The organism is Corynebacterium camporealensis (genome assembly GCF_000980815.1).
Classification (GTDB): Bacteria; Actinomycetota; Actinomycetes; order Mycobacteriales; family Mycobacteriaceae; genus Corynebacterium; species Corynebacterium camporealense.
This window is the reverse complement of the sequence record NZ_CP011311.1, coordinates 1,840,483-1,898,153: the sequence shown is the minus strand read 5'-3', so window position 1 is coordinate 1,898,153 and position 57,671 is coordinate 1,840,483. Positions and strand designations below refer to the sequence as shown.

50 protein-coding genes, 2 tRNA genes and 1 pseudogene (2 of these 53 only partly in view) are annotated in these 57,671 nt (G+C 60.0%); 41 read left to right on the top strand and 12 right to left on the bottom strand.

Annotation, left to right across the window (positions count from 1 at the left end):
* Positions 1-1,363 carry the 5' portion of an FAD/NAD(P)-binding protein gene (locus tag UL81_RS08860; protein ID WP_035105854.1) on the bottom strand. Its footprint begins 509 nt before the window's first position, so only the first 1,363 of its 1,872 coding nucleotides appear in the window; its start codon is at positions 1,361-1,363; its stop codon lies off the left edge, out of view.
* 143 nt (positions 1,364-1,506) lie between these two features.
* Between UL81_RS08860 and UL81_RS08855 the strand changes: the two genes are divergently transcribed.
* From UL81_RS08855 to UL81_RS08825, 7 genes are read left to right on the top strand one after another with little or no spacing between them, the layout of a single operon-like run.
* Complete coding sequence (locus UL81_RS08855) at positions 1,507-3,132, top strand: TIGR04028 family ABC transporter substrate-binding protein (protein WP_035105855.1); 1,626 nt, start codon at positions 1,507-1,509, stop codon at positions 3,130-3,132.
* On the top strand, positions 3,133-4,107 hold the full coding sequence (locus tag UL81_RS08850) for an ABC transporter permease (RefSeq protein WP_035105856.1): 975 nt from the start codon (positions 3,133-3,135) through the stop codon (positions 4,105-4,107).
* Positions 4,104-4,943 (top strand): ABC transporter permease, encoded by an 840-nt coding sequence (locus tag UL81_RS08845; RefSeq protein WP_046453500.1) that lies wholly within the window; start codon positions 4,104-4,106, stop codon positions 4,941-4,943. The genes UL81_RS08850 and UL81_RS08845 overlap by 4 nt, the downstream gene beginning before the upstream one ends.
* On the top strand, positions 4,944-6,539 hold the full coding sequence (locus UL81_RS08840) for a dipeptide ABC transporter ATP-binding protein (RefSeq protein ID WP_035105857.1): 1,596 nt from the start codon (positions 4,944-4,946) through the stop codon (positions 6,537-6,539).
* Between the two features lie 28 nt (positions 6,540-6,567).
* Positions 6,568-7,752: an alkylhydroperoxidase domain protein gene (locus tag UL81_RS08835; protein ID WP_046453499.1), complete on the top strand. Its 1,185-nt coding sequence runs from the start codon at positions 6,568-6,570 to the stop codon at positions 7,750-7,752.
* Between the two features lie 9 nt (positions 7,753-7,761).
* Positions 7,762-8,433, top strand: a complete 672-nt coding sequence (locus tag UL81_RS08830; protein ID WP_035105858.1) for an SDR family oxidoreductase — start codon at positions 7,762-7,764, stop codon at positions 8,431-8,433.
* A gap of 56 nt (positions 8,434-8,489) precedes the next feature.
* Positions 8,490-9,236 (top strand): GntR family transcriptional regulator, encoded by a 747-nt coding sequence (locus tag UL81_RS08825; protein ID WP_046453498.1) that lies wholly within the window; start codon positions 8,490-8,492, stop codon positions 9,234-9,236.
* On the opposite strand, the gene pepN is transcribed toward UL81_RS08825, so the two are convergent.
* Positions 9,233-11,737 (bottom strand): aminopeptidase N, encoded by a 2,505-nt coding sequence (pepN, locus tag UL81_RS08820; protein WP_035105859.1) that lies wholly within the window; start codon positions 11,735-11,737, stop codon positions 9,233-9,235. The genes UL81_RS08825 and pepN overlap by 4 nt on opposite strands.
* 65 nt (positions 11,738-11,802) lie before the next feature.
* Between pepN and UL81_RS08815 the strand changes: the two genes are divergently transcribed.
* Positions 11,803-12,420 carry a mycothiol-dependent nitroreductase Rv2466c family protein gene (locus UL81_RS08815; protein ID WP_046453497.1) on the top strand — a complete coding sequence of 206 codons (618 nt, stop codon included), beginning with the start codon at positions 11,803-11,805 and terminating at the stop codon, positions 12,418-12,420.
* On the opposite strand, the gene UL81_RS08810 is transcribed toward UL81_RS08815, so the two are convergent.
* Positions 12,421-12,786, bottom strand: a complete 366-nt coding sequence (locus UL81_RS08810; protein ID WP_144407179.1) for a hypothetical protein — start codon at positions 12,784-12,786, stop codon at positions 12,421-12,423.
* A 46-nt stretch (positions 12,787-12,832) separates the two neighbouring features.
* Between UL81_RS08810 and UL81_RS08805 the strand changes: the two genes are divergently transcribed.
* Complete coding sequence (locus UL81_RS08805) at positions 12,833-13,309, top strand: ribose-5-phosphate isomerase (protein ID WP_035105861.1); 477 nt, start codon at positions 12,833-12,835, stop codon at positions 13,307-13,309.
* Positions 13,310-13,414: 105 nt separating this feature from the next.
* Here UL81_RS08805 and UL81_RS08800 read toward each other — a convergent pair whose 3' ends face one another.
* The 3 genes from UL81_RS08800 to UL81_RS08790 all read right to left on the bottom strand — a co-directional run bounded on the left by UL81_RS08800 (position 13,415) and on the right by UL81_RS08790 (position 15,576).
* The gene (locus tag UL81_RS08800; RefSeq protein WP_035105960.1) at positions 13,415-14,242 is read right to left on the bottom strand and encodes an aldo/keto reductase; all 828 of its coding nucleotides are present in this window, start codon (positions 14,240-14,242) and stop codon (positions 13,415-13,417) included.
* A gap of 74 nt (positions 14,243-14,316) precedes the next feature.
* Entirely contained in the window at positions 14,317-15,324 is a 1,008-nt protein-coding gene (locus UL81_RS08795) for an HNH endonuclease signature motif containing protein (protein WP_035105863.1), read from the bottom strand.
* 177 nt (positions 15,325-15,501) lie between these two features.
* Positions 15,502-15,576, bottom strand: a tRNA-Gly gene (locus UL81_RS08790).
* Positions 15,577-15,708: 132 nt separating this feature from the next.
* Here UL81_RS08790 and UL81_RS08785 point away from each other — a divergent pair.
* The 7 genes from UL81_RS08785 to clpX all read left to right on the top strand — a co-directional run bounded on the left by UL81_RS08785 (position 15,709) and on the right by clpX (position 22,670).
* The gene (locus UL81_RS08785; protein ID WP_046453699.1) at positions 15,709-16,539 is read left to right on the top strand and encodes a hypothetical protein; all 831 of its coding nucleotides are present in this window, start codon (positions 15,709-15,711) and stop codon (positions 16,537-16,539) included.
* Positions 16,540-16,653: 114 nt separating this feature from the next.
* Positions 16,654-16,727 (top strand) — tRNA-Pro (locus UL81_RS08780).
* Between the two features lie 90 nt (positions 16,728-16,817).
* Positions 16,818-18,170, top strand: a complete 1,353-nt coding sequence (gene tig, locus UL81_RS08775; RefSeq protein ID WP_046453495.1) for a trigger factor — start codon at positions 16,818-16,820, stop codon at positions 18,168-18,170.
* A 201-nt stretch (positions 18,171-18,371) separates the two neighbouring features.
* Entirely contained in the window at positions 18,372-18,971 is a 600-nt protein-coding gene (locus tag UL81_RS08770) for an ATP-dependent Clp protease proteolytic subunit (protein WP_035105865.1), read from the top strand.
* A 14-nt stretch (positions 18,972-18,985) separates the two neighbouring features.
* A complete protein-coding gene (locus tag UL81_RS08765; RefSeq protein ID WP_035105866.1) occupies positions 18,986-19,609 on the top strand; it encodes an ATP-dependent Clp protease proteolytic subunit in 624 nt (207 codons plus the stop codon).
* A 127-nt stretch (positions 19,610-19,736) separates the two neighbouring features.
* The gene (locus UL81_RS08760; RefSeq protein ID WP_046453494.1) at positions 19,737-21,236 is read left to right on the top strand and encodes a peptide MFS transporter; all 1,500 of its coding nucleotides are present in this window, start codon (positions 19,737-19,739) and stop codon (positions 21,234-21,236) included.
* A 159-nt stretch (positions 21,237-21,395) separates the two neighbouring features.
* On the top strand, positions 21,396-22,670 hold the full coding sequence (gene clpX / locus UL81_RS08755) for an ATP-dependent Clp protease ATP-binding subunit ClpX (RefSeq protein WP_035105867.1): 1,275 nt from the start codon (positions 21,396-21,398) through the stop codon (positions 22,668-22,670).
* Here clpX and UL81_RS08750 read toward each other — a convergent pair.
* The gene (locus UL81_RS08750; RefSeq protein WP_035105868.1) at positions 22,667-23,362 is read right to left on the bottom strand and encodes a TetR/AcrR family transcriptional regulator; all 696 of its coding nucleotides are present in this window, start codon (positions 23,360-23,362) and stop codon (positions 22,667-22,669) included. The two genes, clpX and UL81_RS08750, sit on opposite strands and share 4 nt — an antisense overlap.
* A gap of 255 nt (positions 23,363-23,617) precedes the next feature.
* Here UL81_RS08750 and UL81_RS08745 point away from each other — a divergent pair, with 255 nt between their 5' ends.
* On the top strand, positions 23,618-24,571 hold the full coding sequence (locus tag UL81_RS08745) for a malate dehydrogenase (protein WP_035105869.1): 954 nt from the start codon (positions 23,618-23,620) through the stop codon (positions 24,569-24,571).
* Here the strand turns inward: UL81_RS08745 and panC are convergent.
* Positions 24,568-25,383 carry a pantoate--beta-alanine ligase gene (panC, locus tag UL81_RS08740; RefSeq protein ID WP_035105870.1) on the bottom strand — a complete coding sequence of 272 codons (816 nt, stop codon included), beginning with the start codon at positions 25,381-25,383 and terminating at the stop codon, positions 24,568-24,570. The genes UL81_RS08745 and panC overlap by 4 nt on opposite strands.
* Positions 25,384-25,386: 3 nt before the next feature.
* Positions 25,387-26,211 (bottom strand): 3-methyl-2-oxobutanoate hydroxymethyltransferase, encoded by an 825-nt coding sequence (panB, locus tag UL81_RS08735; RefSeq protein WP_035105871.1) that lies wholly within the window; start codon positions 26,209-26,211, stop codon positions 25,387-25,389.
* Between the two features lie 93 nt (positions 26,212-26,304).
* Here panB and UL81_RS08730 point away from each other — a divergent pair, with 93 nt between their 5' ends.
* The 3 genes from UL81_RS08730 to UL81_RS08720 all read left to right on the top strand — a co-directional run bounded on the left by UL81_RS08730 (position 26,305) and on the right by UL81_RS08720 (position 31,042).
* Positions 26,305-29,028, top strand: a complete 2,724-nt coding sequence (locus UL81_RS08730; RefSeq protein WP_035105872.1) for a valine--tRNA ligase — start codon at positions 26,305-26,307, stop codon at positions 29,026-29,028.
* 77 nt (positions 29,029-29,105) lie between these two features.
* Positions 29,106-30,599 carry a bifunctional tetrahydrofolate synthase/dihydrofolate synthase gene (folC, locus tag UL81_RS08725; RefSeq protein ID WP_179944131.1) on the top strand — a complete coding sequence of 498 codons (1,494 nt, stop codon included), beginning with the start codon at positions 29,106-29,108 and terminating at the stop codon, positions 30,597-30,599.
* Positions 30,596-31,042, top strand: a complete 447-nt coding sequence (locus UL81_RS08720) for a DUF4233 domain-containing protein (protein WP_035105873.1) — start codon at positions 30,596-30,598, stop codon at positions 31,040-31,042. Before folC ends, UL81_RS08720 begins: the two co-directional genes overlap by 4 nt.
* Positions 31,043-31,113: 71 nt before the next feature.
* Here UL81_RS08720 and UL81_RS08715 read toward each other — a convergent pair whose 3' ends face one another.
* Positions 31,114-32,406, bottom strand: a complete 1,293-nt coding sequence (locus UL81_RS08715; protein WP_052097749.1) for a purple acid phosphatase family protein — start codon at positions 32,404-32,406, stop codon at positions 31,114-31,116.
* Positions 32,407-32,510: 104 nt separating this feature from the next.
* On the opposite strand from UL81_RS08715, the gene UL81_RS08710 reads away from it, so the two are divergent.
* Genes UL81_RS08710 through ndk form a run of 3 tightly spaced genes read left to right on the top strand, consistent with a single transcriptional unit; the run spans position 32,511 to position 34,795 of the window.
* A complete protein-coding gene (locus tag UL81_RS08710) occupies positions 32,511-34,007 on the top strand; it encodes a succinic semialdehyde dehydrogenase (RefSeq protein ID WP_035105874.1) in 1,497 nt (498 codons plus the stop codon).
* Between the two features lie 10 nt (positions 34,008-34,017).
* The gene (locus UL81_RS08705) at positions 34,018-34,347 is read left to right on the top strand and encodes a hypothetical protein (RefSeq protein ID WP_035105875.1); all 330 of its coding nucleotides are present in this window, start codon (positions 34,018-34,020) and stop codon (positions 34,345-34,347) included.
* A 37-nt stretch (positions 34,348-34,384) separates the two neighbouring features.
* The gene (gene ndk / locus UL81_RS08700; RefSeq protein ID WP_035105876.1) at positions 34,385-34,795 is read left to right on the top strand and encodes a nucleoside-diphosphate kinase; all 411 of its coding nucleotides are present in this window, start codon (positions 34,385-34,387) and stop codon (positions 34,793-34,795) included.
* Positions 34,796-34,862: 67 nt separating this feature from the next.
* On the opposite strand, the gene UL81_RS08695 is transcribed toward ndk, so the two are convergent.
* Complete coding sequence (locus UL81_RS08695) at positions 34,863-35,633, bottom strand: hypothetical protein (RefSeq protein ID WP_144407178.1); 771 nt, start codon at positions 35,631-35,633, stop codon at positions 34,863-34,865.
* Positions 35,634-35,851: 218 nt separating this feature from the next.
* Between UL81_RS08695 and UL81_RS08690 the strand changes: the two genes are divergently transcribed.
* The 4 genes from UL81_RS08690 to UL81_RS08670 all read left to right on the top strand — a co-directional run bounded on the left by UL81_RS08690 (position 35,852) and on the right by UL81_RS08670 (position 41,399).
* Positions 35,852-38,959, top strand: coding sequence for a translation initiation factor IF-2 N-terminal domain-containing protein (locus UL81_RS08690; protein WP_407921720.1), 3,108 nt, complete (start codon positions 35,852-35,854; stop codon positions 38,957-38,959).
* 198 nt (positions 38,960-39,157) lie between these two features.
* Positions 39,158-39,463, top strand: a complete 306-nt coding sequence (gene rplU, locus UL81_RS08685; RefSeq protein WP_035105879.1) for a 50S ribosomal protein L21 — start codon at positions 39,158-39,160, stop codon at positions 39,461-39,463.
* 42 nt (positions 39,464-39,505) lie between these two features.
* Entirely contained in the window at positions 39,506-39,784 is a 279-nt protein-coding gene (gene rpmA, locus UL81_RS08680) for a 50S ribosomal protein L27 (protein ID WP_035105880.1), read from the top strand.
* Positions 39,785-40,232: 448 nt separating this feature from the next.
* Entirely contained in the window at positions 40,233-41,399 is a 1,167-nt protein-coding gene (locus UL81_RS08670) for a SpaH/EbpB family LPXTG-anchored major pilin (RefSeq protein ID WP_081961462.1), read from the top strand.
* Here UL81_RS08670 and UL81_RS12185 read toward each other — a convergent pair.
* Positions 41,396-42,621: pseudogene (locus UL81_RS12185) on the bottom strand (IS3 family transposase). The gene UL81_RS08670 and the pseudogene UL81_RS12185 overlap by 4 nt on opposite strands.
* Before the next feature lie 76 nt (positions 42,622-42,697).
* Between UL81_RS12185 and UL81_RS08655 the strand changes: the two are divergent.
* The 14 genes from UL81_RS08655 to UL81_RS08590 form a co-directional block, all read left to right on the top strand.
* Positions 42,698-44,794, top strand: a complete 2,097-nt coding sequence (locus UL81_RS08655) for a DUF5979 domain-containing protein (protein WP_144407177.1) — start codon at positions 42,698-42,700, stop codon at positions 44,792-44,794.
* Positions 44,795-44,814: 20 nt separating this feature from the next.
* On the top strand, positions 44,815-45,702 hold the full coding sequence (locus UL81_RS08650) for a class C sortase (RefSeq protein WP_035107383.1): 888 nt from the start codon (positions 44,815-44,817) through the stop codon (positions 45,700-45,702).
* Between the two features lie 52 nt (positions 45,703-45,754).
* Positions 45,755-47,278, top strand: coding sequence for a GTPase ObgE (gene obgE / locus UL81_RS08645; protein WP_035107380.1), 1,524 nt, complete (start codon positions 45,755-45,757; stop codon positions 47,276-47,278).
* Between the two features lie 44 nt (positions 47,279-47,322).
* Positions 47,323-48,558 (top strand): glutamate 5-kinase, encoded by a 1,236-nt coding sequence (gene proB / locus UL81_RS08640; RefSeq protein WP_035107379.1) that lies wholly within the window; start codon positions 47,323-47,325, stop codon positions 48,556-48,558.
* 27 nt (positions 48,559-48,585) lie between these two features.
* Complete coding sequence (locus UL81_RS08635) at positions 48,586-49,515, top strand: D-isomer specific 2-hydroxyacid dehydrogenase family protein (protein ID WP_035107377.1); 930 nt, start codon at positions 48,586-48,588, stop codon at positions 49,513-49,515.
* A complete protein-coding gene (locus UL81_RS08630) occupies positions 49,516-50,421 on the top strand; it encodes a D-isomer specific 2-hydroxyacid dehydrogenase family protein (protein WP_035107376.1) in 906 nt (301 codons plus the stop codon).
* 43 nt (positions 50,422-50,464) lie between these two features.
* Complete coding sequence (locus UL81_RS08625) at positions 50,465-51,733, top strand: glutamate-5-semialdehyde dehydrogenase (protein ID WP_035107375.1); 1,269 nt, start codon at positions 50,465-50,467, stop codon at positions 51,731-51,733.
* A gap of 115 nt (positions 51,734-51,848) precedes the next feature.
* Positions 51,849-52,718 carry a cutinase family protein gene (locus tag UL81_RS08620; RefSeq protein WP_035107372.1) on the top strand — a complete coding sequence of 290 codons (870 nt, stop codon included), beginning with the start codon at positions 51,849-51,851 and terminating at the stop codon, positions 52,716-52,718.
* Positions 52,711-53,328 (top strand): nicotinate-nucleotide adenylyltransferase, encoded by a 618-nt coding sequence (nadD, locus tag UL81_RS08615; protein WP_046453492.1) that lies wholly within the window; start codon positions 52,711-52,713, stop codon positions 53,326-53,328. The genes UL81_RS08620 and nadD overlap by 8 nt, the downstream gene beginning before the upstream one ends.
* Before the next feature lie 109 nt (positions 53,329-53,437).
* A complete protein-coding gene (gene rsfS / locus UL81_RS08610) occupies positions 53,438-53,881 on the top strand; it encodes a ribosome silencing factor (RefSeq protein ID WP_179944130.1) in 444 nt (147 codons plus the stop codon).
* Between the two features lie 7 nt (positions 53,882-53,888).
* On the top strand, positions 53,889-54,587 hold the full coding sequence (locus UL81_RS08605) for a histidine phosphatase family protein (protein ID WP_035107367.1): 699 nt from the start codon (positions 53,889-53,891) through the stop codon (positions 54,585-54,587).
* Positions 54,587-55,459 carry a DegV family protein gene (locus UL81_RS08600; RefSeq protein WP_046453491.1) on the top strand — a complete coding sequence of 291 codons (873 nt, stop codon included), beginning with the start codon at positions 54,587-54,589 and terminating at the stop codon, positions 55,457-55,459. Before UL81_RS08605 ends, UL81_RS08600 begins: the two co-directional genes overlap by 1 nt.
* Positions 55,460-55,601: 142 nt before the next feature.
* Positions 55,602-56,264, top strand: coding sequence for a ComEA family DNA-binding protein (locus UL81_RS08595; RefSeq protein ID WP_046453490.1), 663 nt, complete (start codon positions 55,602-55,604; stop codon positions 56,262-56,264).
* Positions 56,261-57,671 carry the 5' portion of a ComEC/Rec2 family competence protein gene (locus tag UL81_RS08590; RefSeq protein ID WP_035107366.1) on the top strand. Its footprint extends 8 nt past the window's final position, so only the first 1,411 of its 1,419 coding nucleotides appear in the window; it begins with the start codon at positions 56,261-56,263; the stop codon falls past the right edge of the window. Before UL81_RS08595 ends, UL81_RS08590 begins: the two co-directional genes overlap by 4 nt.

The window sequence follows — 57,671 nt, the reverse complement described above, 5'->3', positions numbered from 1 at the left end:
TCATCCGACCTTCCGAACCTGCAATCGAGGACTGCTTGCGCGAGGACGCCACCGCCCACAGCGCCGACTTCAACGGGGAATCCTGCGCCGCGACAGCCTCCCGAATATCGCGTGCCAAGCCCTTAGCAATAAACGCAGTGAGCTCCTCCGATCCTTCACCATCGAAATCTGCCAACGGATCCGACCAATGCGCCAAATCCAGCGGTTCTGTCGACACGTCTTCCAACGCGTCGCGCAGCTGGTTAGCCATCGTCTTCAGGTCCGCCCCGTCGACCACCGTCTCGTCAATGCGCTCGACGATTTTCTCGAGGGGAACTTGCAGCGCCTCTGGCTCCACGCGCGCTTGGGTTTCGTAGTATTCCGCGTACGCATCTCGCAGAATCGCCGGCAACAGGTCGACGCCGAAGTCGACTTCATCGCCAAGCTGACCCAACGCCGCGTTGAAGCGCACCAGCTTCGCCTTTGGCGGCAGCGAGTGGTACTCCGATTTCGGAATAAACGGATACCCGCGCCCCGACGCCACGACCAAGCGCGGTTCCTTGCCTGAAGCCTCGTAATGCAGCCCGGCAGGGGAGTCGTCTTCCACGAAGCGTCCACCGCGGCCCGCGGTCACCAGCGCCATGACGTCAAAGAAGCCCATGCCCAAGCCACGGACGAGGACTTCCTGGTCGGCGGGGACATCGGCAAGCGGTTGCTCCACCGGATTATCCGGGCGCACCCAGTGCAGGCCTGCCTCAGCGATGTGCTCCTCGCTTTCGGTCAGACCCGGGACCTGCCAGCCATAGGCCAGCACCGTCGCATCCGCGCGCACTTCAGTCCCATCAGCCAGCTCAATAACGTCGTGGTCGCCGCGCTCGTGCACACCCACCGCGCGGCTGTGGTGCTGATGCACCGTCACGTTCTCCGGCAGCTGCGCCAGTGCGACTTCCATGAACCACTCGATGTATGCGCCGTAGAGCGCACGCGACGGATTCGACTCCGGCTTCGACGCCTTCAGTTCCTCCGCGAACGCCTCCGCGACTGCCGGATCTGCCGGATGTGCACGGTAGGTTGCGACCTTTTCTGGCTTAATGCCATCTTCCTCACCGCGCAGTAGCTGAATCCACTCGTACTGCGTCGGGCCCTCCAACACCGGCGCGGTCATGGTGGACTCCGGCTCGGTAAACAGCGTGACCGCACCGGCGAGCGTGTTCATGCACAGCGTGCGCGTCTGGTCCGTTTCCCAGATTCGGCCCGCGCCGTGCTGGGCATCGTCGACGAGGTGAATATCCAACGCCGCGTTATCAGCAGGCAGGTGCGCGGCGATGCGCTCAATGAGTGATACCCCGCGCGGACCCGCGCCAACGATGGCAATAGCAGACAATTTATTCTTCCTTAAAACGCAGATGAGGCTAGAAAACACTCTAGTACTAGACTTCTTTGTCTAGTCTAACTATAACGCCTGGTTCGGGATGTGTTAAATTCACGTATCTAAACCTATTCCTCACCTACTGAAAAGAGCGAGACGTGAAGCGCATACTCGTCAGTGTCGTTGCCGCCGCCAGCTTATTGGCTGGCTGCTCGGCTGCGGTGCGGGCAGACGGGGAGGAAAACGTCCTCACCTATCTCGAGCCGCAGTTCTTCCGCACCCTCTACCCGCCGGCAGCCGGTTTTTATCCCAACGGCGGCGTGGTCAACCAGATCACCGACCGCCTGCTCTACCAGGACCCGGAGACCCTGGAGCTTTCGCCCTGGATTGCCACCGAGCTGCCCGAAATCAACGACGACGCCACCGAATACACCTTCAACATCCGCACCGATGTCACCTATTCGGATGGCTCGCCGCTAACGGCCGAGAACGTCGTGGCCAACTTCGACCTCTACGGCCTCGGCGATGAGGAACGCACCCTGACCGCCTCGGAGCAGATTGCCAACTACGAGCGCGGCGAAGTCATCGACGACGACACCGTCCGTTTCCATTTCTCCGCCCCGTCCCCGGGCTTTCTGCAGGCCACCGCAAGCTTTAACGCTGGCTTGCTTTCCGATGCCTCCTTAGCCCTCGACAACGAAGGCTTCGGCCCCGGCAATGCCACCGAAGTTATTGGCTCCGGCCCGTTTGTCATTGAATCCGAAGAAATCGGCACCGACCTGCGCCTGTTCGCCCGCGAGGACTACGACTGGGCCCCACCAGCAATGGAGAAGCAGGGCCGCGCCGACATCGACGGTGTGCACTACATCCTCGCCCCGGAAGAATCCGTTCGCACCGGCGCCATCGTGTCGGGCCAGGCCGATATTGCGCGCCAGATTTCTGCGCCGCAGGAGCCGTTGCTGCAGGAGCAGGGGGTGGGCATCGTCACGCATGGCACCAACTCCATGAACAATCAGCTCGCCTTCCGCTTCGACCACCCGCGGCTGCAGGACCAGCGCGTGCGCGAGGCGATTATCCATGGCATCGACCGCGAGGAAATCCTCCGCGTGCTCTTCTCCGAGTCCTACCCGCTGGCCACCGCCCCTGTTGCCGCCACCGGCCTGGGCTACAAGGACCAGTCCGCTGCCTACAGCTTCGACCCGGAGCAGTCCGAGCGCCTGCTTGACGATGCCGGCTGGACCCCCGGCCCCGACGGCATCCGCACCAAAGACGGCGATCGCCTCGTCCTGCGCACCAACATCGCACTGCCGCAGCCCCGTTCCGCCGAGGTCATGACCATGGTCCAGGACCAGCTGCACCGCATCGGCATCGACATCCAGGTCAACGCCGGCGACCAGGCCACCCAGAACGCTGATGCCAAGGACGTGGAGAAGGTGCAGATGTACCACTCCATGGTCGCCCGCGCCGACTACGATGCTATTACCTCCTACTACGGGCTGAACAACCGCGACGCCTTCCTCAACCAGGACTCTGAGGGCAACCCGATTGATGCGCACCTGCAGGACCTGCTGGAGAAAGTCACCGACACCGCCGACGATGCCGGCCGCGAAGCCGCCGTCGAGGAAGTCCAGGACTACCTCACCGAAAAGGCCTACGTTCTGCCGCTGTTTGAAGAACCCCAGGTCTACGCCGTGGCGGAATCCGTCGAGGGTTTCCAGCCTGAGGCCGTAGCCCGCCCGTCCTTCTACGGCGTATCCATCGACCGCGATAACGGGGGCGCTTAAATGACTAAGAAACAGATTCTCTCTCGCATTGGCCAGGCAGTCATCGTGCTGCTGGTGACCTACACCGTGGCCTTTTTGCTGCTGTCCGCACTGCCTTCCGATGCCGTCCAGTCCCGCTACGGCGACCCCTCCCTCGGCCTGTCCCAAGCCGAAATCGACGCCATCCGCGAAGACATGGGCGTGGACCAACCCCTGGTGGTCCAGTACTTCACCTCATTGGTCGGCTTTTTGACCGGTAACTTCGGCAACTCGACCCAAACCGGCGCGCCTGTCGCCCAGCTGATTGCCGATGCCCTCCCGCACACCCTGGCCCTGGCCGCCTGCGCGATAGGCCTAGCGATCATCGTCGCACTGCTGCTGGCCTTCCTGGCCACCCTGCCGGGCTCCGGCGCGATTGGCACCTTCGCCCGCTCGCTGCCGTCCTTCCTGGTCTCCCTGCCGGGTTTCTGGATCGGCATCCTGCTCATCCAGTTCTTCTCCTTCCAGCTCGGCTGGGTCCGCGTCATCGAACCCGGCACCATCGAGGGCCTGCTGCTTCCAACACTCACACTCGCCGTACCGATGACCGCCCCGCTGACCCAGGTGCTCAACCGCTCGCTGGAAGAAACCCAATCCCAGCCCTTCGTCCAGGCGGTCCGCGCCCGCGGTGCGAGCGAGACCTGGATCTTCTGGAAGAACGTCCTACGCAACTCCCTGTTGCCGGTGCTGACCATGGTCGGCCTGCTCTTCGGCGAACTCGTCGGCGGCGCCGTGGTCACCGAAACCGTCTTCGGCCGCACCGGTCTGGGCCAGATGACCGCCCAGGCCGTCGCCAACCGCGATACCCCAGTCCTGCTGGCCGTCGTGCTCATCGCCGCGACCGCCTACGTCATCATCAACCTCATCGTGGACCTGCTCTACCCAGTCCTGGACGTGCGCCTGCGCGCCACCAACACCGAGAACGCCGACAAGGCAGACAAGAAGGTGAAGGCATGACCACCGCCAACGTCTTGAACAAGCCGCGCAAGCGCCAGCGCACCAACCCCTGGACTGCGCCGGGGTCGATCATCTCCATCATCGTGCTGGTCATCGCTTTTACCGCGGCACTCTTCCCGTCGCTGTTTACCTCCGCCGACCCTTATGCCGGCACCGACGTCGCCCTGCTCCCGCCTGGCGATGGCCACCTCATGGGCACCGACTCCGTCGGCCGCGACCTCTATGCCCGCATCGTCTACGGTGCGCGCCAGTCCCTACTCGGCGCTGTCGTCGCCGTCGCAGTGGGCCTGCTCGTCGGCACGCTGCTTGGCCTGCTCGCGGGTGCGCTGCGCGGGTGGGTAGAAACCATCGTCATGCGCATCGTCGATGTGCTGCTGTCCATCCCCGGCATCCTCCTGTCGCTGTCCATCATCATCGTGCTGGGCTTCGGTTCTCTGCAGGCCGCCGTCGCCGTGGGCGCCACCTCCGTGGCTACCTTCGCGCGCCTGGCCCGCTCCCAGGTCATCACCGTTGCCAACGCCGATTTCGTCGAAGCCGCCTACGGTGCCGGCTCCACCCGCATGCAGGTGCTTTTTCGCCACATCCTGCCCAACTCACTGACCCCGGTCATCGCCCTGGCCACCCTGCAGTTCGGTTCTGCCATCCTGCAGCTGTCCATCCTCGGCTTCCTCGGCTACGGCGCCCCGCCGCCCACGCCGGAATGGGGCCTGATCATCGCCGAAGGCCGCGACTTCATGACCACCGCCTGGTGGCTCATCATTCTGCCTGGCCTGGCGATTGTCGCCGTCGTCATGTCCGCCAACCGCTTGTCCCAGAACCTGAAGGTGGAGGCTTAAATGTCTTTGCTCGACATCAATGATCTCAGCGTGTCCTACCACTCCGGCAACCGCTCCGTCGCCGCCGTGCGCGGGGTGAGCCTGCAGGTTCAACCTGGCCAGGTGACCGCGATTGTCGGCGAGTCCGGCTCCGGCAAGTCCACCTCCGCCATGGCCGCGATTGGCCTGCTGCCGGACAACGCCACCATCGACGCCGGCACCCTCCACTTCGAAGGCCAGGACGTCACTGCTTTCGACAACGCCAAGTGGCGCCAGCTGCGCGGCAAGCGCATCGGCCTGATTCCGCAGGACCCCAACAACTCGCTTAACCCGCTAAAAACCATCGGCGCCTCTGTCGAAGAAGGCCTGGCCATCCATCACGTCGGCACGCCCGAGTCCCGCCGCCAGCGCGCCATCGAGCTGCTCGACCGCGTCGGCATCGACGACCCGGAGCGCCGCTACGCCCAGTACCCGCACGAGCTCTCCGGCGGCATGAAACAGCGCGTGCTCATCGCCGCCACCGTGGCACTCGAGCCGGACCTCATCATCGCCGATGAGCCCACCTCCGCCCTCGACGTCACGGTCCAGAAAATCATCCTCGATCTGCTTGATGAGATGCGCGCCGAAAACAACATCGGCTTGCTGTTTATCACCCACGACCTGGCTGTGGCAGGTGACCGCGCCGACCACATCGTCGTCATGGAAGCCGGCGAGGTCCGCGAATCCGGCCTGGCAGCCAACGTCCTGGTCAACCCCAAGGACGCCTACACGCAGCGCCTGCTTGCCGATGCCCCCTCACTCAGCACCATCCCACCCCGCCGGCATCGCAACGCCGAGACCCTCGTGGAGGTCGACAACCTCACCCAGCGCTACGGCGATTTCACCGCCGTCAACGACATCTCCTTCACGGTGGCCAAGGGCACTACGCACGCATTGGTAGGGGAGTCCGGCTCCGGCAAGACCACCACCGGCCGCAGCGTCGCGCTGTTTAATAACCCCACCGAGGGCAGCATCCGCGTCGGCGGCCGCGACGTCGTCGGTTTGCGCGGCGCCAAGCTTCGCGATGAACGCGCCAACATCCAGCTGGTCTACCAAAACCCCTATAGCTCGCTGGACCCGCGGCGCAGCATCGGCGACACCATCGCTGAACCCCTGCGCAACCTGCGCGGCGCCAACAAAGCCACTGCCCGTTCCAAGGCCAAGGAATTCCTCGAACTCGTCGCACTCGACCCCGACTACTACGACCGCCGCCCCCGCGAGTTGTCTGGTGGCCAACGCCAACGCGTCGCCATCGCGCGCGCGATGATCGTGGAACCCGAACTCGTCGTCCTCGACGAGGCCGTCTCCGCCCTGGATGTCACCGTTCAGGCCCAAATCCTCCGCCTGCTCGACGACCTCCAACGCGAACTCGACTTAACCTATATCTTCATCTCCCACGACCTCGCCGTGGTCAACCAAATCGCCGATACCGTTTCTGTGTTATCCCACGGCAACCAAGTCGAATACGGCCCCACCCGCGACGTCTTCAGCAACCCCCAATCACCTTTTACCCAGCAACTCATCACCGCCATCCCCGGCTCCCGCTACCGCGGCGGCGACCTCAATCTGGGCCTTTAGTCAAAGCCCCAAAGCCAACTGAAAGGAAATCATGGACATCATCAATCACCTCTCCACCGCACCACAGGACATCCTTGACCTGCGCGCGCGGAGGGCGGATGCGCAGGAGAATGCGCAGGCATCGTTTAGCGCACTGCTCGAACCTGAGAACCCCGGCACGTTTACCTACACCGAGCGCTACGCCGTCGCCGCTTTCATCGCTGGCATCACCCAGGACACCCGCGCCTATGAGTTCTACGCAGAACTGCTTTCCGATGACTCCTCCCTCAACCTTCAACCCGCCATCACCCGCGGCCGCATCGCCGGCCCCTACCACGACGGCAAGTTCGTCACCTTCAGCGTCCTGGATTACGGTGAGCGCCTCGCCGCAGCCTTCGACTTTGCGCACCTGCTGATTTTCCACCCGAAGGACGCCACCCCGGGCGCGATTGGTCATTTGCAGGAGGCCGGCTGGTCGGATGATGACATCGTGAGCTTGGCCCAGCTGATTTCCTTCCTGGCTTTCCAGCTGCGCGTCATCCACGGACTCAACGTCCTCGGCGGCGCCGAGATCGCGACCCCGGAGGCCTGCGAAGCTAAAGAATCCAACCCCAACTGGCAGCCTGGCCCGCGCACTGAGCTTCCCGATGTCGTCGCACCCCAAGGCTTCGTCGCCCATCCACTCGGCTGGCGCCCCTGGGTACCCGCCGTACCCAAAGACGAGATGACCGAGGCGCAAAAAGACTCACTCATCAAGCCGGAGCGCATCGATATGCCGTATTTCCGCCTGCTCGCCCGTGACCCAGCCGCTCTGCTGGCGCGCACTCGCACCGACCTGGATATCTTCTACAACACCGACGGCGGCCTCGGCCGTGCCGAACGCGAGCTTTCTGCCACCGTCACCTCCCGCTACAACGGCTGCGAGTACTGTGCCTCGGTCCACCAGGCCCGCGCGAAGGAAGAGGGTGGGGATGCGGAGGCCATCGATAAGCTGCTTGCCGATGGCCCCACAGCCGACCTCGGCACCACCTCCTGGAACGCCCTGCGCGATGCCGCCCTGGACCTCACCGCAACGCCAGTTCGATTTGATAAAACGAACGTCGAGGAGTTGCGCAACGTCGGCCTGAACGAGCTTGCGATTATCGACGTGATTAACTCCGCATCCTTCTTCAACTGGGCAAACCGCCTCATGCTGACTCTCGGCGCACCGGATGTGCCGCGCCGTTTTCGTTAGCCTGGGGCTATGAGCGACAAGATTGCAGTAGTAACTGGAGCAACCGGCGGAATGGGCCGGGAAATCATCGACGGCCTGGCGCGCGACCACCACGTCTACGCGCTGGGACGTCGCGCCGCGGAGCTGGAGGGCCTCGACAACGTCACACCCGTACCGGGCGACCTGCGCGCCGGGCTGGATGAGGGCATTGAGCTTCCCGAACTCGACCGCGTCGACGTGCTTGTCCACGCCGCAGCCGTTGCGGAGAAGTTCTCCGTCGACTCCGCCAGCGTGGAGGATTGGCGCGCCCACATGGACTTAAATGTCCACGCGCCGGCGGAGCTGACCAGGGTTTTGCTGCCAAAATTACGCGCTGCAGGCGGAATAGTTGTCTTTATCAATTCAGGAGCAGGGCGTACCAGCTACGGCGACAATGTTGTCTATGCAGCCAGCAAACATGCCCTCTACGCGCTTGCCGACGGCCTTCGCCTAGCTGAGCAGGACATTCGCGTCTCCACGGTAGCCCCGGGGCCGACCGATACACCGATGCTGCAAGGCCTGCAGGACTACAATCCGGCACATGTTATTGCCCCCGCAGAAGTTGCCCGCGCGATTCGCTTTGTGGTCGATACAGGCGCAACGACGCAGCTCACAGACGTGCAAGTGCGACCCCGTATTGAGCTAAACCAACGGGTGAAATAAGTAATTGTTATGCCAGGGCTGTATTTGTGAAGACAGATTCGTTAGAATCAGGCCTCGTGAATACCCCCTCGAGGCGCCGACCTGCCTATCTCGTCATCGCAGACTCGCTGCGCAGCCAGATTGCTGAGCAGAAGCTGAAGCCGGGAGAGCGGTTCCCCACAGAGCGCGAACTAGTACAAGAATTTGGCGTAGCCCGCATGACGGTGCGCCAAGCTCTCGATATTTTGCAGATTGAAGGGCTCATCGACCGCAAACGCGGCCGTGCCGGTGGCACGTTCGTCCGCGCTATCCCACCGACTCTCGACCTCACCTGCCCAGAAGGTGTTATTGGCCAGCTGGACAAGCGCGGTGAGGACATCGAGATCAAACTCGTCTCCTGCGTCAAAGCCGAGGTGCTCAAAAACATCGGCGCCAAACTCGGCGTCGAAGACGGCACCGCAGTTTGGGAGGTCAAGCGCCTCGTCTGCGACGGCGACGACCCGCTGCTGGTTTCCAGCCTGGTCATCCCCGTTGACCTCGCACCGGACCTGGACCAGCAAAAACTCAACCAGCCCCTCGCAGACGTCATGGCCAGCTACGGGCTGCGTCCGGTCTTTAAGCGCGAGACCGTCTGCGCTGCCAACGCCCGCAAAGAAGAACAGCGCCTGCTAGGCGTGAGCCGTTCTTACCCGATGTTGCGTTTGCAGCGCATCGCGAAGCTGTCGACGGGGCAGGTCATGTGCTACATGGAAGAGACCTTGCGCTCTGATGCAGCCAACGTGGAGGTCACGCTTGGCGATGACCCCGCCTCACAACTCGACTAACCCGCATCCACCTGCTGGTTGCGCAGCGCGCGGGCCACACGGTCGCGCTGCTCGACGATGGTGCGGCGCAGACCACCCGGCAGGTCGCGCTCTAAGAACTTATCGGCGCGCGCAATGCCTTCTTCGCTGATATCCCAGGACGGGAAGAGCCCCGTCACCGTGGTCAAGGCGACCTCGTGGGATTTAGCGCCCCAGATGTCTTCGGCGACCTCGTAGAACTTGGCCGTCGGCAGGTAGTCATCCGCACCCGGATAGACCATGCCCTCCAGCTTCGAGGTCATCTCACGATTGCCCAGCTGACCTGCAACCAGCTCGTTCCACAGCGCCTGCTTCGACTCCGCAGTATTGACCGCAGCCTTCGCACGCAGCGCAAACTGGTGTCCGGTGGCAGAGTTATCCAGATCCAACTGCTTAGCGACGATCTCCTCAACATCCTCAATCGCCCCATCCGCAGCCAGTGCCGCCACCGCGGACCAGCGCAGACCAGCATCATCGGAGGTATCCAACACCGACTGCAGGTAGTCGCGCGTGCCGTTGGTCAATGGCAACTTGGCCAGTGCTTCGGTGTAGATAATCGCGCGCTCCGGGGAGGAGTTCTGGGCGCCGTGGAGTAGGGTATCGGCAAGCATAGTGCTGTGCGATGCCCACTCCGGCGCAGCAAAGTTCCTCTGCGCATTGCGTGCCTGCAGCAGCACGCGCTCGAGTACTGCCAGCTCGGTTTCGGCCTGCGCACCGCGAGCGACCAGCGCGACGAAGTCGCGGGCGCGCATCTTTCCGGCACGGGTCATCTCCCAGGCAGTCGACCAGCACAGGGTGCGTGCCATCGGGTCGGCAAACTTATCGATGTGCCCGACCATAAAGTCCCGGGACGCCTCATCCAGTTCGATAAGGCAGTAGGTCAGGTCGTCATCGTTAGGCAGCAGGAAGTCCGGGCGCTGCTTGCCAACCAGCTGCGGCAGCTCCGTTTCTGCACCTTCGATATCGAGCTCGAAGTGCTCCACGCGTTCCACGGAGTCGCCGCTCAGGCTGTAGCCGCCAACGGCCAGGCGGTGACGGCGCAGAGTATCGCCGGTCTGAACCAGCTTCGCGGCGGTGATGGTGCCGTCTTCTTCGGTTTCGATGCGCAGGGTGTTGACACCGGTGGTCTTGAGCCACTGCTGTGCCCAGAAGGACAGGTCGCGACCCGAGGCTTCCTCGAGGTGACCCAGCAGGTCCGCGAAGGTCGCATTGCCCCAGGCATGTGCCTTGAAGTGGCGGCGCACACCGGCAAAGAAGTTCTCGCGACCGACGTAGGCCTGCAGCTGCTTCAACACGGACGCGCCCTTGGCGTAGGTGATGCCGTCGAAGTTCTGCTCCACGGTCTCGATATCGGAGGCGTCGGTGGAAATCGGGTGGGTGGTCGGCAGCTGATCCTGCTGGTAGGCCCAGGCCTTCTCGACATTGGCGAAGGTCACCCACGCGGTGTCGTATTCGGTTTCCTCCGCCTGCGAGATCGCGGCAGCCCAGGTGGCAAAGGACTCGTTGAGCCACAGATCGTCCCACCAGTCCATAGTGACCAGGTCGCCGAACCACATGTGAGCCAGTTCGTGGAGGATCGTATCGGCGCGGCGCTCGTACTTGTAGTGGGTGGCCTGGGAGCTAAACACGTACTCGTCGCGAATGGTCACACAACCGGCGTTTTCCATCGCACCGGCGTTGAATTCCGGCACGAAGACCTGGTCGTACTTGCCAAACGGGTACGCAAAACCGAAGTTGCGGTGGTAGAAGTCAAAGCCCTGTTTGGTTTCGGTAAACAGGCGCTGGTGGTCGAGGGCATCGGCAAGCGATGCTCGGCAGTACAGACCCAGCGGAACCTCCAGCTGGCCTGCCTCGGTGCCGTTTTCTGGGTGCTCGGTCAGCTCACCGCGCCAGGTATCGCGCACCTCGTGGTACGGGCCCGCGCACAGCGCCACCAGGTAGGTCGACAGCGGCACATCAATCTCGGCGTGTCGCAGCCCGTCGCGCTCCTCGACGGGCGAGTTGGTGATGAGCTTCCAGTCCGCCGGGGCATCGAAGTGCAGCGAGTAGGTCGCCTTCAAATCCGGCTGGTCGAAGCACGCGAACACACGCTTGGCATCCGCCGTTTCGAACTGGGTGTAGAGATAAGGCTGGTTATCGGCCGGATCGACAAAGCGGTGCAAGCCTTCACCGGTACGCGAGTACTTCACCTTTGCGTTGACCACCAGGGTGTAGTCGCCCGGCTCCAGGTCCTCCAGCTGGATGCCGGCCTCCGCGTCATAAGAATCGGTGGGAAGGGCGGTGTCGTTGAGGGTGGCATCGATAAGCTTGTCTGCCCGAAGGTCAATAAAGGTCGAACCTGCCTGCTTGACCTGGAAATCCACGACGGTGCGGGTATCGAAGTATTCGGCGTCGTGGAGGTTGAGGGTGACGTCGTAGTGGGCGACATCGAGAAGCTGCGAGCGGTGCGCTGCTTCAACGCGAGTGAGGTTCGTAGAAGTCACGTGTTCTCCTTTATCGATGAATAGTTTCCTGCATATACCCTAGTCCCGTGTCTAGGGTGGGGGACATGAGTGAGCAAAAAGTACAGTTCTGGTTCGACGTTGTCTGCCCGTTTGCGTGGGCTACTTCCCGCTGGATTAAGGAAGTAGAAAAAGTCCGCGAGATCTCCGTGGAATTCCTGCCGATGTCCCTGTCCGTCTTGAACGACGGCCGCGACCTCGACCCGGACTACATGGAGGCAATGAAGGCCAACTGGGGTCCCGCGCGAGTCTTTGCCAAGGTCGCCGCTGAGGAGCCTTCCAAGGTCGATGAGCTTTACACCGTGATGGGCGAGCGCATCCACGGCAACGACGAAGGCGGCAAGCAGGGCTTTGGTGCTTACGACGACATCATTGCCGAGTCTTTGGAGAAGGTTGGCCTGCCGGCGTCTTTCGCCGAGGTAGCGAACACCGAGGACTATGACGAGAAGCTGCGCGAGTACCACGAGTCCGGCATTTCTGCTGTCGGCGATGAAGTCGGCACCCCGGTGGTCAAGCTCGGCGATACCGCGTTCTTCGGCCCGGTTATCACCCGCGTTCCTACCGGTGAGGATGCAGGCAAGCTTTTCGATGCCTCCGTCCAACTCGCCGAGTTCCCCTACTTCTTCGAACTCAAGCGCACCCGTACCGAGAAGCCGCAGGTGTAGTCAGCGCTTGCGTTCTTGGGGCCAGTAGCCGCGGGAACCAAGAACGACGCACAGAATGATGGTCGCCGGGAGGGAGACGAGGCCTGCAATGTTGATAATTGGCAGGTAGGCCTGGGCTTGGAATTCTTCCCAGGCGGCCATCGTCCAGCTGCCCCAGGATGCGACGGCTAGGGCAGCGAAGAAGAGACCGGTGAATTTTGTGCGGGGCAGTTCTACCTTGAGGAAGAAGCAAAAGACCACGATGTGAGTAATCGTGACGATGAGTGCTCCGATAAGGCTGGCCAGAAATGATGGCAGCATCCCCAGCACGATGCACAGCACCACACTGACAATGGTGGCGATGAGGAGTCTGTGCCTGGTTCGCATGTGGCCTAGACTACTTAAATCGCTTTAAGCGGGTAGGGTTGGTGCCATGCGCGTTTATCTAGGAGCAGACCACGCAGGGTTCGAGACGAAGAATGCTATCGCCGAGCACCTGCAACAACAGGGACACGAAGTTATTGACTGCGGCGCCCACGAATACGACGCCGAAGACGACTACCCAGCATTTTGCATTGAAGCTGCACAGCGCACCGTGGATGATCCAGGCGCGCTGGGTATCGTGCTGGGCGGTTCCGGCAACGGCGAGCAGATCGCCGCTAATAAGGTGCAGGGCGCACGCTGCGCACTGGCGTGGTCGGAAGAAACCGCCCGCCTGGCGCGTGAGCACAACAACGCCCAGCTCATCGGCATCGGTGGCCGTATGCACTCCGAGTCCGAGGCACTCGCCATCGTTGACGCCTTCTTGGACCAGGAGTGGTCCCGTGCCGAGCGCCACCAGCGCCGCATCGACATCCTCGCCGAGTACGAGCGCACCGGCATCGCCCCGGAGGTTCCCGAAGCGCAGTAGGAACTTCCGTTAGCCGTTTAAAAAAGCGCGTGGTTGAGCAAGTTGCTCTCCACGCGCTCTTTTTGTGTCCCTATTGGCCGCTGAACTCGCGCTTGCGCTAGTTCGCTAGTTCATGTCGGCCGGGTGGGTGCCGCCGCGGCCTTCCTCGCCGCGGTCGAGGGCGGTGATGGCGGTCATTTCGTCATCGGAAAGCTCGAAGCCGAAGACGTCGAAGTTCTCGGCGATGCGCTCCGGCGTTGCGGACTTCGGGAAGACGATGATGCCGTTTTGCAGGTGCCAGCGAATAATCACCTGGGCAGGGGAGACGTTGTGGGCCTTGGCGGCATCGGCGATTTCGGGCTGATCGAAAAGATCGGTCTTGCCTTGGCCCAGCGGGCCCCAGGCTTCGATGCGGATGTTCTGGTCACGGAAGCCGTCGAGCTCGCGCCAGCGCTGCAGGTAGGGGTGGAGCTCGACCTGGTTGACGGCCGGGCGGACCTCGGTGTGGGTTTCGATCTCCTCGAGGTGCTCGAGTTCGAAGTTGGAGACGCCGATGGACTTGGTCTTGCCGGCATCGCGAAGCTCGATGAGCTGCTTCCAGGCCTCGACGTAGTTGCCGTTGTCCGGGCACGGCCAGTGGATGAGGTAGAGGTCGACGTAGTCCAGGCCGAGCTTTTCCAGGGACTCATCGAGAGCTGCAGCCGCATCGGTTTGGCGGTCGTTCCACAGCTTGGTGGTGACAAACAGCTCCTCGCGCGGGATGCCGGAATTAGCAATCGCGCGGCCGACACCTTCCTCGTTGCCGTAGATGGCAGCGGTATCGATGTGTCGGTAGCCCACGCGCAGGGCCTCAGCGACCAATTCCTCGGTCTTCTCCGGGTCGACCTGGAATACACCAAAGCCGAGCTGGGGGATGTCGTTTCCGTCGTTGAGAGTGATCTTGTCAACAGTCATGGCGCCCAGCTTAACTAAAAACGGATCACCTAAGCGGCAGTAGACCTTTTCCGGTCTGCTGCCTGCGGTGATATTTAGCGACTCGCCCAGGGCGGAAGCCATCGAACGGTGCCGTTGCGTCTTTCGAAGCGACCATTCTTGGGCGGAGCATTCGAATCGTCGTCGTTGAATCCGTTGTGGAAGCGACAGGCCATCGTCAGGTTATTCATGTTGGTCATGCCGCCCTGTTTCCAGGCTTCCATGTGGTGGACTTGGCATTCATCGGCAGGCGCGCGGCATTTATAGCCCGGACAAACCGGATTTTCGGCTTTGGCCATCAGCCGCTGTTTCTCGTTGGCCAGCCGACGAGTGCGATAAAGGTTTACTGGACCTTCATAAGGGTGCACCAGGGTCACCAGACCGTGTTCACTCAACAGGCGGGCGACCAAGTCGGCGCCACTAATCGTTGCACCATTGGTCATGCGCAGCTGGATTTCCTCGCCATCGCCGTCGATGATCTTGTCCAACTCATCCAAGTTGATGATGACGTTGGTCGTCGTCACCGTCGAACCGGCTTGGCCTTGAAGGACCCGGCGTGCGGCATTCAGATTCGGAATCGCCGCATAAAGAATCGCCGCATAAAGATCAGCCGTGAGGGCAGAAGAACCTGTAATTGACAGCGTCCACGGCTGATCCTTACGGCGTTTAATCTTCACGCCCTCTTCAATCTTTGGCGGCTTGCGCAGCGCACGCAGACGCTTGCGCGCCATCTTTTCCAGCACGCTCACATCCGCCTTGGTCCGGCACAGCTGCAAACGCAGCAACCAACCCTCGCGCTGGTTGGGCGCACGCCGGGCAAACCTATCGATGACCTCCAAAGCCGGCAACGAATGCCCATTGCGACGCGCAGCCGACACAGCATCGCGCTGCATCGCCGAGAATGCGCACTTGCCATAAAAGGATTCACACAACTGCAGCAGCGAGTAGGCCACGGCGTCTGGCGCCCCGGCCTCGTGCAGCTGCGTGCCAGTAAGGCCCTGGGCATCAGCAACGATGTCGATGCCCGGGCCAAGACTGGCCAAGTAATCCTTTAGGAAGGTCATGGGTGCAGATTAAGGGGGCATCGTCAAGCAATGCTAGAGATAATTTTTCAGCCTGTGGATAACTTGTCCACCCTGCCCCAAGGCCAACTTTTGCCACAATAATTTCCACAGGATGGCCTCAAGTCGAAGTTGACCCTTGACAAATGAAAAAAGCTAGCCACCGAAGTGACTAGCTAGTGGAGGGAATGACGGGAATCGAACCCGCGTCTTCAGCTTGGAAGGCTGAGGTATTAGCCACTATACGACATTCCCACAGCTCAAAAAGAGCGTGGCAACAACTCTAGCGCAGGCTAAGAAAAATGGAAAACCGCAAGGTGGGAACTTACGCAGACGCGTTATCGTTGAAGGTAGTAAAGGTCACGCTATGTGAAAGTGAAGGATCTCGTGGAATTTCTGTTGATACTGGCCATTGCAGGCGGCGGCGTCTGGTGGCTGTCTTCGCGCAATTCGAAGAAGAGGGAAGAGGAGCGTGCGGCGCAAGAGCTTGCCGATGCCCAAGCCGACGCCCGCCGCTGGATCGAGCGCCTGGGTGGCCAGGTGATGCAGATTAGTGGCATCGATACCGCATCCCAGCAGGCGATGGCCGATGCATCGGAGCGATTTACCGCGGCTAATTCCGCCATTGCGCAGGCACAGACCACGAAGCAGGCCAAGCTGGCGCGCGAATCCGCGCTGGAAGGCATGCATTACGTTAACGCTGCGCGCGAGATTATGGGCATGAACCCAGGCCCGGACCTGCCGCCGCTGGAAGGCCAGCGCCAGGCCGGCAAGGTGACCGAAAAGCGCACCGTGGAAGCCAACGGTGAGCAGCTCACGGCCTCGCCTTATGCCTCGGATGAAACGCCGAATTACTACCCGGGTGGCACCGTGGCTGGCCGTCCGGTTCCGGCCGGTTGGTACTCCCGTCCGTGGTGGGCCGACGCCCTGACCACCGGTGTGTGGATGATGGGTTATTCCATGATGTTTAACGCCATGTTCGCCGGTATGGCCGGCGTGAATTACTCTGCCGCTGCAGCCGAGTCCGGCGAGTGGGACGGCGGCGGCGATGCTGCAGGCGATGCTGGCGACGCCGGTGACATGGGCGATGCCGGTGACGCCGGAGACATGGGCGGCGGCGATATGGGAGGCGGCGATGATGGCGGCTTCTTTGGCGGCGACGGCCTCTTCGGTGGCGATGATGGCGGCGGCATGTTTGACTTCGGCTTCGATTTCTAGCCGTCTGGCCTGCGGGAACGCAATAAACCAGGGCTAAGTTGTTCCCTGGTTTAGCCACCCGCTATAGTGGTCGAGTACGCAATACAGCTGACTACAGTTGTAGTGGCCTACATACGGGGCGTGGCGCAGCTTGGTAGCGCACCTGCTTTGGGAGCAGGGGGTCGCAGGTTCAAATCCTGTCGCCCCGACGTATGGGGGTCTGGGATAGCCCATTACAATGGAATCCCAGACCCCCCAATTTTGTTTGTAACTGAGATTTAACTACAGGAGAGTTACTCGTGAAGACCACCGTAGACAAGCTGAGCGATACCCGAGTCAAGCTCACTGTTAACGTTCCTTTCTCTGAGCTGGACAAGGAAATCGACCAGGCCTACGCGGCGATTGCGCAGCAGGTCTCCATCCCTGGTTTCCGTAAGGGCAAGGCACCGCGCCAGCTTATCGATGCTCGCTTTGGCCGCGGCCCGATCCTGGAGCAGGTCGTCAACGACATGCTGCCTTCTCGCTACGAGCAGGCCGTTGTAGAAAACGAGCTGAAGGTTATCGGCCAGCCGGACGTAGATATCTCGAAGATTGAAGACAACGACTTCGTCGAGTTCACCGCTGAGGTCGACGTACGCCCGGAGATTGAGGTTCCGGACTTCTCCAAGATTTCCGTCAAGGTTGACTCCGTAGAGGCCACCGACGAAGACGTCGATAAGGCTCTGGAAGACCTGGCTGAGCGCTTCGGTGAGCTCAAGGACACCAAGCGCAAGATGAAGACCGGCGATTACGCCATTATCGACATCACCGCTGAGGTTGATGGCAAGAAGCTCGAGGACATCTCCACGGAGGGCCTGTCCTACCGCATCGGCGACGATGACCTCATCAAGGGCCTGGACACCGCTCTGCGCGGCATGAAGACCGACGAGGACAACGAGTTCACCACCAAGATCCAGTCCGGTGAGCACAAGGACGAAGAGGCCACCGTGAAGGTCCACGTCCAGCAGTCCAAGGAGCGCAAGCTCCCGGAGATGGACGACGAGTTCGCTCAGATGGCTTCCGAGTTCGACACCATGGACGAGCTGCGCGAGTCCACCAAGTCCCGCGTTGAGGAGACCAAGAAGGCTGAGCACGCCGCCTCCATCCGCGATGAGGTCCTGAAGGCAGCGCTTGCCGATGTTGACTTCGAACTGCCGAAGTCCGTCGTCGACGAGCAGGTTCACGCACAGCTGCACCAGATCCTGGGCCAGCTGGCTCACGACGAAAAGATGCTGGCTCAGCTGCTGGAGGCCCAGGGCACCAGCCGCGAAGAGTTCGACCAGCAGACCCGCGAGCAGGCTGAAGAGTCCGTGCGCACCCAGCTGTTCCTGGACGCTGTTGCCGATGTCGAGGAGCCAGAGGTGACCCAGGAAGAGGTTTCCGAGCACATCCTCTACACCGCACAGTCCTACGGCATGGACCCGAACCAGTTCATCCAGCAGATCCAGTCCAATGGCCAGATCGCTAACCTGTTCTCCGACGTCCGCCGTGGCAAGGCCCTGGCTGCCGCTATCTGCCGCGCTGAGGTCAAGGACGAAGACGGCAACGACGTCGACGTCGAGCAGTACTTCGGCGAGGTCGACGAGGAGAACTCCTCCGCTGACGCTGAGTAAGTTTCCGGCTTCTCCGTAAACTTACGAAAGCCATATCGAAGCCAAACCCTAGCCCCGGCGTGATGGAACGCTGGGGCTTTGGTGTGCTTGTGGGCATCGCAAAGCAGGTGCAACGCTGAGAGCGAACAAACCCCACGGTGCTGGCAACATTCAGTAGTGTGGTGGCATTAGTTAAACAACCGTTTTCAAGGAGACTTGTTGATGTCTGACAAGATTCAGATGACGTCGCCCGCTGCGGGCATGAACCTCGGAGATAGCGTCTACGAGCGCCTGCTGCGCGAGCGCATCATTTTCCTGGGTACGCAGGTCGACGACGAGATCGCGAATAAGCTCTGCGCCCAGATTCTGCTGCTGTCCGCTGAGGACCCAACGCGCGATATCTCGCTGTACATTAACTCCCCGGGCGGCTCCGTGACCGCGGGCATGGCAATTTACGACACCATGAAGTACTCGCCGTGCGACATCGCCACCTACGGCATGGGCCTGGCTGCCTCCATGGGCCAGTTCCTGCTGTCTGGTGGTACCAAGGGCAAGCGTTTCGCCCTGCCGCACGCACGCATCATGATGCACCAGCCTTCTGCAGGTGTCGGCGGTACTGCTGCGGACATCGCCATCCAGGCCGAGCAGTTCGCACAGACCAAGCGCGAGATGGCCGAGCTGATTGCTGAGCACACCGGCCAGACCTTCGAGCAGATCACCAAGGATTCCGACCGCGACCGCTGGTTCACCGCCCAGCAGGCCAAGGAGTACGGCCTGGTCGACCACGTGATTGAAACTGTCAACGGCCCGATCACTAACTAGGAAGGTTGAATACTATGTCTAAAGCCGCAATGCCTACCTCCCGCTACGTGCTGCCTTCCTTTATCGAGCAGTCCGCACAGGGAACCAAGGAAACCAATCCTTATTCCAAGCTTTTCGAAGAGCGCATCATCTTCCTGGGTACCCAGGTCGACGACACCTCCGCCAACGACATCATGGCGCAGCTGCTCGTGCTCGAGGGCCAGGATCCGGATCGTGACATCACGATGTACATCAATTCCCCGGGTGGTTCCTTTACCGCGCTGATGGCTATCTACGACACCATGCGCTACGTTCGCCCGGACGTCCAGACCGTCTGCCTGGGCCAGGCTGCTTCCGCCGCCGCTGTCCTGCTGGCTGCCGGCGCCCCGGGCAAGCGTGCCGCCCTGCCGAACTCGCGCGTGCTGATTCACCAGCCTGCCACCCAGGGCACCCAGGGCCAGGTTTCCGACCTGGAAATCCAGGCCGCCGAAATCGAGCGCATGCGCACCCTGATGGAAAACACCCTGGCCGAGCACACCGGCCGCACCCCGGAGCAGGTCCGCATCGACACCGACCGTGACAAGATCCTCACCGCCGAGGAAGCTGTCGAGTACGGCATCATCGATACCGTCTTCGAGTACCGGAAACTCAACGGGTAACCGTTCAGTTTCCGTAACCTCATTCGAGGTAGCTAATCGGAACCCTGGCCGCTGGTCAGGGTTTCTTTTTACCCTTTTTAAGGGTTATCAATTTGTGGCTAATAAGTTTTGGTGGTGAACTGCTTATATGTCAGTTCACAATACAGAGACTTCGCGGCCAGGAGCACAACCGGCCGCAGCCGAAGAAAAGACGTTCTTCGGCCACCCGTGGGGACTTGCCAACCTCTTCGGCGTGGAGATGTGGGAGCGCTTCAGCTTCTATGGCATGCAGGCAATTGTCCTGCTCTACATGTACTATTCCGTCACCGATGGTGGCCTGGGCATGGACAGGGCAGCGGCCACTTCGGTGGTTGGTGCTTATGGCGGTCTGGTCTACATGGCCTGCCTGTTGGCCTCCCTGGTCGCTGACCGCGCCCTCGGTGCAGAGCGCACCCTGTTTTACTCCGCCATTATGGTTATGCTTGGCCACATTGCGCTGGCCATCATTCCGGCAGTGACCGGCCTGGCCATTGGTTTGGCGCTCATTGCATTAGGTTCCGGTGGTGTAAAGACCACCGCCCAAGTGGTGCTGGGCTCGCTGTATAGCCGCGATGACCCGCGCCGCGATGGTGGTTTCTCCATCTTCTACATGGGCGTGAACCTCGGTGCGCTCTTTGGCCCGGCGATTACGACCCTGCTGTGGGGCTGGAAGGGCTTCCACTGGGGCTTCGGCATTGCCGCCATCGGTATGTTCTTAGGTCTCGTGCAGTACACCGCGATGCGCAAGACCACCATCAAGGACGCCGGCCACGAGGTTCCGAACCCGGCCTCCCGTGGTCAGATTCTCGGTGCCCTGATTATCCTGCTGGTGATTGTCGCTGGTCTGGTGTTTGCGATTGCCAACGACATCATCAAGGTGGACTGGCTGTCCAACATCGTCACCGTCGTGGCTTTCGTCGCCGCAGTGGTGCTGTGGAGCCAGATGTATTTCTCCAACCTGGTGACCAAGGAAGAAAAAGGTCGCCTGCTCGGTTTCATTCCGATGTTTATCTCCGGTGTGCTCTTCTTCGGTATCTTCCAGCAGCAGTTCACCGTGCTGACCATCTACTCGGACGTGCGCCTGGATCGCGAGATCTTCGGTTGGGAAATCCCGCCGTCAATGATTCAGAGCATCAACCCGGTCTTCATCGTGATCTTCTCGGCTATCTTTGCTGCGATGTGGACGAAGCTGGGCGACCGTCAGTGGTCGACCCCGGTGAAGTTCGGTGTTGCCAACATCATCATTGGTGTCTCGCTCTTTGGCTTCCTGCCGTTTGCCGGCACGGGTGCAAACTCCACGCCGATGATTGCCATCGTGCTGATTCTGTTCCTGTTCACCATGGGCGAGCTGCTGCTGTCGCCAGTGGGTAACTCCCTGGCGACCAAGGTCGCACCAGTGGCCTTCCCGTCGCGCATGATGGCCGTGTGGATGATGGCCGTATCGATGGGTACTTCGCTAGCTGGTTCGCTGGCTAGTTTCTACAACCCAGAAGACGCAGGAGAGGAAAACACTTTCTTTATCTCGCTGGGTGTGGGCTCGATTGTCCTGGGCATCGTTATGCTGCTGCTCTCGCGCTGGGTGGTGCGCAAGTTCGCTACCTTCCGTTAAACGGTGTGCCTGTGACCGATGGCCCGCGTCGCTGTAAGGCGAGGCGGGCCATCGCCACGCGGGAACAAATATGGGTCGTGTCGGGTTGATTTACTAAGGTGGAACTAGTCCCAGCCCGCCGGATCTGGCGGGCTTATTACTCCCGAGTGAAAGACCCGAATGGCACGTATGCAAGAAAGCGCTGATCTTCTGAAGTGTTCCTTCTGTGGCAAGAGCCAGAAGCAGGTGAAAAAGCTCATCGCTGGTGGCGGTGTGTACATCTGCGATGAGTGCATCGAGCTGTGCAACGAAATCATCGAAGAGGAGCTCGGTAACTCCCAAGACAACGCCGAGCAGGAATCCGAGGTACGCCTGCCGCGTCCTTCGGAAATCTCGGCTTTACTGGATAACTACGTCATTGGCCAAGACAAGGCCAAGCGCGTGCTCGCAGTGGCGGTCTACAATCACTACAAGCGCATGAAGGTAGAAGAGTCCGGGAAGCGTAAGAAGGATGACGATGTAGAAATCGCTAAGTCCAACATCCTGATGCTGGGCCCGACGGGCTCGGGTAAGACCTACCTGGCCCAGACACTGGCCCGCATGCTAGATGTGCCTTTCGCCATCGCTGACGCGACCAGCCTGACGGAGGCCGGCTACGTCGGCGAGGACGTCGAGAACATTCTGCTGAAGCTGCTGCAGGCCTCTGACTTTGATGTGGAGCGCGCGCAGCGCGGCATCATTTATGTCGATGAGGTCGACAAGATTTCGCGGAAGTCGGAAAACCCGTCGATTACTCGCGACGTCTCCGGCGAGGGCGTGCAGCAGGCCCTGCTGAAGATTCTGGAAGGCACTGTCGCTGCCATTCCGCCGCAGGGTGGCCGCAAGCACCCGAACCAGGAGTTCATCCAGCTAGATACCTCTAACATCCTGTTCATCGTGGCAGGTGCGTTTGCGGGTCTGGACAAGGTGATTGCTGAGCGCGTCGGCAAGAAGGGCGTAGGCTTCGGCGCGAAGCTGGAAACCGAAGACGACCGCAACCAGGTCGACCTCTTCTCCCAGGTACGCCCGGAGGACCTGGTGAAGTTCGGTCTGATTCCAGAATTCATTGGCCGTCTGCCAGTCGTGGCAACCGTGGATAACCTCGACCGCGATTCGCTGGTCAAGGTGCTTACCGAGCCGCGCAACTCCCTGGTCAAGCAGTACCAGCGCCTGTTTGAAATGGATAACGCGGGCCTGGAATTCGATACCGAGGCCCTGGAAGCCATTGCGGACCTGGCACTAGAGCGCCAGACCGGTGCGCGTGGCCTGCGCGCGATCATGGAGGAACTGCTCGTTCCAATCATGTACGACCTGCCAGACCGCGAGGACATCTCCTCGGTCCACATCACCGCAGACACGGTCAATGGCGGCGAGCCGGAGTTCGTCTACGCCGACGAAGTTAAAGAATCGGCCTAGATGTCGTAGATGTCCTGGGGGGAGGCGGCATCGCCTTCCTCCGTATTAAAGCGGTCAGAAGTCAGATAAGACTTGTGGCCGGAATCGGGGATATTCGCCGTCAGGAAAGCCAGGACGGTGTCGACGATAAGGCGGTGGATGCCGGTGGTGTTGGCATCGTTAAGCATGTCCACGCCCAACAGGTTTTCCATCATCGCCTGGTTGTTGAGGCGATAGGAAGTCAACGAAGAAATCAGCATGAAGATGTCGTTGGCGGAAATACCGGGGCGGAAAGCACCAGAATCCTGACCGTGCATGAGCAAGCGGTCTAGGTGCAAAGACAGCGCCGAGACATCGACGACAGCCTGGTGCGAAGAACCCAGCACGCGCTGGCTGGTTTCCATACTCATCATCCGCAGCGCGGTGGGGTGGTTGATGTGCTGCTGGAAAATCCAGTCGACTAACTGGCGCACGCCTTCCACCGGAACGGCGGAATCCAACTCGAGGTTTTCGACCTCCGGGTTCAGCTGTGAGGCAGCCCGGGCCAGAGCCTGCTGGTAGAGGCCCTTCTTGTCGCCAAAGTGGTAGTGAATCATGCGCTTGGACATGCCGGATTCACGGGAGATGGCCTCTAGCTTGGTATCGGAATAGCCGTCGCGAGAAAAGTGCTCGATAGCGATATCGATAACCTGGTCGATGGCATCTTGGCTCATGCTGAGGCGATCCTTTTCTCGTAGCGGGCTGAGGTTTTCGCAGTAAACAAACCTTTATTTATTCCTCCTATCCATGATGCCCAAAAACTGCCGTCTTCAACCGGTTTAGGGCAGATTGCCCGCCTAACGGGGGTAATTTTTGTATCAATTTCCGCGCCCGTCCCTCCGAATGAGGGGAGCGCAGGCAAGCGAGAAGGGGGGAATGAGGACTAGCCTGTGGAAGTGGATCCACTTTTTCTTTTGAGGAGGCCCGACATGGCACAACCCATCAAAGTCACCGTCACCGGCGCTGCCGGCAATATCGCTTATTCACTGCTGTGGCGCATCGCTGCAGGAGATGTTTTCGGACCGGAGACCCCGGTAGAACTTCAGCTGTTGGAGATTCCGGATGCGGTCGAGGCCGCTCAGGGCGTGGCGATGGAGTTGGAGGACTCCGCGCTGCCGCTGCTGCGCGAAATCACCATCACTGATGACCCGGCGAAGGGCTTTGCCAGCACCCAGGCTGCCTTCCTGGTCGGTTCCAAGCCGCGCACCAAGGGCATGGAGCGCTCCGATCTGCTCGAGGCCAACGGCGCTATCTTCACTGAGCAGGGCAAGGCGCTTAACGATGTCGCCGCCCGCAACGTCCGTGTCCTCGTCGTCGGCAACCCAGCGAACACCAACGCCCTGATTGCGGCGAACAATGCGCCGGATCTGAAGCCGAGCCAGTTCAACGCCCTGATGCGTCTTGACCACAACCGCACGCTGAGCCAGCTGGCTAAGCACACCGGTAAGCAGACTGATGAGTTCACCAAGGTTGCGGTGTGGGGTAACCACTCAGCAAGCCAGTTCCCGGACTTGAGCTTTACCAACGTTGACTTCGATGAGAAGTGGTACACCGAAGAAATGATTCCGCGCGTGGCTAAGCGCGGTGCGGAGATCATTCAGGTCCGCGGTAGCTCCTCGGCGGCATCGGCAGCCTCGGCGGCTGTGGACCACATGCGCGATTGGTTCAACGGCACCGAGGATTGGCGTACCGCTGCCGTGCCTTCCGATGGCTCCTACGGCGTCGACGAAGGCCTCATCTGCGGCTTCCCGACGGTTGCTCGCAACGGCGAGTGGGAAATCGTCCAGGGCCTGGAGCTTAATGACTTCCAGCGCGAGCGCATCGAGGCCTCCGTGCAGGAGCTACGCGAAGAGCGCGAGGCGGTTAAGCACCTGCTGCGTTAAATCTCGACGCCATCGATAAGTCGAACCGGTCCGACGTGTGCTGCCACTAAGGCAAGCGCGGGCCGGTTTTCGGTGTCTTGAAGTGTTGCCGGGTCCACGGTGACCAAGTAGTCGACGGTGACGCCCGGCTGGGCAGCGAGGTACTCGCGCGCCTCGGCAGCAGAAGAAAACTCGCCGTCGCGGAGCTTGAACAGCGTGCGGGAGAGCGCCGTGGCGTGCTCGCGGTCGGTAGCACTCAGGCGTTGGTTGCGGGAGGATTCCGCGACACCATCGGCTGCGCGCACGATGGGCAGGGCGACGATTTCGACCGGCAGGTTCAAATCCGCCACGCAGCGGCGCAGGATGGCGACCTGTTGGGCGTCCTTGGCGCCAAAGTAGGCGCGGTCGGGCTGGACCAAGTTAAACAGCTTGGTCACCACAGTCGCGACGCCATCGAAGTGGCCGGGGCGGCTCGCGCCTTCAAGCACGGTGCCCATCTCGCCGGTGCGCACCCAAATCTCCGATACGCCGCCGGGATACATTTCTTCGACCGAGGGAGCGAAGACGGCATCGGCGCCGTGCGCTTCCAGCAGTTCGCAGTCGGCATCGAGCTGACGCGGGTAGTTGCGGTAGTCGTCGCAATCGCCCAAGTTGGTGAACTGCAGGGGATTGGTAAATACCGAAACAACCAAGGTGTCGTTGTCTTTGCGTGCGGCATCGACGAGTGAGGCATGCCCGTTGTGGAGCGCACCCATCGTGGGCACAAATCCCACCGAGCCAGAAGTCTCGGCACGAAACGAACGAAGCTCGGCGATCGTCTTTATAACCTGCATGGGCTAGTCCTCGAAGCTTTCTTCGGCGCTGGGGAACTCGCGGGAGGATACATCCTCGACGTAGTCGCGGGCGGCGGCGGTGATGGTCTCAGCGAGGTTGGCGTAGCGGCGCACAAAGCGCGGGGAGCGACCGGTGCCCAGGCCGAGTGCGTCGGTCCAGACGAGGATTTGGCCATCGCACTGGTTGCCCGCACCAATGCCGATGATGGGCATCTCGGTCTCGGCGGTGACGTGCGCGGCGACGTCGGCAGGCACCATCTCGATGACGCAGGCGAAGGCTCCTGCTTGCTGGAGGGCGAGGGCATCGTCAAGCAGGCGTTGGGCTTTCTCGCCGCGGCCTTGGACGACGAAGCCACCCAGCCCGTGGACAGATTGCGGGGTAAAGCCGATGTGGCCGCAGACGGGGATGCCGGCATCGACAAGCTTTTGCACGGTGGGGGCCATTTCCGCGCCACCTTCGACCTTGACGGCCTGCACGCCGGTTTCTTTCATCACGCGCACCGCAGTCGCCAGGGCTTGTTCCGGGGACGCCTCATAGGAACCAAAGGGCAGGTCCATGACCACGAAGGCGCGATTCGTAGCGTCCACGACGGCGCGGGCGAGCGGAATCATTTCGTCGACAGTCAGCGACAGGGTCGTCTCGCGGCCGAGCACGACGTTGGCTAAGGAATCGCCGACGAGCAACAGGTCGACCCCGGCGTCATCGAAAAGCGCTGCGGTCATGCAGTCGTAGCTGGTCAGGCAAGAAAAAGGAGTGTTGTCGGCCGCGGCGCGCGCGAAGTAACGGGTCCGCAGGCGCGCCGGGGTGGAAGTGGGTTGAGCAGACATGGGAATTAGATTAGCCAGTGTGTTCTATCGTTGTTGATGCATTTCACGAATGGGGGTAAAAGCGCAGTTGACGGACAAGGTAGAATCATCCGGGTGACTGAGCGAAATAGTGAGCAATACGATAAGCAACTGGTAGGCACTAACCGCGCTGATGCGCTGCCGAAGTCCTGGGAACCGCAAACGGTGGAAAAGGACATCTACGAAGGATGGGTGGAAGCTGGCCTCTTCACCCCGGATGCTGCCAGTGACGCCCCGGCTTTTTCGATTGTGCTGCCGCCGCCGAACGTGACGGGCCAACTGCACATGGGCCACGCGCTGGACCATACGCTCATTGACAACATCATTCGCCGCAAGCGCATGCAAGGCTATGCCACCCTGTGGCTGCCGGGTGCGGACCACGCTGGTATTGCGACCCAGACCAAGGTCGAGGCGCGCCTGCAGGAGACTGAGGGCAAGAAGCGCTGGGATTATGAGCGCGAGGAGTTCATCGACAAGGTCTGGGAGTGGAAGGACGAGTACGGCGGCACCATCCAGAACCAGATGCGTGCCATCGGTGACTCTGTTGACTGGTCCCGCGAGCGCTTCACGCTTGACGATGGCCTGTCGCGCGCCGTGCAGACCATCTTTAAGCAGCTTTACGATGCCGGCCTCATCTACCGCGCCAACCGCCTGGTCAACTGGTCCCCGGTGCTGGAGACTGCTGTCTCGGACATCGAGGTTGTCTACAAGGACGTTGAAGGCGAGCTGGTTTCTATTCGCTATGGCTCGCTCAATGATGATGAGCCGCACCTGATTGTGGCTACCACTCGTGTCGAGACCATGCTGGGCGACGTCGCCATTGCTGTGCACCCGGACGATGAGCGCTACCAGGACCTGGTGGGCAAGGAATTCCCGCACCCGCTGCGCGATGACCTGACGCTGAAGGTGATTGCCGATGACTACGTCGACCCGGAGTTCGGTACCGGCGCGGTGAAGATCACCCCGGCACACGACCCGAACGACTACGCCATGGGCACCCGCCATGACCTGGATATGCCGACCGTGATGGACAAGACGGGTCACATCGCGAATACCGGTACTGAGTTCGATGGCCTGACCCGCGAGGATGCCCGCGTTAAGGTGCGCGAGGCACTGGCGGAGCAGGGTCGTATCGTCAAGGAAATCCGCCCTTACGTGCACTCCGTGGGTCACTCGGAGCGTTCCGGCGAGCCGATTGAGCCGCGCCTGTCGCTGCAGTGGTTCGTCGATGTAAAGAAGATGGCCGAGATGTCTGGCGATGCCGTGCGCAAGGGCGATACCACCATCCACCCGACTTCCCTGGAGCCGCGCTACTTCGACTGGGTCGATGACATGCACGACTGGTGCATCTCGCGTCAGCTGTGGTGGGGCCACCGTATTCCGATCTGGTACGGCCCGAACGACGAAGTTGTGTGCCTGGGCCCGGATGACACCCCGCCGGAAGGGGAGGGCTGGACCCAGGACCCGGACGTGCTGGATACCTGGTTTAGCTCCGCACTGTGGCCATTTTCCACCCTGGGCTGGCCGGAAAAGACTCCGGACCTGGAGAAGTTCTACCCAACCAACGTGCTGGTCACCGCCTACGACATCCTGTTTTTCTGGGTCGCCCGCATGATGATGTTTGGTACCTTTGCCGGTACCCAGACCCCAGAACTGCTCGGCAAGGGCCCGGAAGGCCGTCCGCAGATTCCTTTCCACGACCTCTACCTGCACGGCCTGGTTCGCGACGAGCAGGGCCGCAAGATGTCGAAGTCCCTGGGCAACGGCATCGACCCAATGGATTGGGTCCGCGACTACGGTGCCGACGCACTGCGCTTTACCCTGGCTCGCGGCGCCAACCCGGGTGTGGACCTGCCACTGGGCAGCGATGCTGCGGCAGCGTCCCGTAACTTCGCCACCAAGCTCTTTAACGCCACTAAGTTCGCGCTCATGAACGGTGCCGGTGTGGCGGAGCTGCCGAACCGCGATGAGCTTACCGACGCCGACCGCTGGATCCTCGACCGCGCCGAAGAAGTCCGCGTCCAGGTGGATAAGTACCTGGATGATTACCAGTTCGCTAAGGCCAACGAGCTGCTCTACCACTTCGCCTGGGATGAGCTGTGTGACTGGTACGTCGAGATTGCCAAGACTCAGATCCCACGCGAGGGCGAGTCCGCACAGGGTCGCAACACCCAGATCGTGCTGGGCCGCGTCCTGGACGTCGTGCTGCGCCTGCTGCACCCGACCATGCCTTTCGTCACCGAGGTTCTGTGGAAGGCCCTGACCGGTGGTGAGACCATCGTCGTTGCACCGTGGCCGACCGCTGCGGATACCAACGGTGGTGCTACCACCGACGAGGTCGCCGCACGTCGCATCTCCGATGCCGACAAGCTCATTACCGAGCTGCGCCGCTTCCGCGCCGACCAGGGTGTCAAGCCTTCCCAGAAGGTCCCAGGTCGCCTGGACTTCGCCGCTGTCGACCTGGCCGACCAGGAAGAACTGGTCCGCAACCTGGCCAATACCACCGAGCCGGAAGAAGGCTTCAACGCTTCTGCCGCACTCGAGGTCCGTCTGAGCCAGGGCACCGTCACCATCGAGCTGGATACCTCCGGCGCTGTCGACGTCGCTGCCGAGCGCAAGCGCCTAGAAAAGGACCTGGCCAAGGCCAACAAGGAACTCGAGCAGACCGGCAAGAAGCTGAACAACGAGAACTTCTTGTCCAAGGCCCCAGAGCAGGTCGTGGAGAAGATCCGCACCCGCCAGCAGGTCGCACAAGAAGAAGTCGAGCGCATTAGCGCACGTTTGGAGGCACTGCAGTAGTGGCAGAAAATCGCAGCAACAGCGAAGCCAACCCGGCCGACCAGGCACCAGACCAGGACCACGATCAGGACATCGAAATCGTCGACGCTCTTAAAGAGGGCACCGACGGCGGTCCGGTTGAAATCACGGACTCTGGTCTCACGCTGAACTTGGGCAGCGCGCAAGATTACCAGGACCCGGAACCCGAAGAGGTCAGCCCGGAGGAACTGCGCGCACTCGCTGAAGTAGAAGCGGAGTTAAACCAGCGCTGGCCGGAGACGAAGCTGGATCCGTCGCTAGAGCGCATCGAAAAGCTTATGGACCTGCTCGGTCACCCGGAGCGTTCCTTCGATGTCATCCAGATCGCCGGTACCAACGGCAAGTCCTCGACTGCGCGCATGGTTGATTCGCTGCTGCGTTCCTTCCACCGCCGCGTTGGTCTGGTCACCAGCCCGCACCTGCAGCGCGTCACTGAGCGCATCGGTATCGATGGCAAGCCCATCCACCCGCGCGATTACGTGCGCATTTGGGAAGAAATCCGCCCCTACGTGGAAATGGTCGACGCCCAAAGTGACGTACCGATGTCCAAGTTTGAGGTGCTCGTCGCGATTTCCTATGCGGCATTTGCCGATGCACCTATCGATGTCGCTGTCGTCGAAGTCGGCATGGGCGGCACTTGGGATGCCACCAACGTCGTCAACGCCGACGTCGCCGTGATTACCCCGATTGGCTTAGACCACACGGACTACCTCGGCGATACGCTGACGGAGATTGCAGGCGAAAAAGCCGGCATCATCAAAGAGCGCAGCGACAAAGACGATCCGGTTACCCCGAATGAGAACATCGTCGTCATCGCTGAGCAGGACCCGGAAGCGATGAAGGTCGTCCTGCAGCGCGCCGTCGATGTTGATGCCGGTGTCGCCCGCGCGGGTGCCGAGTTCGCCGCCGTGGAATCCCGCCTGGCCGTGGGTGGCCAGCAGGTCAATATTCAAGGCCTGGGCGGAATGTACGAAGACATCTTCATTCCGCTGCACGGTGAACACCAAGCCCGCAATGCCGCGGTGGCTCTGGCTGCCGTCGAGGCTTTCTTCGGCGCCTCCAGCGGCCACCCACTCGACATTGCCAGTGTCCGCAACGGTTTCAACGAAACCCGCAGCCCCGGCCGTTTGGAACGTGTGCGCACCTCGCCGACGACGTTTATCGATGCCGCCCACAACCCGCATGGCGCCCGCGCTCTGGGTGCCGCCCTGGAACGCGACTTCGACTTCGCACGGCTCATTGGTGTTGTCTCTGTCTTCGCGGACAAGGATGCCGCGGGGGTACTCACTGCACTCGAGGATCACTTGAGCGACATCGTCGTCACGCAGAACTCCTCGCCGCGCGCCATGGATGCCTATGAGCTGGCCGAACTCGCCCGCGAAATCTTCGGCGAAGAACGCGTCTACGTCGCCGATGACCTGCCTGGCGCCTACGCCCAGGCCGTCGAGTTGGCCGAGGATGCGGAGATCCAGTCCGGCTCCGGTATCGTCATCACTGGTTCGGTGGTCACCGCCGGCGACGCCCGCACGATGTTTGGAAAGGAGCCTGCATGAGCAAGCAGGTCCCAGAAAATGAAATTGGACCGCTCGGCATGGGCGGCAAGCCCGCCAAAGACCCGCTGAAAAGCTTCAACGGCATGGTGATTGCCAGCTCCCTCATCATGGAATCAATCACCCTGGTCCTGGCTTTGCCGGTGCTCAACAAGCTTTACGATGGCGAACTCTGGGTCCCCTTCAACTACGGCGTCGTCATCGCCTTGATTGTCTTCCACCTGGGCATGCTGATCTTCGTCAGCCAGCGCTGGGCACTCACCGCCATCATCGTCGTCCAAATCTTAGGCATCATCTTAGGCTTCATGGTCCACTGGGGCGTTGCCGCCATCATGATCATCTTCTGCGCCCTGTGGTTCCTCGCCGCCTACATGCGCAGCAACCTAGTCGCCCGCATGCAACGCGGCCTGCTGACGACCCAGCACCTCAACGCGCAAGAGGATTAACACCTCTCGCGAGGGAAGGCTAAAGCCTCCCTCGTGGCGAATAGGAAAGGCCCGCTTCGGCGGGCCTTTCGCTAGTTTTTGGACAGGGTGACTTCGTCGACAAGGTCACCGCTATCGACGTTGTAGGTGCTAAAGGTCAGTTCGGTCGGGGAGACCTCCACGTTGGTGTAGTCCGGGGTTTCATCCTGGTTCCACACCGCAGTCCACTCGTCGCCGGTTTCTTCGGTGGCTTCCTCGTCGTAGGCGGAAAAGCCGTAGAACTTCGAGGCGGACGAGGAGTTGGCCACCAGGTAGAGGGTTTGGCCTTCCTCGGGATAGAGGACATCGCCAGCCTGCGGTTCGTATTCGGGGTCATTCTCCGGAATAACCGGGGTGGTTCCCTCCATGAGGTGGGAGCGGGTGTAGATGTGGTCGTGGCCGCCGAGGACGGCGTCGACGCCGGCATCGGAAAGCGCGGGTGTTAACTCGTTGCGCAGGCGCTCGATGTTGAAGTCATCGTTGTGGCCTGCCTGGGAGTACGGGGAGTGGTGGAAGGTGGTGATGATCCAGTCCTTGTCGCCACCGTGTCCTTCGACGACGCGATTGACGTAATCGATGTGCTTCTTCACCGAAAAGCTGTTGGTGAAGTTGGAATCCAGCGCGATGATGAGCGCATTGTTGCGCTCGAAGAAGTAGTTGCCGTCCTCCAGGTTCGGGAAGGCGTAGTTGTTGTAATACATCGCCGGGTTGAGCACGTCGTGGTTGCCCATCAGCGTGGCAGTGGGGAACTGGCCGAGCTCCGGTGCGGACTTGAATGCATCGTGGTGGTGCTGCACGCCTGCTTCGACCTGGTCGCCAGCAGAGAGTAAGAACAACGAGTTCGGATGTGCCTGCGTGGAGGTAGTGACGGTCTGCTGCCAGGTCTGGGTATCAGCGGCTAAATCCCCAGAGGAACCCAGCTGCGGGTCGCCGTAGAAGAGGAAGTTCCACTCATCGCCAGCAGTGCCCGTGTTGAAGGTCTGCGGCTTAGACCAACCGAACTTATCGGAACCAACCTGGTAGGTATAGGAGGTTTCTGGCCGCAAATCATTCAACTCAACCTTATTGGAATACGCACCGACGGCGAGCGAACGATCGGAAGCGATAGTTAGTGCATCCTCCGGGAATTCTTCACCGTTCATCTCCTCGGTGGGAGCAATGATGGCTTCTTCTTGACCGATGCGCAGGTCCTCGGTGTACCAGGAAAGCAGCAGCTGGCTGGCATCGGTTCCGGGCTGCAGGATGGGCTGGGTGACATCGCCGGTCTCAGCAGAAGCGGTGGCCATACCCATGCCAGTAGCAAGGGTGGTGGCGGTAACAGCGGCCAGAATCCGGGAAGAACGCATTAAGTATTCCTTGAAAGATAGTAGAGCAAACAATGGGCCGCTATAAAGTAACCCAAACTCTAGACCTTCGCAGCGCGAGTGGGATTTACGTATCCTGGGGTGGCATGACCACCACAATTAACGAACCACAGCACGACGTTACCAACCCCGTCACCGGGGAAGTCATTGACAGCGTGCGTATTTATGACGAGGCCGATACCGTCGCGGCCATCGAACGCGCACGTAGCGCCCAAAAGCAATGGGCAGAAACCAGCATGAAAGAGCGCAGGAAGATTATGCTGCGCTACCACGACCTGGTGCTAGAAAAGCAGGCCGAGGTGCTCGACCAGCTGCAGGCAGAAACCGGTAAGAACCGTGCTTCTGCATTCGCCGAGGTCTTGGATTCGGCATTAGCATCCCGCCACTACGGTTATGGCGCGAAGGAATTGCTTAAGACTAAGCGCGTGCGCGGTGCTTTCCCGCTGGTGACCAAGACTGAGGTCGAGCGCGACCCGATTGGTGTCGTCGGCATTATTAGCCCCTGGAATTACCCGCTGGCGCTTTCTATTGCGGATGCGATTCCAGCGCTGATGGCAGGCAATGCCGTTGTTCTTAAACCTGACCTGCAGACCCCGTTGACCCCGCTGCTGGGTGCGGAGTTGATGTACGAGGCCGGTCTGCCGCGTGAGGTGCTGCAGATCCTGCCGGGTAAGGGCACGGAGGTAGGCCAGGGCATCGTAAAGAATGCTGATTACGTCATGTTCACTGGCTCTACCGAGACCGGAAAGAAGCTCGCCGCGCAGGCTGCGGAGCGTCTCGTCGGCTTTTCCGGTGAGCTGGGTGGCAAGAACCCGCTGATTATTACCCACGATGCCAAGCCTTCCGACATCGTTGATTCTGTGCGTGAGGCCTGCTTTGCCAACTCTGGTCAGCTGTGCATTTCCATTGAGCGCATGTATGTTCACCGCGATGTGGCCGACCAGTTCATTCCGGCATTCCGCAGCGCCGTCGAAGCCATGCAGATTGCTGGCGACAACGACTGGCAGACCGATATGGGCTCGCTGATTTCGCCAGAGCACATGAACAAAGTCGACGAGTTGGTCCAGGATGCCGTGGCTAAGGGAGCGAAGGTACTCACCGGTGGCAAGCCGTTGCCAGAGCTCGGCCCGGCCTTCTACGCGCCGACGGTACTTAGCGATGTCCCGGAGGACGCCGACTTCTACCGCCAAGAGGCCTTCGGTCCGGTGGTCTTCATTGAGGTCGTCGACAGCGATGAGGAAGCTGTGCGTCGTGCCAATGACACCGAGTATGGTCTGAATGCGTCGGTCTTCGGTAAGGAATCCACTGCCCGCAAGCTAGCCTCGCAGCTGGAAGCGGGAACCGTGAACATCAACGAAGGCTGGGCTGCCGGCTGGTCGAGCTTCGATGCCCCGATGGGTGGCTGGAAGCAGTCCGGTATGGGCCGTCGCCACGGCGAGCAGGGTCTGTTGAAGTACACCGAACCGCGCACCGTGGCCGCACAGCGTGTGATTCCGCTGTCGCGTCCCTTCTTGGATGATGGTGCGCAGTGGGCTGGCCTGCTCACACTTGCGCTGAAGTCCGCGCGCGATCTGCTGCGCTAGACTTACAGCAATGCGCATCTTTTACTTCCTAGCAGCCGTCGTCTTTTGCATCGCAGCAATAGTGTTGCGTGCATGGACGGGCTCGCCTGCCTTACCGGTAGTAGCGATTATCGGTGCAGGCCTGTTCCTGGTGCTGGGCTTTAGTACGCACAGCGGTGATACCCCTGGTCGCGACCGTCCGCTGGAGCTGTCCGATCTGGATGAAAAGAAGCGCCAAACCATCCGCGACTTGCTGGACCAGGGCCACTACGGAACCGCAGTTAAGCAGGTGCGTTTATGGTTCCGCCATGTGGATCAAGAAGGTGCCGAAGAGGTCGTGCAGCAACTAGCCCGCCCCTGAGGGGCGCACGGCGTAGTTCTTTAGTACGATTGCTGACATGACTGAACGTACACTCATTCTCATCAAGCCAGACGGTGTTAAGAACGGCCACGTAGGCGAGATCATCTCTCGCATCGAGCGCAAGGGCCTGAAGCTGACCGCTATGGACCTGCGCGTTGCCGACGAGGAGACCGCAAAGAAGCACTACGCCGAGCACGAGGACAAGCCTTTCTTCGGCGAGTTGGTTGACTTCATCACCTCTGCTCCGCTGGTTGCTGGCATCGTCGAGGGCGAGCGCGCCGTCGAAGCATGGCGTCAGCTGGCCGGTGGCACCGACCCGGTCTCCAAGGCCACCCCGGGCACCATCCGCGGTGACTTCGCACTGAGCGTTGCTGAGAACATCGTCCACGGCTCTGACTCTGCAGAGTCCGCTGAGCGCGAGATCGCTATCTGGTTTCCGAACCTGTAAAGCACAGCGTTTTAAACACCTCACCCAGGCCCACCCGGCCTGGGTTTCGTGGTTTTAGACCTTCCGTTTAGCGGCTACGCAGCTGATTCAAACACCGCACGCCCAGGGGCTTGATGGTGAGTGTCCACGTTGGAAGTTTGTGGTACAAACCGGTGCGGTTGACGTCGGTAAGCTTTGCGCTGGCCAGTGTTTCCAGTGGTTCCTGTAGTTCTTCGACCTCGTCGACATCCATGATGCTAGGTAGCCACTTGGCCTGTATCGTATTGCCGTCGACAGCGCCGACCGCGATGAGTGCGGCAAGGATGTGCTCGTGTTCTTCAGCGACATCGAGGCGTTCGTTCGTAATGCCTTCGAGCGAGCCGTCTTCCAAAATCTTGGCGCAGCGGCGCGCACCCACCATAAAGGGACGACGATGCTGCATCCACGTCACCAAAGCAAACACGCTGCCCAAGTAGACCCCACCAACTGCGGCCCCAATCGTGGGTGGGACTTCAATGTCGAACTGGCCGGCGAAGGGAGCAGCTAACATCGGTATGAATGCGCCAATGACCGGTGACCAGTAGGCCAGTAGGGGATAGTCACCAGAGCGATACTCAGTAATTTCTGGCGATAGGTTGGCGGGAAAGTTGCGAAAGACCCAAAACCCCATAACAAGAGCCAAAACCGTGCTCAGCATCGCGAAGGTAAACATTATCGGCTCGCCCGTAGTCAGGCTGGTAATCGCGAATGCAGTCGGGACGAACATGCTCGCGTATATGCCAAATGTCGGCTCATTACGGCGCCGGTAGTGGGCAACCATTTTGCCTACTTCTTGGCGACGTGCGGGTGGCTGAGTCATGAAATCAACTTAACACATCGCACCTGCACTCGAAGCCGCTTAAATGTGCCACAATGGGTGATGAACTGTCGCACCAAGCGTGGACAGTAAGAACTTCATAGAGCACACAAGCAATTCCGCAGGATAAGGAAATCCCTGTGCGGCGGCGGCATCGGAAAGCAAGGTGCCTGCGCCCGGGGAACACTGCGCGAGACCTACGTAGGAGTACTCCTCACATGATGGCTAAAAAGCCCGAAGACTCAACCAACACAACTGAAAACCTAGAAGCCGCAGCGGTACTGATTAGCAAGTTAGACCGCTCGGAAATCGGCGAGAAAATTCGCCTCTATACCCTGGCCAAGAAAATTGGACTGGCCTCCAAAGAACTCGTCGCCCAATTCGCCGAGTTAGACATCAAGAAAGCACCCCAATCCTCTGTAACCGCCGAGGAAGCTGACAAGGTGCTCAACCACATCGTCGAAGCCGACGAAAAGCTACGCGACCGCGTCCGCAAGAACGTCGCCAACGAAATCCACCAAATCGAAGAAAAGGTGGAAAAGGAAGTCGAAGAACGCCGCGAAGAAGAGGAAGAAGATAAGTCGTCCTCTGAGGAGTCTGCTGATTCGTCGGCTGACGATGCCGATGACGACGACGAGCAGGACGAGCCTGAGGTTGAGCAGGACCTGGGCACCATGGACATCGAAAAGCTGCATGAGGCCCTCGTCGAAGCAGGCGATGACTTCGAAGAAGACGACGCCCCAGTTGTGACTCCGATGCCAGAGGATGAGCCGGAGGTCTACGACTTCGCACCGATCTTTAAGGCACCGACGCCGCAGCCGAAGCGCGAGACTGAATCTGGCAAGGGCCGTCGTCGCGGCAGCCGTGGAACCTCGCGTGGTCGGGGAGCAGAGGCTGAGACCGATACCGAGCAGCAGGACGACGTCGAGCAGATTGAAGAGCCGAAGGCTGTGCGTGGCTCGACTCGTATTGAGGCGCAGCGTCGTCGTCGCAGCGAAATGCGCGAGAAGGGACACCAGCGCAAGCATCTGGTCTCCCAGGCTGAGTTCTTAGCGCGCCGGGAATCGGTGGAGCGCACCATGGTCGTGCGCGATAAGAAGCGCAACGATGGCGGCGGCTGGATTACCCAGGTCGGCGTGCTGGAAGACGATCTGCTGGTCGAGCACTTCGTGACCACGGAGTCCCAGGCGTCGATTATTGGCAACATCTACTTGGGCCGTGTGCAGAACGTGCTTCCGTCGATGGAGGCTGCCTTCATCGATATCGGAACCGGTCGCAACGGCGTGCTTTATGCCGGTGAAGTTGATTGGCGTGCTGCCGGTCTGGGCGGGCGTTCCCGTCGCATTGAGCAGGCGCTCAAGGCCGGCGACCAGGTACTCGTACAGGTCACCAAGGACCCGCTGGGCCACAAGGGCGCACGCCTGAGTACTCAGATTTCGCTGGCGGGTCGTTACCTGGTGTACGTGCCAGGTGGTCGCAGCGCAGGTATCTCGCGCAAGCTACCCGTGCCGGAGCGCAAGCGTTTGAAGGACATCCTGGAGCGCGTCGTATCCGACAAGGGTGGTGCGATTATTCGTACCGCTGCCGAAAACGTGGCTGAGGAAGCCATTGCTTCCGACGTCAATCGTCTGCAGCTGCAGTGGGATGCCATCACCCAGCGTGCTGAGCAGGAAAAGTCTTCTAAGGGCGCCAAGCCGGTCACTCTCTACGAAGAGCCGGACCTGCTGGTCAAGGTCGTGCGTGACCTCTTCAACGAAGACTTCTCCCACTTGGTGGTCGATGGTCGTCGTTCCTTTAACACCGTGCGCGCTTATGTCGATTCCATGGCTCCGGACCTGGCTGATCGCGTTGTCGAGTACCAGCGCAACGAACACGGCGGTCAGGACGCGTTTGAGAACTACCGCATCGATGAGCAGCTACATAAGGCACTCAGCCGCAAGGTCTGGCTGCCGTCTGGCGGCACGCTGATTATCGAGCGCACCGAAGCTATGACCGTCATTGACGTCAACACCGGTAAGTTCACCGGTTCAGGCGGCAACCTGGAAGAAACTGTCACCAAGAACAACTTGGAGGCAGCCGAGGAAATCGTGCGCCAGATGCGTCTGCGCGATCTGGGCGGCATGATTGTCGTCGACTTCATCGACATGGTCCTGCCTGAAAACCAGGAGCTGGTCCTGCGCCGCCTTAAGGAAGCCTTGGGCCGTGACCGCACGCGCCACCAGGTCTCTGAGGTGACCTCTCTCGGCTTGGTACAGATGACCCGTAAGCGCCTGGGAACCGGCCTTCTCGAGTCCTTTGCCACTGAGTGTGAGCACTGCCATGGCCGTGGTCTCATTGTCCACGAGTACCCGGTGGATGAAGAGCCTGAGCACGACCACGACAACCGCAAGTCCCGCCGTTCCAAGAAGAAGAACCAGGACCCAGCTGGTCACCCTGCGGCGAAGGCGATGCATCGTCACGAAGACGCCGAGGACGAAAGGCAGGGTGCTCAGAACAAGTCTGAGCACGACAAGGCAGACAATGCTGACAAGGGTGACAAGAAGAAGTCCAAGAAGGACTCCGATGCGGAGCTGGAAGAGCTCGTCGCCAATGTCGTGATTGAGGAGACTCCGGCATCGCGTCGCCGCCGTCGTCGTAAAGCAAGCTCCAAGGGCTCCCGTAAGGAGCAGAAGCAGCAGCACGACGATAAGCCTTCCAAGAAGGGCGATAAGCCCGAGAAGAAGGCGGAGCGTAAGTCCGAGCGCAAGGCGGATTCCAAGGCTGAGAAGCCAGAGCAGAAGCAGACCTACGAAGAGGCTGTCGCTGAATTTGAGGCCTCTCCACGCCGCAAGCGCAAGACTCGTGGCAACTCCCGCTCGGACCACCGTCCGCAGCGCAGCGACTTCGAGGACGCGCCACAGCAGCAGGCTGAGGACGTAGCGGCGGAGAAGCAAGAGAAGCGCACCGAAATGCAGGTGCAGCGCACCAGCCGCAAGCGTCGTCGTGCCGTGCGCCGTACGACCAAGCCGAAGATGGAGGCGGCAAAGGTCGAGGCTTCGCAGCAAGATGCGAAGCAAGAAGACACGAAGCCGAAGGCCGACAAGCGGCAGTCTGACAAGAAGGAGACCGGCAAGCCGAAGGTGACCGTGCGGAACTCGCATGGGCGTCGTCGTGCGGTGCGCAAGACGGTGCGTCGTAAGGCAGACAGCCACGATGCCGCGCCAAAGCAGCAGGTCAAGCAGCAGTCTGCGGAGGCTGAGCAGAAACCTAAGGCCGATGCGAAGTCCTCTGGAAGCAAGCCTTCCCGCGGACGCGGGCGTCGTCGAGTGACACGCCGGGGACGGAAATAACCGCAAAACCTTGCGCGGTTTGTATTTTCCACTGTCTGCAGGGTAGTCTTTGACAGTCGTTGGTTAGGCATGCGCTGCGCCGGAATGAACTGGCGCGGCGACGGTGTCCGCACCCGGCCTAAACGCAATTTGCACATTGTCCACACGGAAGTGGCACCCCGCCGCTTCCCAGCGAGTTTAGATAAGGGGTAACCCTCTATGTACGCGATCGTCAAGACCGGCGGCAAGCAGTACAAGGTTGCTGAAGGTGACCTCGTCAAGGTCGAGAAGATCGAGGGTGAGCCAGGCTCTGCCGTAGCTCTCACCCCGGTTCTGCTCGTCGATGGCGCAACCGTCAAGGCGAAGGCTTCCGAACTGGAAAACGTCTCCGTCAACGCAGAGATCGTCGAGCACGGCAAGGGCCCGAAGATCGACATCCTGAAGTACAAGAACAAGACTGGTTACAAGCGACGCCTCGGCCACCGTCAGCCGCAGACCGTCATTAAGATCACCGGTATCAAGTAAAGCCTTAACCGGCTCGATTCATCCCTAAAGGAGGGAAACCACATGGCACACAAGAAGGGTGCTTCCAGCTCCAGCAACGGTCGCGACTCCGAGTCCAAGCGCCTCGGCGTTAAGCGCTTCGGTGGTCAGCAGGTTAAGGCCGGCGAGATCATCGTGCGTCAGCGCGGCACCAAGTTCCACCCGGGTGAGAACGTCGGCCGCGGCGGCGACGATACCCTGTTCGCTCTGAAGTCCGGCTCCGTGCAGTTCGGCATCAAGCGCGCACGTCGCATCGTCAACATTGTTCCGGCTCAGGAGGCCGCAGCTGAGGCTTCTGCCTAAGCAATAACTTCTGCTAAGGCCCAAGGACTTTTGGTCCTTGGGTCTTTTTCTATGCCCAATCAGTATTAAAGGTCTATCCCGCGTGCATTTCCCCTTGTTAGTGGGTGGATCTCACTTACTGAGAACAACAAGCGAATTTTAATTATCGATACAATGCAAACCTTACAAAACCTGGTCTTTCACTGACTGCAAGGCTGTACGCGCTGGGCTAATAAAATCCTGAGATTCATACAAGTTAAAAGGTGTATGAAAATTTCCTCTTGCAAACATGAGCAGATCGCTATACGCTAAGCGCGTAGTTAACACTGGAGAAGGCTGACAAGACTTATTGATTGGCCTTCACTAACCCTGCTTGGAAGGAAAAGGTCGGGTTATGACCTCTCTTCAACTCTCGCATCGCCAGCGTCATCACCGCTAGCGCGCTCGCCATCATGGGCACCGGGTTGCCATCGGCCAGGAGGCAACCCCTACTCCTACTGGGGAAGTAGGTGCTGAGACCACCCCATCCGCTACTCAGAACGCTGACCGCATTGATCCGAATGCGACCGTCACTCTGAATATCCACAAGAAGCTTGGTGACCCACCTAGTGCCGATGAGGCAGCGGGTTTGCCAAGGCTAGAGGGTGCAACGTTTGAGATCGGACGTGTGGCAGACGTGGACCTGACTACTCAGGCTGGTCAGGCTGAAGCGAGCCGACTCGGTGGTCTGGACCAAGCGGGAATTGCTGGTCTAACAGTCGAAAATGCTGTCGAAGTTAAAACCGATGCAAACGGCGAAGCAAATTTCGAGGGTCCTATTGGTCTGTACCGCGTTACTGAGCGTAATAACCAGGGCTACACCACAGCGCCTGCTTTTCTGATTGCGCTCCCGTATGCGAATAGTGACGGCAAGTGGACTTACACTCGCGACGTCTACCCGAAGAACCAGCAAATCATTCCTTCTAAGCAGGTTGATGACAATGGTGTCACCCTCGGTGAGGACTTGACCTACACGATCAACGCACCGGTTCCTGCAGGCACCTTGTCCCGTTTCAATATTGTTGACCCGTTGATTTCTGCACTTACCTTGAAGCCAGAAGGCGTTGAGGTCGCCACAAGCCCAGTCGGCGCAGTGTCCTTCGATGTTGGCGATTACACCGTCACGACCAACGACAACACCCTTAGGGTGGACTTCAGTGAAGCAGGTCGTGAAAAGCTGCAGGAGGCACGTAAGGGCAACCCGGACCTGAAGGTCACCGTTAAGTTCAACGCGACTGTGAACTCGATTCCTGCGAACGGTCAGATTACTAACACCGCGACGATTGAGCTGCCGAATGGTGCATTCGTAAATACCGATGGCCCGGACCCGAATAACCCTGAGGGTGGCGATCAGCCGACCTCGACTACTTTCGGCAATTTGACCATCACTAAGACCTCCCCAAATGGTGATTCCACGCTGAACGGTGCAGAGTTTGAGCTCTACCTCTGCCAGGCTGAAGAAGATGGCACCTACACCTCGCTAGGCGAGGCCTTGCCGGTGGCTACTACTGAAACCGGCAATGTTTTGAACAAACTGACTACCTCTGGCGGTAACGATTCAGGTGGGGTTGCCCGCAAATCGTGGACACGTAGTTAAGCGGCTTTAGTATTGGCCGCGGTAGTTGGGGTCTTTTCTTGGGTGGTCTGGTTTTCGAAGGTAACGGGTGGGATCATCCTGATGGCTGAGTGTCGGCGCCGCCGGTTGTAGACCACTTCAATCCAATAGGCCACCGCCTTGCATGCCTGGTCCCTGGTGACCCACGTTGACCGGTCATAGAACTCGGTCTTGAGCGTGGACCAAAACGACTCGCTCATCGCGTTATCAAAGCACACCCCTGTACGGCCCACAGATTGGGAAATCCCTAGTTCCTGACAAACCTGCCACATCTGTGTGCTGGTGAACTGGCACCCACGGTCAGCGTGAAACACCAGACCATCAGGTGCTTCACCGCGCAGCGTGTGCGCCATGCGCAGTGCACGTTCCACCAAGTCCGTTGTCTGAGCAGAATCCATCGCCTATCCCAGTACCCGGCGGGAATGCCCATCGCGGATAACGCACAGGTACAACCAGCCTTCACCGGTGCGCAGATAGGTAATATCCGATAGCCATACCCGGTTAATATCACCAGCATCAAACAGGCGCTTAACCAGGTCAGGAAGATTCGACCCGTGCTCGGACTGGATGGTCGTGACAGGAGCGAACCTGCGTGGCGAGATGCCTTCGATACCCATCAGGCGCATCCTTTTGGCAACCGTTTTGCGGTCAGGATAGAAGCCGTAATCGGCTAGTTCCGCAGTGATCCGTGGTGAGCCGTAGACTTCATCTGATTCATCCCAAATCTTCTTAATCTGCTTGTCCAGCGCCTCTAAGTAGTTCTGGCGCCTATCCTCGCCGCAATCGCGCTGCCACTGCTTGTAGACCCACTTATAGAAGCCAGAACGAGATACCTTCAAAAGCCTGGCCATGCGCTTGATGCTGTAGTTCGCCTTCTCCCGCTGCATTAGTTCGAATCGTTCCGCTGTCGTTGCTTCGCAGCGAAGAAGGCTGTTGCTTTTGACAAGAACTCGTTATCCATTCGAGCCTCAGCCAACTCACGGCGCAGCCTGGCGTTCTCAGCACGTAGATCGGCCTGGCTCATCCCGTCGACGGTTCCCTGGCGTTCGCGCTCATTTTTGACCCACCTGCCCAACAAACCGGCGCTGACTCCGATTTCCTCAGCAACGTGAGCAATCGGCCGACCAGTCTCAATGACCAGCCTGGCTGCCTCCGCCCGATACTCCGAGGTGTACTTCCGGCGTGTTTGACTCATAATGAACATCCTCTCTGACGGACACAGTATCCGTCCTAATCGGGTGTCCACTACTCGAGGGTAACCGCAGACCACGTTTACCAACGTGCCAGTGGGTGCTGAGTGCGACATCACCGGTGATCAGTTTGGTCAGTTGGACCTAACGAAGGATGATCCGTCTGGCCGTACGCTGGAGACGTTGCTGAAGCCGAACCAGGTTATTTGGCAGTTGCGTCGTGACGACCAGTCAGCATTCACGGATACGGATCTCGATGATGGTGAGACGACTTCACCGAAGATGACCGTGGATGACAATGTGGGTTCCGGCGGCGACGGTAACGTCGTGGACCTGACCAACTACTACCAGTTCGTCCCCACGCAGATGCAGATGACGAAGAAGGTCAACGCCAGCGACAACGCATGGCAGAAGCTGCAGGAAGCAGATACCTCCTTCCGCTTTGCTTACCAGTGCCAGGGTGTTGGCTACTCGCTATCGAATGTGGGCCTTCCAGGATCTGTAGGGGTTACTGAGGACGGTAACTTCGACAATGCGGATCGTCGCTTTACCAGTGACACTGTTCAGATTCCTGCCGGTGCATGGTGCACCATGCAGGAGCTGGAGCCGGAGAACAAGCCAGCTGCGCTGGATTGGGAAGCTGACGAAACTGAGATTTCCAAGCAGGTCGGACGTGCCGAAGATGACGTTGAGTCCTATGACTTCGTCAACAACTTCGACCAGCGCACCGTTCCGGTTCGCTTGGCTGCGTTGCAGGATGGCTACATCGCTGGTGCGGAGGATGCTTCCTACAACTTCAACATCCGTTGTACTGATGAAGAAGGCACGACCCTGACTGAGAACTTCACTGTTGGTCAGGCATACTCGTCGGCGACCGTGGCTGACGATGCCCCACCAATTAGCAACCGCGTCGTCCAGCTTCCGGTGGGCGCGGACTGCACCTTGGACTTGAATGATTCGTCGGCACTCGCTGCCCGCCCGCAGTTGGAGGTCACCAATGGTGCGCGTACGCCTTACGTGGCCTTCGGTAAGTGGGTCGGCGGTGTCGCCGAAGAGGACAACCCGGATACCAAGCTGGTCGACCTGAAGGCAGATCAGGTGGGGCAGGACCTCAAGAACTACTCTTACGACTTCAGCGTCAGCGATGAGCTGGTATCGGCTAATGGTGCACCTGTGATGACGATTGCTGCTGAGGCAATGCACCTGCGCGCCAAGGTGGATGTCAGCTTCAAAAAGACGTCAGAAGGTGCTGCTGGTGAGGGACGACAGTTCCACTTCAGTACTACCTGTGGATCGGACTTCAACCTGACTGCCAACCAGACGCAGCTGCTTCGCGACATCGAAGTCGACCGCGATTGCTTCATCCAAGAGCGTCCTATCCTGACGGGAGATACTGAGGAAGGCGCCGAAGAAATCAATGCTGTCGCCAGTGTGGAAAGCGCTGGTGCGAACTTAGGCGACTCGACGGCGGGCAATCTGACTGCCACTGAGGATGGGCACCTAGGTGCGGCATTCTGGAACTTCGGTGTGCACCCAGTGGGCAACGCCAGTGACACTAGTCGTTCGGGCCCGCCGTGGACCCTGGTGGCGAAGAACTCCTTCCCAGGCTTTGAGTTGGACAAGCACATCGAAGGTGCGCCGATTAGTGCGGTTACCGGTGCGGTGGCTGATACGGCGGTGCTGCCTGATGAGGCAGAGACCATGCGCTTTAACTACACCGTTCGAAACAATGGTGCAGTTCTTGCCGGGGAGTTCAGCATCCGCGAGCCGGAACTGGCTGGCTACACGGTCCGCGATGCCGCCGGTGGCGAGTATGTCATCGATGACAACGGCACTATCCCGGCTGAAGTGTGCAACCTCAACGATGGTCGCGAGTTGCCCAAGGGTGAAGAGCGCACCTGTTCCTTCGATGTGGTGATTAACGCCCCAACCGATGAGTCCTATAGCTACCGCGGTACTGCGGTAGTCACGGGTACGGCTGCGGGTGCGACCTTCACCGCGGAAGATACTTATGGTGCGTTCCGCCTGAGCGCGGCTCTGGGCTTCCTGCTGCCGGATACCGGTATGCAAACTCTGGTCTGGGTGCTGCTTATTGCACTGCTAGTGTTGGGCCTGGGACTGTGGTCTTACCTGCGCAATCGCAATGAGGAAGACGAAGAGCTGGCTGCACAGACCAGCGAGCAGTAATCGAGAAACCAGGATGGTTGATGGCTAATTCCACGAAGGTGCAGCGTCCGCCGCGCAAGCGGCGGCGCTCACTGTGGCTGATTCTGGCCGGCATTCTGCTTCTGCTGTACCCGATCGTCGCCACGCAGATTAACGACTACAACCTGCAAAAACAGGCAGAGTTGTACGAGGATTCGGTGCGCCAGATTGACCCGCCGAGCCAGCGCGAGCAGTACCTGCGCGAGGCAGAGGAGTACAACGAGTGGCTGGCCGGCCAGGGCCACCACGCGTACCCGCCGTTACCAGGTTCACCAGGCTATGAGCGCTACATGCAGACCCTGGATGCGCCGGAGACCCACGGTGTGATTGCGCGTCTGCGCATTCCTTCCATTGAGGTTGACCTGCCCGTTTATCACACCACGGCACCAGACGTGCTTTACGATGGCGCCGGGCACATGTTTGGCTCCTCCCTTCCTGTAGGCGGCGAGGGCAACAATGCAGTGTTGTCAGCGCATACCGGCATGGTGGATGCCTCCATGTTTGATAATTTGCCGCGGCTCAAAGATGGCGAAATTGTCAGCATCGAAGTCATGGGCCGGGTGCTGCACTACAAGGTCACCGGCCGCGAGGTCGTCGCCCCGGATGACTACGAGGCGGTCGAATACGTCGAAGGCGAAGACCGCCTGACGTTGATTACGTGTACGCCTTATGGCATCAACACCGATCGCCTGCTGGTACACGCAGAGCGCGTGTACCTCGGCAACGAACTTGACGATGGCGGTTGGGTACCGAAGCTGTCCTGGTGGATGATCGCCGCACTCATCGTCATCGCGTTGGTGCTGTTGATTGTCGCCTGGAACGAATACCGCCGGAAGCGCCGTGCCCGTGCGGCGAAGGAGGCCCGCGAGGCTTCGGAGGAAGCCGAATAGGCTGCTAGACTGGGGCCTTCACGTTTTAGATTTTTGCGGAGGAATTTCTACCATGGCTCGTTTTATTGACCGCGTCGTGCTGCACTTGCAGGCAGGCGACGGTGGGCACGGCTGTGTGTCGGTCCACCGCGAAAAGTTCAAGCCCCTCGGCGGCCCCGATGGCGGCAACGGTGGTCACGGTGGTGACATCATCCTGGAGGTCTCCAATCAGATTCACACGCTGATGGACTTCCACTACCGCCCGCACATCAAGGCCCAGCGCGGCGGCAATGGTGCCGGTGACATGCGCAATGGCGCCCGCGGTGAGGACCTGGTTCTTCCCGTGCCCGCCGGCACCGTCGTCCGCAACGAAAAGGGCGAAACCCTGGCTGACCTGGTCGCGCCGGGCACGCGCTTCGTTGCTGCCCAAGGCGGCTTTGGTGGCCTGGGCAATGCGGCGCTGGCATCCGCACAGCGCAAAGCTCCGGGCTTCGCACTGCAAGGCGAGCCGGGCGAGGCCCACGACTTGGTTCTCGAGCTGAAGTCCATGGCCGATGTCGGCCTGGTTGGCTTCCCGTCGGCAGGTAAGTCCTCGCTGATTTCCGTGCTCTCTGCGGCTAAGCCGAAGATTGGCGACTACCCGTTTACCACCCTGCAGCCGAACCTCGGAGTGGTGGACATGGGCAATGACGCCTTCACTATTGCGGACGTGCCGGGCCTGATTCCTGGTGCCGCAGCAGGCAAGGGCTTAGGCCTGGATTTCCTGCGCCACATCGAGCGCACCGCGGTGCTCGCCCACATCGTGGATACTGCTTCGATTGAGCCGGGCCGCGACCCGGTCTCCGATATTGAGGCACTCGAAAACGAGCTGGCCCAGTATCAGGAAGCCCTGCAGGAAGATACTGGTTTGGGTGACCTGCGCGAGCGTCCACGCGTGATTGTGCTGAACAAGGCCGATGTGCCTGAGGCACGCGAGCTGGCAGAGTTCGTCAAGGAAGACCTGGAAAAGCAGTTCGGCTGGCCGGTCTTTATTATCTCGGCTGCTGCACGCCAGGGCTTGGAGCCGCTGAAGTACAAGCTGTTCGAGATGGTCACCGAGCATCGCAAGTCCCAGCCGAAGGTCAAGCGCGAGGATAAGGTGCTGCGCCCGCAGGGCCAGGGCCGTAAGAAGCATGCTGGTGCTTATGCAGACTTCACCGTCAAGAAGGACCCACAGGTCCAGGGCGGTTACATCGTCGAAGGCGACAAGATCGACCGCTGGATTACCCAGACCGACTTCGAAAACGAAGAGGCCATCGGCTACCTGGCAGACCGCCTGGCCAAGGCCGGTGTCGAAGAAGAGCTGTTCAAGCAGGGCGCTGAGGAAGGCTGCCCGGTGACTATCGGTGGTATTACCTTCGAGTGGGAGCCGATGGCCGGTGGCGATCCGACCCTGGCTGGTCGTGGTCGCGATGCCCGTCTGCAGAACAACCAGCGTGCATCGGCAGCTGAGCGTAAGCGTGCCTCCCAGGCACGCCGTGGCCTTATCGACGAGTTCGACTTCGGTGATGAAGAGGTCACTCGCGAGTCTGCTAACCGCGATCGTTGGCAAGGTTAACAACCGGGAGAGTTTAGCGCGGAAAGTCGGTAGGATGGGGGCTTATGTCTTCTGATTCACAGAACAATAGCCCTTATCCGCTTCCCGTCGAGCCTTTCGCAGGCCCGACCAAGGACACCCCATTCCCAGCCCCGAAGGCAGAGAACCCCATTGCCACGGGCTTCGAATCCGATCTGCGCAAGCAGATTGCCGACGCTAAGCGCGTCGTGGTCAAAATTGGTTCTTCCTCTCTGACCGATGACAAGGACTACCGTGTTTCTCGCGAAAAGATTGATCACATCGTTGATGCCGTGCACGCACGCATGGGCTACTCCGATGTCATCATCGTTTCTTCCGGTGCAGTGGCTGCCGGTATGGGCCCACTCGGCCTGACCCAGCGCCCGACCGACCTGGCAACTAAGCAGGCAGCTGCGTCTGTCGGCCAGGTTCACCTCGCTTACGAGTGGGGTCGTTCCTTTGCTCGCTACGAGCGTACCATTGGTCAGGTTCTGCTGACCGCCGGTGATACCGGTGTGCGTGACCGCGCCCGCAATGCCCAGCGCACCATTGATCGCCTGCGCCAGATGCGCACCGTGCCGATCGTCAATGAGAACGACGCCGTGGCGACCTCCGAGATGCACTTCGGCGATAACGACCGCCTGTCCGCACTGGTGGCCAACCTGGTCAAGGCCGACGCGCTCTTCCTCTTCTCTGACGTCGATGGCCTCTACGACAAGAACCCGGCAGAACCAGACGCTCAGTTCCTCTCCGAGATTCGCTCCGGTAAGGACTTGAAGGGCGTTGCTGCTGGTGACGGCGGCAAGGTCGGTACCGGCGGCATGGCAACCAAGGTCTCTGCAGCCCGCCTGGCAACCCGTGGCGGCATTCCGGTCCTGCTGACGAACACTGCCAATATGGGCCCCGCGCTTAACGATGCCTCCGTGGGCACCGTCTTCCACACCCGTGAGGAGCGCGGTCTGTCGGCTTGGAAGTTCTGGGCACTGTACTGCGCCGATACCGCTGGCGCAGTCCGCCTGGACAAGGGTGCGATGCAGGCGGTTACCCGCGGCGGCAACTCCCTGCTGGCTGTCGGTATTACCGAGGTCATGGGTAGCTTCCGCGAAGGTGAAATCATCGACATCATTGGTCCAGAAAGTGAGACCATCGGTCGAGGTGAGGTGCGCTTCAACGCTTCCGAGCTGCGCGAGATTATGGGCAAGCACATGAGCGAACTGCCAGATTCCCAGCAGCGTTCGGTCGTCCACGCGGACTACCTGTCCAACTTCGCTTCCCGTATCTAAACCGGTTTCAAGCGCAAAGGAGTGCAGTTGAAGTTCTACATGGGCCCTGAGGCCTGGGAGCCGACGGTCGAAGACATCGTCGCTGCCGGCCACGAGCAGGTCGAGCGCATGGAAGACGCAGAGGTGTTTATCAACACCATGCCGAATCCGCGCAAGATTCCGCAGCGCACCGAAAATATCCAGTGGGTGCAGCACTGCTTTACTGGAGTTAATCAGCTCATCGATGCTGGCATCATTGCTGACGATGGCATCCCGTGGTGCAATTCCGCAGGTGCCTTCGCCAAGCCGGTGGCTGAGGCTGCCTTAGGGCTGTTGCTTTCCCAAGCTCATCACCACAAGGCTTTCGCTTTGGCGGCAACCTGGGATGTAGCGAATGAGCTCGATGAGTCGCAGAAGTGGATTTATACCCAGCGCGAGCCGCAGAAGGTGGCCATTTTGGGTGCAGGTGGCATCGGTAAGCAGCTCATTAAGCTGCTCAAACCGTTTGGCGTGCACATCACTGCGGTCAATCGTTCCGGTCGCGATGTCTCTGGTGCGGATGAGTCCGTGGCCATGGACAAAGCAGGGCACATCTGGTCGGAATCCGATGTCATCGTCAACATCCTGCCGCTGACCAAGGAAACCGACAAGCTGGTCGATGCCCAGAAGTTCGCACAGATGAAGACGTCCGCGCTGTTTATTAACGTCGGGCGTGGTTCCACGGTGGTCACCGATGATTTGGTCGATGCCTTGCGTAACAGCGAGATTGCCGGTGCGGGCCTGGAAGTCATGGACCCGGAGCCGCTGCCGGACGGGCATCCGCTCTACGAGCTGCCGAATTGCACGATGACCCCGCACATGGCGGCATCGGCAGGCGTTGCCCAGTTCCACATGGGTGAAGTCTTCAACGCGAACGCTGCTGCCTGGGAGAAAGGCGAGGAGATGCCGACCCAGGTCGATGCGGAGGCAGGCTACTAAATGAAGTACGCGATGCTGCCCGAGCCGTGGCAAGAGACCTTAGACGCCCTGGATGAGGCAGGCCATGAGCAGGTTGAGCTTACCGATGCCGACGTGCTCGTCTTCAACGGCGCGGCCGAGGATTTTCCAGAGACTCTTCCCGAGTCGGTGCAGCTGGTCCAGGTGCCTTTTGCGGGCGTCGACCACTTGCTGGATTTGATGCGTGAGACTGATGTGCGCTGGTCCAATGCCGCTGGTGTCTATGATTCCACGGTCGCCGAATCGACGATTGCGTTGTTGTTGGCGCAGCTGCACGCGCACAAGCGCGTCGGTACGAGCTGGGATAACCGCGATGAGGTCGAAGAACACACTAGCTTCCTCTTTGAGGACTCCACGGTGGCGATTGTGGGTGCTGGTGGCATCGGTAAGCGTTTGATTGAGATGCTCTCTGGCTTTGGCCCGCGCATCATTGCTGTGAATCGCTCGGGTAGGGACGTCCCCGGCGCTGATGAGGTCGTGACTTTCGATGACATTGACAAGGTCTGGCCGGCCGCGGACTACTTCGTCCTGCTGGCACCACTAACCGATGAGACGCGTCATCTCGTTGATGATGCGGCTCTTAAAGCAATGCAGCAGCACGCCGTCGTGATCAATGTGGGCCGTGGTCCGCTCATTGATACCGATGCTCTAGTCGAGGCACTCAACGCCGGCGAGATTGCTGGTGCGGGCCTGGATGTCACGGACCCGGAGCCGCTTCCCGATGGCCACCCGTTGTGGGAGATGCCGAATGTGCTGATTACGCCGCATCTGGCGAACCCGCCGTATTCGGTGCGCAGGCGCATCGGAAAGCATGCTGCGTCGGTGCTGAAGGCATTGGAAGCCGGGGAAGAGCTGCCCACGGAAGTAGACCTGGAAAGTGGCTACTAAGCATTTCTGAAAATTCTGGGAACTTTACGTAACCTGGGATGTCATGACTAACACTGAGCGTGAAGAAGTACTGTCCAAGGCGCGCGCTGCAAAGGCTGTTGCGCCAGTATTCGCCCAGCTGACCACCCCGCGCAAGAACGAAATCCTGCGCCGCGCTGCTGAGAACCTGGTAGCGCACACCGATGACATCCTGGAAGCAAACAAGAAGGACATCGAATCTGGCAAGGAAGCTGGCATGTCCGACTCTCTGATTGACCGCCTGTCCCTGGATGCTGACCGCATCGAGGGCATCGCGGATGGCCTGCGTCAGGTCGCAGGTCTGCAGGACCCAGTAGGTGAGGTTCTGCAGGGCCGCAACATGGACAATGGCATTCAGATGAAGCAGGTCCGCGTCCCGCTTGGCGTGATGGGCATGGTCTATGAGGCTCGCCCGAACGTCACCGTTGACGCATTCGGCCTGGCCCTGAAGTCCGGTAACGTCCCGCTGCTGCGCGGTTCGAAGTCCGCACGTAACTCCAACCTCAAGCTGGTGGGGATCCTGCAGGACACCCTGGATGAGTTTGAGCTCTCCCGCGATGGCGTCCAGCTGCTGCCGTGCGAGTCTCACGACTCCGTGCAGGACCTGATTACCGCCCGCGGCCTGGTCGACGTGGTTATCCCGCGCGGTGGTGCGAAGCTGATCAACGCCGTAGTCACCGGCGCTACCGTGCCTGCCATTGAGACCGGCACCGGTAACTGCCACTTCTACGTGGATGCTTCTGCGGATCTGGACAAGGCCATCGACATGGTGATTAACGGCAAGACCCGCCGTACTTCGGTCTGCAACTCCACTGAGGCAGTCCTGCTGGACTCCGCGCTTTCCGATGACGACAAGCTGCGCGTCATCAAGGCCCTGCAGGATGCCGATGTCACCATCCACGGTGTCGTCAGTGAACTGGAAGCCCTCGGCGCCACCGATGTCGTGGAGGCCACCGACGAAGAGTGGCACGAAGAGTTCCTGTCCATGGACATCTGCGCCAAGGTCGTCGATGGTGTTGATGGTGCTATCGCACACATTGCTGAGTACAGCACTGGCCACACCGAGGCGATTGCTGCACAGGATGCCGACGTACTGCAGAAGTTCGGCAACGAAGTCGACGCCGCAGCCGTCATGCTGAATGCATCGACTGCATTCACCGACGGCGAGGTCTACGGCATGGGTGCCGAAATCGGCATCTCCACCCAGAAGCTGCACGCCCGCGGCCCGATGGCCCTGCCCGAGCTGACCTCCAGCAAGTGGGTCCTGCAGGGCACCGGTCACACCCGCCCTTAATCCCACGCACTTAAGTTTCACGCGGTAAAGCCCAACTCATAAACGGCTTTACCGCGTTTGTGGTTTTCTAGGGCAAGCTCGTGCGAAAGCCTCCGTGCAGTGTCATACTGAAAAGATGAACTCTGTGCTTTCTCGTGTGTCTCGTGCTGGTGTGGCTGGTGCTGCTGCGGTGGCGATGTTCTCGTCGGTGATGGTGCCGGTGGCGTTAGCTGGTGTGGCGCCGGAGGAATGTCCGGCGGTCGTCGTGTTGGCGGCGCGTGGTTCGGATCAGAATGAAGAATACGGTGAGTATTTTGGTCCGCAGCGTTATTCGGATGCTTCGCAGCCGTCGAATGGGCACGAGGGGCCGAATATCTCCGCGCTGTTGCACCAGGTAGAGCAGCGTCATCCGGGCACGATGGATGATGTGTATGTGCGCGCACTCGATCCGGAAGAGTACCCGGCGAGTATGGACTTGCCAGCGATTGCTGAAGAAGGTGAGAACCTCAATCCGCTGCAGGTGCTGCAGCGTTTAGGGGAGATTCTGCGGGACTATCCTTTAGGTGACCTGGTGTATTCGGTAACGCTCGGCGTGGTCGATAGTTTGCGTACTGGTGTGGAAAGCGCGCCGCGGGTGGTGGCTGAGTACGAGCAGTCGACTGGATGTAATCCGCAGTATGTGCTGGCGGGTTATTCGCAGGGTGCGCTGGTGACTGCGAGCATCGAAAAGCAGTTGGCGCAGGAAGGCAAACTGGCCGGGGTGATCACCATGGGCAACCCGGTTGGGCAGCTGCCGTGGCGGAGTTGGCAAGGTGAGCTGCCACCGGAGCGCCGCGTGGATTACTGCCTGGACGGGGATGTGGTGTGTGATTTCTCCTTGCAGGCCGCCAGTGATGCGTTGGCGACGAAGATGGAAACGCACGCGTCCTATTTCTTGGGCGAGCCCACGGCTAATGATGTAGTGGTCATTGATGCGGTGGCCGGTATACTCTCTGCGCATGACTAACTCGCAGCGCATCGGAATCATGGGTGGAACCTTTGATCCGATTCATAATGGCCACCTGGTGGCTGCCAGTGAGGTGGCCCATCGCTTCGACCTGGAAACTGTCGTCTTCGTGCCGACGGGGCAACCCTGGCATAAGGAGGGCAAACAGGTCACCGAAGCTGAGCATCGTTACTTGATGACGGTGGTGGCCACGGCGTCGAATCCGCGTTTTACGGTCTCTCGTGTGGACATCGATAGGCAAGGGCCGACCTATACCATTGACACGCTGCGCGATATTCGGAATTTTTATCCGGATGCGGAGTTGTACTTTATTACCGGTGCAGATTCCGTGGCATCCATTATGAGTTGGAACTCCTGGGAAGAGATGCTGGAGATGGCCAAGTTTGTCGGTGTCACCCGGCCGGGCTATGTGCTGAGCACGGATATGTTGCCGGAGGAAGCCCAAAAGGAAATCGAACTGATTGAGATTCCTGCCATGGCGATCTCTTCCACGGACTGCCGTGCACGCGCCAATGCGGGTGAACCAGTGTGGTATCTGGTGCCTGATGGTGTGGTGCAATACATTGCCAAGAACAACTTGTACCAACCGGATTCCGATAAACCCATGTAAAACGGGGTGAGGAACTAGGTGTTTGCTTGGCAAACGTGACAAAATAAAAAGACTACGTTAGCGATAAAGAAGGGTTTTACCTTTGTCTATTTCTGCTCAGGCCCGCGCGATGGCCGAGACCGCTGCGCGCGCAGCGGATGAGAAGCTGGCAACCAACATTGCCGCCATTGACGTCTCTGACGTCTTGGCTATCACTGAGGTCTTCGTCTTGGCCTCTGCTGACAACGAGCGTCAGGTCGGCTCCATTGTGGAAGAAGTCGAAGACGAGCTGACCAAGGCAGGCCACGAGCCGCTGCGTCGTGAGGGCAACCGCGAAAACCGCTGGGTGCTGCTGGATTACGGCCAGATTGTGGTACACGTACAGCGCAACGACCAGCGTGAGTTCTACGGCCTGGACCGCCTGTACCATGACTGCCCAGTCCTAGAGATTGAAGGCATCGACCCGCCGGAGCGTCCGGGCCAGTGGTCGGAAGAAGTTAACCCGCGTGAGGTGGAATCCATTGATGAGATTCCGCTGGCTGACAAGGCCCCGGGTGAGGACGAGGAGTACTGATCTTGTTATGAGCCGCCGCCTAATCCTTATCCGCCACGGGCAGACTACCTACAACGCCACGGGCCGCATGCAGGGCCACATCGATACTGAGCTTTCTGATGTCGGCTACGAGCAGGCCCAGGCTGCCGCACGTCTGCTTCACGATAAGGAGATCACCAAGATCGTTGCCTCCGATCTGGTGCGAGCTGCGGAAACCGCACGCGTGGTGGCTGAGGCTCTCGACTTAGATTTCACGACTGATTCCCGCCTGCGCGAAACCGATTTGGGCGATTGGCAGGGCCGTTCCTCGCAGGAAGTCGACGAGGAATTCCCGGGCGCGCGTGCTATCTGGCGCCACGACCCGACCTGGGCACCACCGAAGGGCGAATCCCGCGTGGATGTGGCTCGTCGTGCCCGTCCGGTCATCGATGAACTCATGCGTGAGCATGACGAATGGGATGAAGGCCCAGTGCTTATCGTGGCGCACGGCGGTGCGATTTCTGCGCTGACCTGCCACCTGCTGAACTTAGAGACCCAGCAGTACGGCATCCTGTCGGGTCTGAAGAACACCCACTGGTCGCAGCTGACCGCACGCCCGCAGTTCGATACCAATAACCCGACTGCGACCCCGCACTTTACTGCTGACAACGTCGATGATGCCGCCTGGTACTTCGACGGCTGGAACATGGGTGCCAAGGTCGTCGGCGGCACGGGGGCGGATGTCTAGTGGCAGTTAGAGTCCTTACTGACTCTTCGGCCGGCCTTTCCGATGACATCGCCGAAGAACTCGGCATTACCGTTATCGACCTGCACTTGATGGAAAGCCACGGCAAAGACGGTGCTGAGCGCAGCACCTCTGGCCTAAGCTCCCTGGAGCTCGCCGCCGCCTACGGTCGGGAGATGGAACGCGCGAACGACGACGGCGTGGTGGCCTTGCATCTGTCGAAGGAGCTGTCCTCGACTTGGTCAGCTGGGGTGACTGCTTCTGGCGTTTTCCCGGATACCGTCCGCGTCATCGATGCTGGCACCGCTGGCATGTCGATGGGCGCTGCTGCGATGGCCGCGGCCAAACTTGCCCAAGAAGGCGCGGAGCTCGACGAATGCTACGCCGCTGCCATCGACACCTTAGAGCGCTCCAAGACTTGGCTTTATCTCAACTCCACTGAGGAACTCCGCCGCTCCGGCCGCCTGTCGGCCACCACCGCGGTGCTATCGACCGCACTGCTGGCCACCAAACCCATCATGGCGGTATCCGACGGCAAACTGGAACTCGTCGGCAAGACCCGTACCCAAACCAAGGCCTTTACCAAGGTCGTCGAGCTGGTCGCCACCCGTGCTGCCGGCGAACCAGTCTTTATTGCCCTGCAGTACAACGGCGACGAAGAAGCGGCCGACAAACTCCTCGACCTGCTGGAACAAGCCCTACCTGAGGGCTCATCCTTTATGAAGCTCCCGCTTAACGATGTGCTTGCCGTCCACACCGGCGACGACGCCATCGGCATCTCCGCAGTGTTCACCTCCGCTGAAGAAGCACCCGCTCCGAAACCGCGCTTCACCCCGCGCTGGCCGGGACCAACAGAGCACAACCAGAAGAATTAACGCGCTCTAAGCGCGATTTCTGTGGATAACCATGTCCTAAAACGGCCCATTTCTGCCGTTGCTTTTACCTTGAATGAAGTTATCCACAGATCTGCAATGACCTACTAGTGCGAGCGGTTGCGGTCTTTCTAGTCTCGGCTGCATGGGGAAACCACATGTAAGTGACCGACTGCGTGAGCTCAGTCGGCCGACCGGGGAAGAAGAGCTGCTGGCGGTGGACTATCCGCGCCCGCGGCTGCGTATTCCTGCCTGGCAGGCCGCCATCGTTGCTGTCGTTGGCGTGGCCGGTGTGGTGCTGTGGTTGGGGTTGAGCTCCCAAGAATCGATGCCGGAACCAGCAGCTGTTAGCGAATCAGCAACAGAGGCACCAGCTTCGGTGGTGGTCTCCGTAATTGGGGAAGTCGATAATCCAGGCCTCGTGACACTCGCGCCGGATGCCCGCGTCGCCGATGCCTTGGCGATTGCACAGCCACGCTCGGATGCGGAACTCACGGTGCTCAATCACGCGCAGAAACTCACTGATGGACAACAGATCCATGTCCTTCCCAAAGGTGCCGCACCTGCGGAACCCCAAGACATGGAAGGTGGCGCACCAGATTCAGTCGGTGCGGGTGGCGGTATCAGTTTGAATACCGCGAGCGTGGAAGAGCTCAAAGAACTATCCGGGGTAGGGGAGGTCACCGCTGCCGCAATTGTGGCCTATCGCGAGGAAAACGGTGGGTTTAGCTCCATCGAGGAAATCCAGGAAGTCTCCGGTATCGGTCCGGCAAAGTATGCGCAGCTGAAAGACCAGGTGCAGCTGTGAGTGAGCTGCGCCTAGCACCAGCTGCCGTTGCGGTCTGGTTAGCCACGATGTTCGCCCTGTTGGGGCGGTGGATGCTCGTGGCTGTGGTGCTGGTTGGCGCTGGGCTAGCGCTGTGGTGGTTTAGGCTGCAGGGACAAGCACTACTGACGGTGGTGTTAGGTGGAATCTCTGTGCTGGTGGCGTTGGTACGACAGAAGAGAGCCGGGGAGTACTCGTGCCCGTCACGGTTGTCGGGGACGGCAGTTACTGATGCCAAGGAAATTGAGACTGACTTTGGCAGTAGTTGGTTAGTCCCAGTAGACGTGTCGGGCTATCCAGCGCCATTGCCGGTCTTTGTGGATGAGGAACCGGCAGTGGTGGCAGGGCAGTCGCTTACTGCACGGATTACGTGTTCGGAGGCGACGCGGCCGGGCGTGGGAAGTGTGACGGCACAAGCTCGTGTGGTGGAGCCTGGGGAGGTAGAAGGCTTTGCTGCCTGGGCAGCGCAAGTGGCAGATACCTTTCGGCAGTTGGTCCAAGAAACTGTAGGCCCTGCCAGCCAAGGATTAATGCCGGGCATGGTGCTTGGTGATGTCAGCCTGCAGGATGGGGAAGAACAGCAGCTGTATATCCATACCGGCCTGTCGCATTTAAGTGCGGTATCCGGTGCGAATGTAGCGGTGGTGTGTTCCTGTGCGGCAGTAGTGGCAGCAGGCTGTGCGGCAGGACCAAAGGTGAAGGTGGCGGCATCCTTAGGGGCCTTGGCCGTGTTCGTCGGTTTGGTGGGCACGGAGCCGTCGGTGTTGCGCGCGGCAGTCGCGGGCATTGTGGGACTGCTGGCGGTGCTGAACTCCTCGCGGATGCAGCCGCTACACGCGCTGTGTATTGGGGTCATCGTGTTGATTATCTGGGATAGCGATCTGGCGTTGAGCTTCGCTTTTGCGCTGTCGTCCGCGGCAACGGCCGGCATTGTGGTGCTTAGTCCGCTGCTCAACAAGCTGCTGGTGGTGACTGGTTGGCCAGCGATTGTGACTTGCGCATTGGCGGTAGCGATTGCGGCGGACTTGGTGACCATGCCGATTGTGGCGTTGATGGCAGGTGAGGTTTCGGTGGTCTCGGTGTTGGCGAATACGTTGGTCGCACCGGTGACCGCGCCGGTAACGGTGTTGGGGTTGATTGCGGTGCTGCTGGCGCAGTTGGGTCCACTGTCGGTGCTGGCGGCAGGGCTGTTGAAGGTCATTGAGCCGTGCACGTGGTGGATTAATACCGTGGCGCACGGAACGGTGCGACTGCCGGTCGCAGTCATTGACGCTAACCCTCTGTACGTGCTGCTTGCTTATGGCTGGATTGTCGCGGGGCTGTTGTATGAGCGCCCGTGGTTGACGTTGGGTGCGACGATGTTGGGTGTGGTGGGCATTGGGATGTGGG

Coding starts and splice junctions, on each gene's coding strand:
- UL81_RS08850 (WP_035105856.1), top strand. CDS start 3,133: ATGACTAAGAAACAGATTCTCTCTCGCATTGGCCAGGCAGTCATCGTG.
- UL81_RS08770 (WP_035105865.1), top strand. CDS start 18,372: ATGTCTGACAAGATTCAGATGACGTCGCCCGCTGCGGGCATGAACCTC.
- UL81_RS08720 (WP_035105873.1), top strand. CDS start 30,596: ATGAGCAAGCAGGTCCCAGAAAATGAAATTGGACCGCTCGGCATGGGC.
- UL81_RS08795 (WP_035105863.1), bottom strand. CDS start 15,324: ATGACCTTCCTAAAGGATTACTTGGCCAGTCTTGGCCCGGGCATCGAC.
- UL81_RS08830 (WP_035105858.1), top strand. CDS start 7,762: ATGAGCGACAAGATTGCAGTAGTAACTGGAGCAACCGGCGGAATGGGC.
- UL81_RS08620 (WP_035107372.1), top strand. CDS start 51,849: ATGAACTCTGTGCTTTCTCGTGTGTCTCGTGCTGGTGTGGCTGGTGCT.
- UL81_RS08745 (WP_035105869.1), top strand. CDS start 23,618: ATGGCACAACCCATCAAAGTCACCGTCACCGGCGCTGCCGGCAATATC.
- obgE (WP_035107380.1), top strand. CDS start 45,755: ATGGCTCGTTTTATTGACCGCGTCGTGCTGCACTTGCAGGCAGGCGAC.
- rsfS (WP_179944130.1), top strand. CDS start 53,438: ATGGCCGAGACCGCTGCGCGCGCAGCGGATGAGAAGCTGGCAACCAAC.
- ndk (WP_035105876.1), top strand. CDS start 34,385: ATGACTGAACGTACACTCATTCTCATCAAGCCAGACGGTGTTAAGAAC.
- UL81_RS08765 (WP_035105866.1), top strand. CDS start 18,986: ATGTCTAAAGCCGCAATGCCTACCTCCCGCTACGTGCTGCCTTCCTTT.
- rplU (WP_035105879.1), top strand. CDS start 39,158: ATGTACGCGATCGTCAAGACCGGCGGCAAGCAGTACAAGGTTGCTGAA.
- UL81_RS08750 (WP_035105868.1), bottom strand. CDS start 23,362: ATGAGCCAAGATGCCATCGACCAGGTTATCGATATCGCTATCGAGCAC.
- clpX (WP_035105867.1), top strand. CDS start 21,396: ATGGCACGTATGCAAGAAAGCGCTGATCTTCTGAAGTGTTCCTTCTGT.
- UL81_RS08690 (WP_407921720.1), top strand. CDS start 35,852: ATGGCTAAAAAGCCCGAAGACTCAACCAACACAACTGAAAACCTAGAA.
- UL81_RS08810 (WP_144407179.1), bottom strand. CDS start 12,786: ATGCGAACCAGGCACAGACTCCTCATCGCCACCATTGTCAGTGTGGTG.
- UL81_RS08840 (WP_035105857.1), top strand. CDS start 4,944: ATGTCTTTGCTCGACATCAATGATCTCAGCGTGTCCTACCACTCCGGC.
- UL81_RS08815 (WP_046453497.1), top strand. CDS start 11,803: ATGAGTGAGCAAAAAGTACAGTTCTGGTTCGACGTTGTCTGCCCGTTT.
- UL81_RS08630 (WP_035107376.1), top strand. CDS start 49,516: ATGAAGTACGCGATGCTGCCCGAGCCGTGGCAAGAGACCTTAGACGCC.
- UL81_RS08625 (WP_035107375.1), top strand. CDS start 50,465: ATGACTAACACTGAGCGTGAAGAAGTACTGTCCAAGGCGCGCGCTGCA.
- UL81_RS08705 (WP_035105875.1), top strand. CDS start 34,018: ATGCGCATCTTTTACTTCCTAGCAGCCGTCGTCTTTTGCATCGCAGCA.
- UL81_RS08605 (WP_035107367.1), top strand. CDS start 53,889: ATGAGCCGCCGCCTAATCCTTATCCGCCACGGGCAGACTACCTACAAC.
- UL81_RS08650 (WP_035107383.1), top strand. CDS start 44,815: ATGGCTAATTCCACGAAGGTGCAGCGTCCGCCGCGCAAGCGGCGGCGC.
- rpmA (WP_035105880.1), top strand. CDS start 39,506: ATGGCACACAAGAAGGGTGCTTCCAGCTCCAGCAACGGTCGCGACTCC.
- proB (WP_035107379.1), top strand. CDS start 47,323: ATGTCTTCTGATTCACAGAACAATAGCCCTTATCCGCTTCCCGTCGAG.
- UL81_RS08595 (WP_046453490.1), top strand. CDS start 55,602: ATGGGGAAACCACATGTAAGTGACCGACTGCGTGAGCTCAGTCGGCCG.
- UL81_RS08760 (WP_046453494.1), top strand. CDS start 19,737: ATGTCAGTTCACAATACAGAGACTTCGCGGCCAGGAGCACAACCGGCC.
- nadD (WP_046453492.1), top strand. CDS start 52,711: ATGACTAACTCGCAGCGCATCGGAATCATGGGTGGAACCTTTGATCCG.
- UL81_RS08715 (WP_052097749.1), bottom strand. CDS start 32,406: ATGCGTTCTTCCCGGATTCTGGCCGCTGTTACCGCCACCACCCTTGCT.
- UL81_RS08845 (WP_046453500.1), top strand. CDS start 4,104: ATGACCACCGCCAACGTCTTGAACAAGCCGCGCAAGCGCCAGCGCACC.
- UL81_RS08805 (WP_035105861.1), top strand. CDS start 12,833: ATGCGCGTTTATCTAGGAGCAGACCACGCAGGGTTCGAGACGAAGAAT.
- UL81_RS08695 (WP_144407178.1), bottom strand. CDS start 35,633: ATGACTCAGCCACCCGCACGTCGCCAAGAAGTAGGCAAAATGGTTGCC.
- UL81_RS08710 (WP_035105874.1), top strand. CDS start 32,511: ATGACCACCACAATTAACGAACCACAGCACGACGTTACCAACCCCGTC.
- UL81_RS08800 (WP_035105960.1), bottom strand. CDS start 14,242: ATGACTGTTGACAAGATCACTCTCAACGACGGAAACGACATCCCCCAG.
- panC (WP_035105870.1), bottom strand. CDS start 25,383: ATGCAGGTTATAAAGACGATCGCCGAGCTTCGTTCGTTTCGTGCCGAG.
- panB (WP_035105871.1), bottom strand. CDS start 26,211: ATGTCTGCTCAACCCACTTCCACCCCGGCGCGCCTGCGGACCCGTTAC.